This is a genomic window from Kitasatospora sp. NPDC058048, from assembly GCF_042885555.1.
GTDB lineage: Bacteria > Actinomycetota > Actinomycetes > Streptomycetales > Streptomycetaceae > Kitasatospora > Kitasatospora lactacystinica.
In genome coordinates, this window is sequence record NZ_JBHVRT010000049.1 from 1 (window position 1) to 57671 (window position 57671).

A 57671-nucleotide genomic window follows, 5' to 3' on the forward strand; every position below is an offset into this window, starting at 1 on the left:
CCTCAACCAACTGGTGCCCCCCCCCGGCCCCCCCGGCCCGGCCCGCGGGGTGTGGGCCCCGCGTTGGGGCGGGGGCCCCCCCCCCGGGGCCCCCCCGGGGGCCCGGGGCCCGCCGGCCGGGGGCCCGCCGGGGCGATGACGACGACGACCTGCCCGGTGGCGGGGTCGCGGCCACCGGCACGCTCGGCGGCAGCCGGCTCGACGGCGGCTCCTTCGGCCGCGGTGCCGGGGCCTCCTTCGGCGCGGGCGCGCTCGGCGCCGACGCCCCGCTGCCCGGGGTGGATCCGCGTGCCTTCGGGCGCGGCGCGGTGCTGGGGCCGCTCATGGGCCGGCGCGCGGCCCGTCCCGAGCCCACCGCCGCCCCGGCCCGTCCGCAGCCCTCCGCGGCCGCCGTGCGCCCTCCCGCGCGCGGACGCCGCCTGGTGTTCGCGGCCGCGGGCGCCTTCTCCGTCGCCGCGGTGACGCTCGGCGGCGTCGGCGGGCTCAGCACCCAGGGCGAGGAGCGCCACGGCACCACCGTCAGCCCGCCCGGTGCCGGCACCGGCCGGGGCGGCGGACTCGTCCCGATGAACGCGCAGGTCCCGGTGGACTTCCCGGGCCGCCCGGTCGCCGCGACCCGCGAGGCGACCCCGCCGGGCTACCCGGAGCGCTACCCCGGGGGCCCCGCCGCACTGCGCCAGCAGACTCGCTAGAGCGGCCCTCGACGGACACCGGTGCTCCGGTCCGGACGGCCTCGGCCACCGGCAGGTCTTTACCACGGCTTCATCCCAGCGTGGACCAGGGACTCGCCGGTGGCCATTACCCTGTAGGAACCGTCGTCCGACGAGCTAGGGAGCAAAGGTGTTCAGCGACGTGGGTGGGCTGGAGCTCCTGACGCTTGTCGTGATGGCGATCATCATCTTCGGCCCGGACAAACTGCCGAAGTTGATCCAGGACACGATGGGCTTCATCCGGAAGATCCGTTCCTTCGCCGACAACGCGAAGGAGGACATCCGCAGCGAGCTGGGCCCCGACTTCCAGGACTTCGAGTTCGAGGACCTGAACCCCAAGACCTTCGTCCGCAAGCAGCTCATGGGCGGCCAGGAGGACCCGCTGGGCCTCAAGGAGATGAAGGACTCGCTGGACATCCGCTCGGTCCTGGACGACAAGCCGGCGGCGCCGGTCAACGGCCGCAGCGGCAGCGTCAGCTTCGAGAAGTCCGCGCCGGCCGCCGCCTCCACCGGCGCCCCGCTGGCGCCCGGCGAGCGCCCCCCGTTCGACCCCGACGCCACCTGATCACGCCGCGTACGCCGGTCGATCCGCACCGCGTACGGCGCGTCCGGCTCCGCGCCACCGCCCCGCCCGGCCACCGGCTGAGCGGGGCGGTGGCGTGTGCGCCGCTATTGTGCTGATTGTTCCCGCTGAGCCGTCCGTCACAACGCGCCCCGTCGCGTACCAGGAACGGCCCCGGGGAGCGCCGCGGTGCGCCACCATGGGAGCGCGCCACGGCAGGCAAACGTGTGTTTGAGGAGGCCCGGGGATGGACGCGACGAGTCAGGCGGGAGGGGCGACGGTCACGGCCGGCGGCCCGGTGGTCGGCGGACAGGCCGGCCCGGTGGACCCGCTGGTGCCCTACCTGTCCGCAGACTTCCCCTGGTACGGGCTCGACGAGGGCTGGACCGGCCGTCGCTTCCTGGTGCAGGCCGGCGCCGGCCCCCGCACCGCGGGCAGTGTCGACTACGGCTCGCTCGGCCACGGCGAGGAGCCGGCCCAGCGGTACGAGCCGCGCGACGTGCGGAAGTTCGCCGTCGTGGTCACGGTGGCCCGCCGGGACAGCCGCCGCAGTGCCGACAACACCGGCACCCTGGAAGCGACCTCCGCCTCCTCCGCGGCCTGGCTGGCCGGTTCCGGCCTGCTCGCCGGGACCTGGCCCGGGCAGCTGGACCGGGCGCTGCGCCAGGACTGGCTGGACCAGCAGAGCAGCCTCGCCTGGGACCTCGCCGACGACCTGGCGGGCCCCGGCTGGTCCACCCTCAGCCTGCCCGTCAACGGGCTGCCGCAGCCCTTCCGCTACCGCGAGTCCGAGTACGGCTGGGTGCTGGCCGGCGAGGCCCCCGGCGTCCTGCTCGGCGCCTACGGCCGCGGCGTCAGCGCCTACGGCATCGGCTTCGCCACCGTTGCGGAGCTGGCCGCCTACACCCGGCCGTAGCGCCCCGGGGCGCGCGACGGTACGACGGAGGGCCGGGTGGTCCGGCCACCCGGCCCTCCGTCGGTCACGGTCTCAGAACTTGTTCCTGGGCGTCAGGCCCAGCGACATGCCGGACAGCCCGCGCTGGCGGCCGCCGAGCTTGCCGGCCACGGCGCGCAGGGCGGCGCCGGCCGGGGAGTCGGGCGCGGCGAGCACGACCGGGCGGCCGTCGTCGCCGCCCTCGCGCAGCCGCACGTCGATCGGGATCGAGCCGAGCACCGGGACGGTCGCGCCGACGGTGCGGGTGAGCGCGTCCGCGACGGTCTGGCCGCCGCCGGTCCCGAAGACGTCGATCATCTCGTCGCAGTGCGGGCACGGCATGCCGGACATGTTCTCGATCACGCCGACGATCTTCTGGTGGGTCTGCACCGCGATGGTGCCGGCCCGCTCGGCCACCTCGGCGGCGGCCATCTGCGGGGTGGTGACGATCAGGATCTCCGCGTTGGGGACCAGCTGGGCCACCGAGATCGCGATGTCGCCGGTGCCGGGCGGCAGGTCCAGCAGCAGCACGTCCAGGTCGCCCCAGTACACGTCGGCGAGGAACTGCTGGAGCGCGCGGTGCAGCATCGGGCCGCGCCAGACCACCGGGGCGTTGCCCGGGGTGAACATGCCGATCGAGATGACCTTCACGCCGTTCGCCTGCGGCGGCATGATCATGTCCTGGACCTGGGTCGGCCGGCCCTCGACGCCCAGCATGCGCGGCACGCTGTGGCCGTAGATGTCGGCGTCCACCACGGCGACCTTCAGACCGTCGGCGGCCATCGCGGCCGCCAGGTTGACGGTCACCGAGGACTTGCCGACGCCGCCCTTGCCGGAGGCGACGGCGTAGACCCTGGTCAGCGTGCCCGGCTTGGCGAACGGGATCTCCCGCTCGGGGGCGCCGCCGCGCAGCAGCTGGGACAGCTCCTTGCGCTGCTCGTCGCTCATCACGTCGAGCTCGACCTCGACGCCGGTCACGCCGGGGACCTTCCCGACCGCCTCGCGCACCCGGGTGACGATGGTGTCGCGCATCGGGCAGCCGGAGACCGTCAGGTAGACCGCGACGCGCACCGCGCCGCCCTCGGCGATCCCGACCGATTTCACCATGCCGATCTCGGTGATCGGGCGGTTGATCTCCGGGTCGTTGACGGTCGCCAGCGCCTGGCGTACGGACTCCTCCGTGACGCCGGCCGCGACCTCTGTCTCGTTGGCCATGCCTTGATGGTACGGCGCCGACGGATTCCCTTGACTCGCCGGTAGCGTGCCGAGGGTCACAGGGCGTCGGAGGACTCCCGGCGCTCGTCGATCTCCTTGAGCAGGGACTGGAGTTCGGACCGGATGAAGTCCCGGGTGGCCACCTCGCCGAGCCCGTGCCGCAGGGCCGCGACCTCGCGGGTCAGGTACTCGGTGTCGGCGATGTTGCGGTCGCTGCGGGCCCGGTCCTGCTCCATGTTGACCCGGTCCCGGTTGTCCTGGCGGTTCTGCGCCAGCAGGATCAGCGGGGCCGCGTACGAGGCCTGCAGGGACAGTGCCAGGGTCAGGAAGATGAACGGGTACTCGTCGAAGCGCACGTTCGCCGGCAGCAGGGTGTTCCACGCTATCCAGACGACGACCACCACCGTCATCCAGACGATGAACCGACCTGTGCCGAGGAAGCGGGCGATCCGCTCGGACAGGACGCCGAAGGCCTCCGGGTCGTAGGAGGGCAGCGAGAGCAGGCCTGGCCGCGCGGTGCGCGGCTGGTCGAGCCGGGTGCGGCCGGTGCCGGTGATCGGCGCGGTGTCCGAGCGCCGGTCCCGGCCGCCCTCGCGGGTGCGCAGCTCGCGCAGCTGACGCAGCTGGCGCAGTTCTCCCTGGAGGCGTCGGCGCGCGGAGTCGTCCGGCCGTCCGCTGCGGTCACCGTCCACCGGTCACCCCTTCGCTCTCGTCGTCGCGGTCCTCGTCGTGGGCGTGCAGCGCGGCGTCGCGCCAGTCGTCCGGCAGCAGGTGGTCCAGCACGTCGTCGACGGTCACCGCGCCGAGCAGGTGGTCCGCTTCGTCCACGACCGGTGCGGCGACCAGGTTGTAGGTCGCCAGGTAGCTGGTGATCAGCGACAGCGGGGTGTCCGGCGGCAGCGGGTCCAGGTCGTCGTCCACCAGCGAGCCGACCAGGACGTACGGGGGTTCGCGCAGCAGCCGCTGGAAGTGCACGGTGCCCAGGTAGCGGCCGGTCGGGGTCTCGTTCGGCGGGCGGCAGACGAAGACCTGCGCGGCCAGCGCGGGCTTGTGGTCGCTGACCCGGACCCGGGCCAGCGCCTCGGCGACCGTCGCGTCCGGCTCCAGCACGACCGGCTCGGTGGTCATCAGACCGCCGGCGGTGTCCTCCTCGTAGGTCAGCAGGCGGCGCACCGGCGCGGCCTCGTCCGGCTCCATCAGCTGGAGCAGCCGCTCGGCCTCGTCGCCGGGCAGCTCGGAGAGCAGGTCGGCGGCGTCGTCCGGGTCCATCGCCTCCAGGACGTCGGCGGCGCGTTCCTCCTGGAGCTTGCCGATGATCTCGACCTGGTCGTCCTCGGGCAGCTCCTCCAGGACGTCGGCCAGCCGCTCGTCGTCGAGGGCGGCGGCGACCTCGGCCCGGCGCTTGGCGGACAGGTGGTGCAGCACGCTGGCGAGGTCGGCGGGGCGCAGCTGCTCGAAGGTGGCGAGCAGGTTGGCCGCGCCCTGGTCCTGTTCGGTCAGCGAGAAGCCGGTGACGTCCTGCCAGTCCAGAGTGAGCCGTTCGCCCTTGCCCTTGCGCAGCCGGCCGGCCCGGCCGAGCTGGACGAAGACCTTGCTGATCTCCCACTCGCGCAGCCGGCTCTGCACCATGCCGACGTCCAGCACGGTGACCTGCTCACCGGTCTTGGACCAGGTGACGGTGCGGTCGAGCAGTTCGGCGAGCACCAGGGTCTCGGACGGGCGCTGCTCGAAGCGGCGCATGTTGATCACACCGGTGGTGAGCACCTGGCCGGACTCCAGGCTGGTCACCCGGGTCATCGGCAGGAAGATCCGGCGCCGGCCGACCACCTCGACCACCAGGCCGAGCACGCGCGGGGGGCGGCCGCCGAGCCGCAGCGACACGACCACGTCCCGGACCCGCCCGACCTGGTCGCCGTTCGGGTCGAAGACCGCGATGGCGGACAGATGGGAGATGAAGACCCGGGTGCCTGGCCCTGCCATGGACTCCCTCGACTCGCTCGACGCCGTACCGGACGCGCCGGGGGCGCGTCCGCGGCCAAGGCTACCCGCGTGTTCCGGGCCCGGCCGGGAGGCACGGTAGCCGTCGGACGAGTCCCGGGCTCAAAGGTTTAGGGGGGCTTTAACGGCGCTTGAACAGCAGCTTGGGCAGGCCGGCCGGGATCGGGCGGCGGGTGGTGGCCGGGGTGGGCAGCGGCTGCGCGGCGTGCGAGCCGTCCGGCATCGCCCCGGGGTGCTCGGTGAGCGGGCCGGTCGGCTCCAGCCGCAGCACCCGGCACTCGCGGGCCCAGCGGGCGGTGATGGCGTCGGTGTCGGGCGCGTTCAGCCGCTTGCCCTTGAGCTCCTCGACGGCGCCCAGCCAGGCCTCGCTGTCCGGGGCCGGTTCGACCACCCGGGCGGTCCAGCCGGTCAGCCGGCCGCCCTTGTCCTTGCTGCGGACGGTGACCACGGCCCCGGCGCCGGGCTCCAGGCCGTGCAGCGGCTGCTCGCCGCCCCCGCCGACCACCACGACGGCGCCGTCGTGCCAGGCGTGCCACAGCGGCCGGGCGTGCTCCTGCCCGTCCGCGCGCACCCAGAGCAGGCCGGACTTCTTCGCGGCCTCCTCCAGCAGGGCCCGGTCGAGGAAGTCGTCGGCGGTCGCGGTGGCGGGCGTACGGTCCATGGCGGACAGCGTACGGCCACCGGGGGCCCTCCGGCGGAGCGGTCCGGAGCCGGTCGGACGTCTCAGCCTCCGGGCGACAGTTCCATTGCGCCGCCACGGGCCTTACCGTATGACCGCCCCACCCCCGCGACCAGCAAGGAGCGCCGTGTCCGCCGCCCGGCCCGCGACCGCCCCCTCCGCCGCCCCGACCGCCCCCGCGACCGCGACTGCCGGCCCGGGGCCGGCGCACCCGCTCCCCACCCTCGACCTGCTGCTGCTCGCGGTCTCGATCGGCGGCATCTCGCTGTCCGGTCCGCTGATCAGCGCCACCGCCGCGCCCGCGCTGGCGATCGCCTTCTGGCGCAACGTCATGTCGGTCGGCGTCCTCGGCCCGTACGCGCTGCTGCGCCACCGCGCCGAACTGCGCGGGATCGGCCGGCGGGCACTGCTGCTCGCGGTGGCCGCGGGAGTGCTGCTCGGCGTGCACTTCGCGCTCTGGATGCCCAGCCTGCGGATGACCTCGGTGGCCTCGGCCACCGCCCTGGTCACCACCACCCCGCTGTGGACCATCCTGCTGATGCGGCTGATGGGCGTCCGGGCGCCGCGAGCGGTCTGGACCGGCACGATCGTCGCCTTCGCCGGCGTGCTGGTGCTGACCGGCGTGGACCTCTCGCTCTCCCCGCGCGCGCTGCTCGGCGACGCCCTCGCGCTCGGCGCGGGCCTGGCCGCGGCCGGGTACATGCTGCTGGGTGCCGAGGTCCGCAGGACCGTCAGCACCACCGCCTACACCCTGGTCTGCTACGCCACCACGGCGGCCGTGCTGCTGGGGATCTGCCTGGTGGCCGGCACGCCGCTGGCCGGATGGCCGGCCGGGGTGTGGTGGCAGATCGTGCTGCTGATGGTCTCCGCCCAGCTGCTCGGCCACTCGCTGAGCAACCGCGTGGTGCGCAACCTCGGGCCGTCGATCACTTCCACCGCGATCCTGCTGGAGACCCCGGGCGCGGCGCTGATCGCCGCCCTCTGGCTGGGCCAGTGGCCCCCGGCGGCCGCCTACCCGGCGGTGGTGCTGATCCTGCTCGGCCTGGTCCTGGTCGCCCGCGGTGGGCGGCGCTGACCGTCGGACCGGAGCCGGCCGCGGCGGTCAGAGCCAGCCGTTGCGGCGGAAGCCCCGGTACATCCCGACGCAGATCAGCGCGATCGCGCCGAGCACCATCGGGTAGCCGTACTCGTGGTGCAGCTCGGGCATGTAATCGAAGTTCATGCCGTACACGCCGGTGATCATGGTGGGCACCGCGAAGATCGCCGCCCAGGCGGTGATCTTGCGCATGTCCTCGTTCTGCGCCACCGAGACCTGCGCCAGGTTCGCCTGCAGCAGCGAGTTCAGCAGCTCGTCGAAGCCGTGCACCTGCTCGGCGACCCGGGCCAGGTGGTCGGCGACGTCCCGGAAGTACTTCTGGATATCCGGGTCGACCAGCCGCTGGAGCGGTTCGGACAGCTGCTGCATCGGGCGCAGCAGCGGCACCACGGCACGCTTGAACTCCAGTACCTCGCGCTTGAGTTGGTAGACCCGGCCGACATCGGCGCTGCGCCCGCCCTTGGCCGAGAAGACGCCGTACTCGATCTCGTCCACGTCGTTCTGGAGCCGCTCGGCGACCAGCAGGTAGTTGTCCACCACGTGGTCGGCGATCGCGTGCAGCACCGCCGCCGGGCCCTTGGAGAGCAGCCCGCTCTCGTCCGCGTCGGCCTCCAGCCGGTGGCGCAGCTCCTGCAGTGAGCCGTGGCCGCCGTGCCGGACGGTGATGACGAAGTCCCGGCCGGCGAAGACCATCAGCTCGCCGGTCTCCACCACCTCGCTGGTGGGCGTGAGCTGGTCGTGCTCCACGTAGCGGATGGTCTTGAAGACGGCGAACAGCACGCTGTCGTAGCGCTCGACCTTGGGGCGCTGGTGCGCGTGCACCGCGTCCTCGACCGCGAGCGGGTGCAGGCCGAAGCGCTGGGCGATCCCCTCGAACTCGGCCTCGGTCGGCTCGTGCAGCCCGATCCAGCTGAACGAGCCCTCGCCCTCGGGGAGTTGGTGGGCGGCCTTGACCCGGTGGGCGGCCTCGCGGGGGCTGCACGTCTCGCCCCTGCGCTTGCCGTGCTGGTAGACCGCGCAGTCCACGACCGCCGAACCGGCGTCCTCGGGCAGGACGTCGTAGACGCCGGACACACCGCGGCGGCGGTTGGTGCGGACGGCGGCGCGCAGGCTGTTGATCATCGACATGGCAGGCTCCCAGAGGCAGGAACCGTCGCGCGGCGGCGCGGAAGGAAAAACGTTCGGCCGCGGTACGACGGCGGAGAACACCGGTGGAACGGGGGATGAAAGTGCTCTCCCGGCCGGTCCGTCCGCCGTGGGGCCTGCGCCCGGGGCTACCGCGGCTGATTCAGCCGGTTGGGCCTGCGGGGCGCGGGGTACGGGGGAGTCGGGGCCGGGTAGAGCTGCCGGTACTGCATGGTCGGCCGGTATCCACCGCAACCACCTCCTTCGCGCCGCCGCCCCGGGACGAAACGATCCCGGTGGCCAGTCGCTCACCCTAACATCTGACCGGGCGTCGAAGCCGTGGGGTTTCCCGGAGGTTTCCGAAGGCTTTACGGGATCCTTGTGCGGCCCCGCCGCGAGCGCCCGCGCACCCGCCCGCACGCGGCCCGCGAACCCCCGGGGGTTACGCTCACCGGCATGGCGCACGACTTCCCGCTCTTCGGCGACCCCCACGGCGGCACCTCCCCGGAGCTCTCCCGGGAGGCGGTGCTGGCCGCCGTCGAGGCCCGGCTGATCTCCACCTTCGGCGAGCCGGGCGGCCGCGCCGCGGTCACCTTCCTCGGTGCCGACCGGATCGAGGTGCTGCGCTTCGGCCCGGACACCGAGGACCTCGTGCGGTACGCCACGCTCGGCATGTCCGCCGCGCCGATGGCCGACCCGACCGCGCCGGTCGCCGACCAGGTGCGCGGCCCGCGCGCCGAACTGGTGCTGACCGTCCGGGGCGGGCGCGACAGCGTGCTGCGCACCCTGGCCACCTTCGCCGCCACCCCGCAGGTCGAGGGCCTGGTGGTGGCCCCGGGCGGCTCGCTGGACCTCGGCTCCCCGCTCTGGGACGGCGCGCCCTTCACCTCGGTGCTCGCCGCCGAACCGGGCGGCCTGGTCGAGGACCTGGAGCTGGCCGATCCGGCCGACCCGGTCCGCTTCCTGCCGCTGCTGCCGATGACGCCCAACGAGGCGGGCTGGAAGCGGGTGCACGGCGCGGCCGCGCTGCAGGAGCGCTGGCTCGACCAGGGCGCCGACCTGCGCGACCCGAACCGCCGCGGCGTCCGGCTGGACTGACCGCCGCGCGATCGGACGGGGTGCGGCGGCGTCGGACCCCGGGGCAAGGGATCACGGGTCCCCTGCCCCAGCGTCCGTCCCCGTGCCCGCCTCCGCCCCAGCGTTCGCGTCCGCTCAGCGCTCGATCGGCTCGGCGCCGGTGGCCTGGGCCAGCAGTGCCCCGTACACCTCGGGGTGGGTGGTGTGTTCGCCGAGCCGGACGGTCTTGCGGGTGCCGTGGTAGTCGCTGGAGCCGGTGACCAGCAGGCCGAGCTCGCCGGCCAGGCCGCGCAGCCGGACCCTGGTGTCCTCGTCGTGGTCGGTGTGGTCGACCTCCAGTCCGGCCAGCCCGGCCGCCGCGAGGTCGGCGATCACCTGGTCGGAGACCGTCCGGCCGCGCTTGACCGCGCCGGGGTGGGCGAACACCGGCACCCCGCCGGCCGCCCGGACCAGCCGGACCGCCGCGACCGGGTCGGTCTCGTGCTTGCGCACGTCCGCCCGCCCGCCGTTGGCCAGCCAGTCGGCGGTGAAGGCGTCCGAGACGGTGGCCACCACGCCCGCCTCGACCAGCGCGCTGGCGATGTGCGGCCGTCCGACCGAGCCGGCCCCGGCGATCCGCCGCACCTGCTCCCAGCTGATGTCCGCGCCGAGCTCCCGGCAGCGCTCCACGATCGCCCGACCGCGCCGGAACCGGTCGGTGCGCACCAGGTCCCGCTCGCGCGCGAACTCCGGCTCCTCGGGGTCGAACAGGTACGCCAGCAGGTGCATGCTGATGCCGTCCACGGCACAGGACAGCTCGGCGCCCGGGACGACGGTCAGCCGGCTGCCCGCGGGCAGCGCGCGCACCGCCCCGGCGGCCTCGGCGTGGCCGGCCACGGTGTCGTGGTCGGTCAGCGCCACCACGTCGAGGTCCGCGGCGACGGCCGCGGCGACCAGCTCGGCCGGGCTGTCGGTGCCGTCGGAGGCGTTGCTGTGGGCGTGCAGGTCGATGCGCACGGGTCGGGCTCCTGGGGGCTCGTGGGTGCCGCCCAGGATAGGCCAGCGGTCAGCCGAGCAGCCGGGGGGAGAGCGCCCCGCAGGGCAGCAGGTCCAGTTCGGCGCCCGCCTCGCGCAGGTCGGTCAGCACCAGCTCGTCGTACATCACCAGCGCGGACTGCTCGGGCCAGGCGACCGCCCAGATCCAGAGTCCGCGGGCCTCGCCGGCGAACACCGCGCGGTCGGCCGGGGCGTCCGGGACGTGGAACATCGGCGTGGGCCGTCCGGCGGCCATCAGCTTGGCGTCGGCGGGCTTGTAGAGGCCGACGGAGTCGCCCGGGTCCGGCCCGGGCAGGCCCGCGTAGCGGGCACCGAGGCCGACGCCCAGCTCCTCGGCGATCAGCACCAGCTCGCCGAAGCCGCCGAGCGGGGCCGGTCCGGAGCAGGCGACGGCGGTGGCCCGGGCTCCCGAAACGTCGTCACCGACGTGGGCGATGCCGGTGTAGAGCCAGCCGACCGGGAGCGGCCAGGGCAGCCAGACCGGGACCTGGGAGCGGGCGACGGCGACGCCGAGGGCCTCCACACTCGGGGGCAGCACGGGCTGCATCGGGTGCACGGCTCCGTGCCGGTCGCACTGCCAGGTGTCTGAGAACAGACCGGGGGCGCGGACCCGACCGGCGCACCTCGGGCAGCTTGGCTCGCCCCTCATAGCCGTCAACGCTCCTCCCTCCGGACCGCCGCGTCAAGGACGATCACCCGTACGGAGGGCTCGGCGGCACCTGTCGGTGGCGGACGCCCGGACCGGCACCGGGTGGGTGCGGCGCGGGCGGTTCCCGTTGGGGGATGTCCCGTCCCGGGCGGCGGCAAACGTTCCGGCTCCGAACCCCGAACGCACTGACGCCCCGTCATCGGCGAATGCGGTGACGGGGCGTCAGTCGGGTATCGGAACGTCCGGATCGGACGCTCCCGGGTCGTCGGCGGCGGGTGTGGGCTCCGGGTCGGAGGCGCCGCGACGGGTCAGACGGTCGGGCACGGGCGGATGAGCAGGCGCTCGCCGGTGCGGGCGGCGGCGTCGACGACCTCGCGCACGGTGGCGGCGTCGGCGATCAGGCGGTCGGCGGCGGAGCCGTTGGTGTCGTCGAGCCGGACGATCTCGAAGCGCATGGTCTTCGTCATGGGCGTCTCCTTTCCTGACCCCGCGGGGCGGGGCGGTCGCGGCTGAGTCGGTATCAGCCCTTTCGGGGTCCTGCGGATCCGGCGGTGAGACCGGACCGGGCGGGTCGTAGTCGCGGGTGCGGCGGTCTGCTGCGGCAAGGGCCCCCCTTGCTTGCCTGGTACGTCCAGTGCCTCGTGAACCACGGTGACGTGGCGGTGCTACCGGGCCGTTGCCCGTCCGTAAAGTCCAGGTTTCGGGAGATTGGCGCCGAGCGGAGGCCGGCGATGATTCCCGGACAGAATCAAAGATTACCGTAACTAACGAATTTTGTCCTGTGTTGAAGCCGGTCGAAGTTGCAGAAGTGGTACAGACCACTTTCGGTGAACCGGGGGAACCGGACCGGTCCGGCGGGCGTCGGCGCCGGCCGCGTCAGCCCCAGAAAGCGGCCAGCGCCTCGGCCGTGGCGGCCGGCCGCTCGGCGTTGGGGGAGTGCCCGGCGTCCGCGACCACCACCCGGCGGGCACCCAGCCGCTCGGCCATCGCGGTCTGCTCCGGGACCGGCCAGGCGTAGTCCCGCACGCCCGACAGCACCAGCAGCGGCAGCCCGGCGGTGGCGGCGGCAAGCTCCGCCACCCGGTCCGGCGCGGCCACCAGATGGCCGCCGGTGACGGACAGCGCCCGCGGCACGTTGGCCAGCCAGCGCCGGTGCAGGAACTCCGCGACGGCCGGCTCCAGGCTCGGCCGGGGCTGCCCGCTCTCCGCCTCCAACTGCCGCATGACCTGCCAGATCTGCTCCAGGTCCATGCCCTGCAGGGCGTCCAGCAGCAGCTCGGTGCGGGCCGCCTCGGCCGGGTCGATCGCGCCCGGGCCGGTGGACACCAGGGTCAGCGACCGCCAGGGCAGCGGGCCCTCGGCGGCCGCGGCGAGCACCGCCTCGCGCACCACCTGGCCGCCGAAGGAGTGCCCCAGCAGGTGCAAGGGGGTGCCGTCGGCGGTCAGCGCCCCGGTCAGCGCCCGTACGTCCGCGCCGAGCGCCCCGACGCCGTACGCCGCCGGGTCGTCCGGGCCGCCGGTCTCGTACTGCCCGCGCTGGTCCACGGCCGTCACCCGGTACCCGGCCGCCGCCAGCGGTTCCAGCAGCGCGATGAAGTCCTCCTTGCTGCCGGTGAACCCCGGCACCAGCAGTGCCGAACCGCGCACCGGCCCGGCCGGCTCCGCCCGCAGCGCCGCGAACTCCCCGCGCCCGGTCACCACCCGCTCGGCCCGCGCACACCGAGGCAGCGTCAGAAACGGCGGCGTGCTCATGGGCTGCTCTCCCTGCTGTCCTGCCGGCGACCCGCCGGTCCGCCGGGGACTCCCCGGCGCCCCGAGCCTAGGGCGTGTCCGAGGCGGAGGCGGGTCGGGCCCCGGGAGCGATCGGCGGGACGGGACCGCGGCGTGGAACGCCCGAGGGGGCGGGCCCGGCCGGGTGGCCTGGCCCGCCCCCTCGGGGGGAGACACGGGGTGTCAGCTCTCCGGGGTGGCCTCCACCGGCGCGGCGACCTTGCGGGCGCGGGTGCGCTTGCGCGGCGCCGGGACCTCGGAGGCGGTCTCGGCGGCCTCGGCGGCCGGGGCCTCCGGGGCGGTCTCGGCGACGGCCTTCGGCTTGCGGGCCCGGGTGGCCTTCTTGGCCGGGGCCGGGGCCGGGGCCTCGGTGGCGTCGGCCGCGGCGGCCGGAGCCGTCTCGGTGGTCTCCGCCTTCGGCTTGCGGGCCCGGGTCGCCTTCTTGGCCGGAGCGGGGGCCTCGACGACCGCGGTGGCCTCGGCGAGGACGGCCTCGGCGGCCGGAGCCGTCTCGGTGGTCTCCGCCTTCGGCTTGCGGGTCCGGGCGCGGGTGGCCTTCTTCGCCGGGGCCGGGGCCTCGGTGACCGTCTCGGCGGCGGCCTCGACGACCGCGGTGGCCTCGGCGAGGACGGCCTCGGCGGCCGGAGCCGTCTCGGTGGTCTCCGCCTTCGGCTTGCGGGTCCGGGCGCGGGTGGCCTTCTTCGCCGGGGCCGGGGCCTCGGTGACCGTCTCGGCGGCGGCCTCGACGACCGCGGCAGCCTCGACGACCGCGGCGGCCTCGGCCACGACGGCCTCGGCGACCGGGGTCGACTCGACCGCCACCGCGGCCTCGGCCGAGGCCGCACTGCCGCGCGAGCGGCGGCGGCGACGGCGCGGAGCGGCCTCGCCCTCGGTGCCCTCGACGGCCGGGGCCGCCACGGCGGCACCGGTCACGACGGCAGCGGCCTCGCCCTCGGCGCCGACCGCCGTGCCCCGGCGGGTGCGGCGGCGCTCGCGGGTGCGGCGCGGCTGCTGCTCCTCGGTCTCGGCCGTGGCGGTGCCGGCGCCCGGACGGCCGGAGCCGCCCTGGCCGCCGCGTCCACCACGGTCACCGCGCTCACTGCGCTCACCGCGGTCATTGCGCTCGCCGCGACCGCCGCGGCCCGAGCGGGCGCCGCGTCCACCGGTCTCGCCGAGGTCCTCGACCTCCTCCGCGTTGAGCCCGGCGCGGGTCCGCTCCGAGCGCGGCAGGACGCCCTTGGTGCCCGGCGCGATCTTCAGCAGCTCGTACAGGTGCGCGGAGGTGGAGTAGGTCTCCTCCGGGTCGTTGAACGGCAGGTCCAGCGCCTTGTTGATCAGCTGCCAGCGCGGGATGTCGTCCCAGTCGACCAGGGTGACGGCGGTGCCGGAGGCGCCGGCCCGGCCGGTGCGGCCGATCCGGTGCAGGTAGGTCTTCTCGTCCTCGGTGCACTGGTAGTTGATGACGTGGGTGACGCCCTCGACGTCGATGCCGCGGGCCGCGACGTCGGTGCAGACCAGCACGTCGACCTTGCCGTTGCGGAAGGCCCGCAGGGCCTGCTCGCGGGCGCCCTGGCCGAGGTCGCCGTGGACCGCGCCGGCCGCGAAGCCGCGCTGGGTCAGCTGGTCGGAGACGTCGGCGGCGGTGCGCTTGGTGCGGCAGAAGATCATCGCCAGCCCGCGGCCGTCGGCCTGCAGGATGCGCGAGACCATCTCGACCTTGTCCAGCGAGTGCGCACGGAAGATGTGCTGCTCGATGTTGGCGACGGTCGCACCGGTGTCGTCCGGGGCGGCGGCCCGGATGTGGGTCGGCTGGCTCATGTACCGGCGGGCGAGGTTGATGACCTGGCCCGGCATGGTGGCCGAGAACAGCAGGGTCTGCCGCTTGGCCGGCAGCATGGTGATGATCTTCTCGACGTCCGGCAGGAAGCCGAGGTCGAGCATCTCGTCGGCCTCGTCCAGGACCAGCGCGCGGACCTTGGACAGGTTGAGCTTCTTCTGCCCGGCCAGGTCCAGAAGGCGGCCCGGGGTGCCGACCACGATGTCGACGCCCTTGGTGAGCGCCTCCACCTGCGGCTCGTACGCCCGGCCGCCGTAGACGGCGAGGACGCGCACGTTGCGCACCTTGCCGGCGGTCTGCAGGTCGTTGGTGACCTGGGTGCACAGCTCGCGGGTCGGGACGACGATCAGCGCCTGCGGGAAGTCGGAGAGCTGGTCCTCGGTGGCCCGGCCGGCGTCCACGTCGGCGCGCACGATGGCCCGCTCGATCAGCGGGAGGCCGAAGCCCAGGGTCTTGCCGGTGCCGGTCTTGGCCTGGCCGATGACGTCGTGGCCGGTCAGCGCGACCGGCAGGGTCATCTCCTGGATGGGGAAGGGGTGGACGATGCCGACGGACTCGAGCGCCTCGGCGGTCTCCGGGAGGATCCCCAGGTCCCGGAACGTCGTCTTGATGGGTTCAGCGGTGGTGGACAGGGTGCTGCCTCTTCCGTTTTCGAAGGGGCCGAGAGCGAGCGGCGGGCGGGCAGCCGCGCGGCTGCCTACGGGCCTGGGCGGCCCTGATACAGCTGCGCGGACGCACAACCGCGCCGGTCCCTGCGGCCGGCCGGTGCGCGCTGCCCTGGTGCGGGGCGCGTCGCCGGCGGCGTCGGGGAGGATTCCCGTGAGGGACCTGCGCGGGACCTCCGCCTCGGGGCGTGGTCTCGGCGGCCCTCGCTCGGCCACTGATGCGGTGCCAAGGCTTGAAGTCCAAGCCATGGTCGGAGCCGATCGGCTCTCCGACCGGGCATCCGCGTACGTGAGTACCCGTGCCTCCGGTGCGGACACGTCCGGCTGGACGGTGCCACTACGGAGGGTTCGCGCGGGGTACCGAGACGGCGGTGACACCATGCGAACACGACGGGCTCCGTACCACCATACAGTCAGGCGACGACTCGAACACGTGACGCGTCTGACATTGCCCCCGGCAACTGCCACCGGAGCGGCCCCTCCGGCCGGTCACTGGGCGTGCCCGGGCACGGGGCGGCGGGGCGGGACTAAAGTTGCGGGTCATGGAGACCCATGGTGAGACGCAGGACGCGGCGGCCGGCTCGATCGGGGACTGGGCCGCGTGCTCGGCCGACCCCGGCTACCGGGCGGCGGTGCTGGACCTGCTCGGCGCGCTCGCGTACGGCGAGCTCAGCGCCTTCGAGCGGCTCGCCGAGGACGCCAAGCTGGCGCCCGACCTCGCCGACAAGGCGGCGCTCGCCCGGATGGCCTCCGCCGAGTTCCAGCACTACCAGCGGCTGCACGACCGGCTCGCCGAGGTCGGCGCCGACCCGCAGGAAGCGATGCGGCCCTTCGTCGAGCCGCTGGAGCTGTTCCACCGGATGACGGCGCCCTCGGACTGGCTGGAGGGCCTGGTCAAGGCCTACGTCGGCGACGCCATCGCGACCGACTTCTACCGCGAGGTGGCCGTCCGGCTGGACGACGACACCCGTGACCTGGTGCTGAGCGTGATGTCCGACACCGGCCACGCCCAGTTCGCCGTGGACAAGGTCCGCCAGGCCATCGAGGCCGACCCGCGGGCCGGCGGCCGGCTCGCCCTGTGGGGCCGGCGGCTGATGGGCGAGGCGCTCAGCCAGGCCCAGCGGGTCGTCGCCGAGCGCGACGCGCTGTCCAACCTACTGGTCGGCGGCGTGCAGGTGCAGGGCTTCGACCTGGTCGAGGTCGGCAAGATGTTCAACCGGATCACCGAGGCGCACACCAAGCGGATGGCCGCCCTCGGCCTGGCGTCCTAGGAGTCCTCGGGTCGCCGGCCTCGTTCCTCACGCCGCCCGGTGCCGCCGCGACGCGCGGTGGGCGCCGGGCCGGTGCGGGTGGTGCCGGTGCGCCGGGGCGCGCCCGGCGGCGAGGTCCGGCCGGGCCAGCAGCGAGGTGAGCACGCCCGCGGCCACCGCCGCGGCCGCGACGGACACCGCGGGCTGGCGCCCGTCCACGCCGAAGTGCGCGACCACCCCGCCGACCAGCGCCGCCGCCAGCGCGGTGCCCAGTGTCAGGGCCCGGGCGGCGCGGAAGTACGCGGGCAGGGCCAGCAGGGCGGCGCCGCCCGTGACCAGGCCGACGAGGGCGAAGGCGATCGACTCGACCAGCAAGGCTGCCTCCCGGGGGAACGGGCGTGCGGCACCGGCGCCGCACCCTCGCCGTACCCCGCCCCACCCGGTCGTACACGCGACGGTGCCCCGCTCCCTCGCGGGAACGGGGCACCGGACGATCCTGTGCGGCGACGCCTCAGGCGGTGCCGAAGCCGACCTTGCGGGAGGCCGACTCGCCGATCTCCACGTACGCCAGGCGCTCGGCCGGGACGATGATGCGACGGCCGTGCTCGTCGGACAGCGCGAAGATCTTCTCCGAGCCCTCCAGCGCCTTCGCGACCGCGCTCTGGACCTCATCGGCAGTCTGCGAGCTCTCGATCACGATCTCGCGAGGCGCGTTCTGCACGCCGATCTTGACCTCCACGGCTTCCGTCCCTCCGGGTTGCAGCCTCCACGCACGGACACCGGACCGCCTGGGACAAGCGTTCGCGGCGACCGTGCCGTACGGCTTCACCATAGAGCACCGGATCCCCGGCCCGACGAAGGTCGGTGGATCAGCCCTGGTGGGCGGCACCCTCGCCGGACTGCTCGCCCGGGTGCATCGGGAAGCCCTTCAGGCCGCGCCAGGACAGGCTGGCGACCAGCCGCACCGCCTCGTCGCGGGGGATCTCCAGGCCCTGCGAGAGCCAGTACCGGGCGGTGATCTGGGCCAGGCCGCAGACCCCGGCGGCGAGCAGCTTGGACTCCGCCTCGGGCAGGTCGGTGTCCTCCTGGATCACCTTGCTGACCAGCGTCGCGCTCGCCTCGGAGGCCCGCTCGACCCGCTCGCGCACGGCCGGCTCGTTGGTCAGGTCCGACTCGAAGACCAGCCGGAAGGCGCCGGACTCGCTGGAGACGTAGTTGAAGTACGCCTCCATGGTGTTGGCCACCCGCTGCTTGTTGTCGTTGGTCGCCGACAGCGCCTCGCGGGTCGACTCGACCAGGGCGTCGCAGTGCTTGTCCAGCAGCGCCAGGTAGAGGTCCAGCTTCCCGGGGAAGTGCTGGTAGAGCACCGGCTTGCTCACCCCGGCGCGGTCGGCGATGTCGTCCATGGCGGCCGCGTGGTAGCCCTGCGCGACGAACACCTCCTGGGCGGCACCGAGCAGTTGTTCACGGCGGGCGCTTCGCGGCAGGCGGGCACCGCGCGGGCGCTCCTGCGCCTCCTGGATGGCCGTCACGGCGCTCCTCACTTCGGGTCTGTTCGCTGCTGCAGGATGGCTGATTCTACTTTTCGGTAACCGCGCCCGCGTTCGGCGAAGGCGAGAAAAGACGATCGGCCTGGTTGTCAGGAGCCCACAATACGGCGCTGACCTCGGCCTCGGCAGTGGTGGGACGGAGGCGGCCCACGGCCCGACCACCCCGGCGCTTCCGGGGCGGGGCTCACTACCATCGTCCACCATGAGCAGCGCTGAGCAGCAGGTACGTACGGTCGAGGTCCCCGGCGCGGTGCTCGCGGTGCACCGGCCCGCCGCCGACGGCGTCGCCGACGGGCGCGAGCCCGGGCTCTTCGTGCACGGCCTCGGCGGCTCGGCCGCCAACTGGGAGGCCCTGATGGGCCGGCTCTCCGGGCACGTCGACGGCGAGGCCGTGGACCTGCCCGGCTTCGGCCGCTCCCACCCGCCCACCGACGGCAACCTCACCGTCTCCGGCCACGTCCGCGCGGTGATCGGCTACCTGGAGGCCTCCGGCCGCGGCCCGGTCCACCTGTTCGGCAACTCGCTGGGCGGCGCGGTCGCCGTCCGGCTGGCGGCCGTGCGCCCGGATCTGGTGCGCAGCCTCACCCTGGTCTCCCCGGCGCTGCCCGAGCTGCCCCCGCAGCGCTCCGCCTGGCCGACCGGTCTGCTCGCGGTGCCCGGCGTGCCGGCGGTGCTGCGCCGGCTGTCCGCGGGCGGGCGCGACGCGGAGGCGGCCACCGAGGACCTGCTGCGGCTGGTCTACGGCGCTCCGGAGAGCCTGAGCCCGGAGACCCGGGCCCAGGCGGTGGCCGAGTACCGGCGCCGGCTGGAGGTGCCGCACGCGATGCAGGCACTGGTCGGCTCGGCCCGCGGCATCGTCTCGGCGTACACCGAGCGCGGCGACCAGGCGCTGTGGCGGCAGGCCGAGCGGGTCGGGGCGCCGGTGCTGCTGGTGTACGGGCTGCGCGACAAGCTGGTCTCCTACCGCTCGGCCCGCCGCGCCTGCGCGGCCTTCACGGACGCCCGGCTGCTGGTGCTGCCGGAATCCGGGCACGTGGCGATGATGGAGCACCCCGACGAGGTCGCCCGGGCGGTACGGGAGCTGATCGCGCACACCACCGGCTGAGCGCACACCACGGGCCGAGCGCACGTCACCGGCCGAGCGCACGGCGCGGGTGGGGCGCGCGCCGCGGCGGGCCGATCGCGCGCCCGGGCGGGGCCGCGCGGGCGGCCGCGCATACCGCCCGGTAACGGCCCGGACCGGGTCGAGGTCACGGCGGTTCACTCGATCAGGTGGCAGGCAGGCATGTGACCGATGGATCGGCCAGGGCCGGTCCTACCTTTCTGCTGTCGGACCGAACAGGTGTGGGGGAGTCGCGGCCGCCGGAGGAACCGGAGGGCGACCGCGGCCGAGGGGTTCCGGCGGGCCGGGCCCGACCGCCGAAGCGGGCGGGAGCCCGGGGGAACGGAACGCGGCGCGGCCGCGACCGGGCCGCCGGCGGGCCGCACGGAGGCACCGCGGCGCCGACCCGGGCCGACCGGACCTCCCTTCCCCGACCGTTCCCGCCGTCGTGCGGGGGCGCCCCGGGCGACCGCCCGGGCCGCCCGGACATCCGTCGATCCGTCCGTGATCCCGCCCAGCGAATCCGCTCTGCCCTGGAGGTCTCCCGTGCGCGTTGCCCTGCTCACCGAGGGTGTCCGTCCGCATTCCCGGCGTGGTGCCGGGGGCTGGTGCGAGCGGCTGGCCGAGGGCCTGCCGGAGCACGGGTTCGAGCTGTACCTGCTGACCGGTCCGCGGCCGGGGCCGGTCCGGCGGGCCCCGGACACCGCGGAGCGGCTGCCGGCCGTCCTGCGCGGCCCGCACGAGCTGGCGCTGTGGGGGCGCCGGCCGGGCGGCCGCGCGCCCGGCGCGGTGCGCAGACGCCGGTACGCCGGGGCGTACGAACAACTGGTGCGGGCCCTGGTGCTGCCCGCGGAGAGAGCCGGCTTCGGCCCCGGGCTGTACCGGCTGGCGGCGCTCGCCCGGGAGGACGGCGGGCTGCCCGCCTTCCTGGCCTCCGCGCACGCCCGCCGGCTGCTGGAGCGGACCTGGCGGCTGCCCGGCGCGGACACCTCGGCCGGGCAGCCGCTGGTGTGCGACGTGCTGGTCGCGGCGGACCTGCTGGAACAGTGCCTGCGCCCGCTGTCCGCGCCCTGGTACGGCACCGGCCCCGGCGGCCTCGGCGCGGCCGACCTGTGCCACGTGGTCGGCGGCGGTCCGGCCGCGCTGCCCGCCCTGGTGGCCCGGCACCTGCACGGGGTGCCGTTCGTGGTCACCGAGCACGGCCTGCACCTGCGCGAGCAGTACCTCGGCTACCGCGAGGCGCCGTACCGGTGGCCGGTCCGCGCCCTGCTGCTGTCCTTCTTCCGGGCGCTCACCGGGGAGACCTACCGGCAGGCCGCGATACTCACCCCCGGCAGTGCCCACGACCAGCAGTGGCAGCGCCGCTGCGGGGCCGACCCGGCGCGCACCCGGGTCGTGTACGAGGGCACGCCGGCGGTGGACCGCCCGGCCGCCGGGCCGGAGCCCGCGGCGCCGACCCTGGTGTGGGCGGGCGCGCTGGAGCCGGGCCGGGACCTCGAACTCGCGCTGCACGCCCTCGCCCGGGTCCGCGCCGAACTGCCCGGCGCCCGGCTGGTGGTGTACGGCGAGGAGGCGGCGCCCGGCTACCGGGCGCACTGCGCGGCGGTGGCCGAACGGCTGGGAGTGGCCCCGGCGGTGGACTTCGCCGGGCGACCCGGCTCCCTCGCCGGGGCCTGGGAGTCGGGCACGGTGACGGTCTTCTCGGGGCTCTCCCAGCGCAGCCCCCGGCTGCTCGCGGACGCGATGCTCAGCGGCCGGGCGGTGGTCTCCACCGATGTCGGGGTGGCCCGCGAGGTGGTCGGGCCGACCGGGCTGCTGGTGCCCGCCCGCGATCCGCGCGCCCTGGCCGGCGCGTGCCTGGCGCTGCTGCGCGACGAGGAGCGGCGGGGCCGGCTCGGGCTGGCCGGGCGGCTGCGGGCGCAGGAACGCTTCGCCGTGGAGCCGGTGATCGGCGCGTTCCGGGAGATCTACCTGGAGCTGGTCTCGCAGTACCCGGCCTTCCCCGGTGGCGGGGGCGGCGGGGAGGGCGGGCCCGCGCCGCGCCCGTTCGCCCGTCCAGCCGAGTACTGGCTGGCCGACGGCCCGCGCGGGGGCGGCACCCCGGAGGAGGGGAACGCGAACCCGGACGGGGTGCGGGAGCCGGCCGGGCGGCGTGCCGAACTCGCGGAGGCCCGCTGATGCCGGGCGGCACCCTGCTCGGCGGTGGCGCGGACCCGGTGCGCGAGGTGATGGCGGAGCACCGCGGGCTGTGCGAGCGCGCCGTCGACCCGCTGGAGATCGCCGCCGGGCTGGAGGAGGCCGGGCTCGGCCCGGACACCGCCGCCCGCTGCCGGCACGCCGACCTCTTCTCGCTGGCCGAGGAGCTGTACGCCCGGGTGCCCCGCCGCCCGCCGGCGCCCCGGCCGGTGGAGCGGCGGTCGGGCGGAGCCGCCGCCCGGGCCGCGCTGACCGCCGCCGCGCTGGCCGCGCTGCCCTGCGCGGGGGTGGCCGCGCTCGGGCCGCGCTGGCCGGTGCTGCTGTCCGCCGCCGTCCCGCTGGTGCTGCTGCCCGCGCTGACCGCTCCGTCCCCGGCCGATCCCGGCCCGCCGTGCGCCGGACCCGTCCGCCCGCCGGACGCCATGGGGCCGGGGCCGGCCGGGGCACCGGCGCCCCGGCCGCTCCCGGGCTCCCGGCTGCGCCCGGCGGCGCTGGGCCACGGGCTGGGCCTGGCCGCGCTGCTGCTGCTCCCCTCGGCCGTACCGGGCGGGGACCGTCCGCAGGCCGTCGCGCTGGTGCTGGCGGCGGCGGTCTCGGCCGGGGCGGCCGAGCGGACGGCCCGCTGGTACCGGCAGGTCGGCCGCGGCCACCTGGGCACGGCGCGGACCCTGGCCGAGTTCCGGGCCCGGATGCGGCCGGTGCTCCCGGTCGCGCTGGCCCTGCACCTGGCGGTGCTCGGGGTGCTGAGCTTCGCCGCGCTGGCCGTGCTGGCCGTTGTCGCGCCGCGCCCCGGGCCGGGCCACGGCGGCGGGCCGCTGCACCTGGCGGTCGAGCGGGCCGGCCCCGCCCAGTGGGCGGCGCAGGGCGTGCTGGGCCTGCTGCTGGTGCTGCCGGTGCTGCTGGCGCGGTGCGGCCGGCCGGCCGCCGCCGCGGCGGGGGCGTCGGCCGGGGCCGCCGCGGTGCTCGGGCCGCTCGCCCTGGGGCGCTCCGCCCCGGAGTCCTGGCTGCTCGGCGGCGGCACCGTCGCGGCGGTGCTGCTGGCGTACGCCTGGGCGGTGCTCGGCCGGGCCGGTTCGCACCGCTGAGCGCCGTCCGCCGACGCCGTCCACCCGCTCCGTCGATCCACCGCGGGGATCCGCCGCGTGATCCCCGATCTCGTCCCGTTCGTTGAACTCAGTCCGCCAGGTCGTCCCGAACTGGCTTCGTGGAAGGACACCCCCGATGAGGGTGCTGCTGCTGGGCGCCGACGGCTTCATCGGCCGCCGGGTCACCGATCGTCTGCTGATGGACCAGGAGTTGCAGGTGACGGTGCTCGGCCGGCGCGACTCGGCCGACATCCGCTTCGACCTGACCACGGGGAGCCCGGGCGCGCTGGCCCGGTTCCTGGACGCGGTCGCGCCGCAGGTGGTGATCAACTGCGCGGGCGCCACCTACGGCAGCTCGCGCACCCTGATCCGGTCGAACACGCTGGCCGTCGCGACCGTCTGCGAGGCCATCCGGCGCAGCCGGGAGCCGGCCCGGCTGGTGCACGTCGGCTCGGCCGCCGAGTACGGGCCGGTGCCCGGCGGGGTGCCGGTGTCCGAGCAGGCCGAGCCGCGGCCGGTCGGCCCGTACGGGGTGTCCAAGCTGGCCGGGACGGAGCTGGTGCTGGCCTCCGGGCTGGACGCGGCGGTGCTGCGGGTGTTCGACGTGGTGGGCCCGGGGGCGCCGACCGCCTCGCTGTTCGGGCGGCTGGCCGAGGGCCTGCGGCGGGCGCTGGAGCGGGACGAGCACCAGGTGCGGATGCCGGACCTGTCCGGATACCGGGATTTCGTGGATGTGCGGGACGTCGCGCGGGCCGTCCGGGCGGCCGCGGTGTCGGCCGCCACCGGGGTGATCAACATCGGCAGCGGGCACGCCGTGCGGGCCCGGGACGCGGCCCAGCTGCTGGTGCGGGCCTCGGGCTTCGAGGGGCAGATCGTCGAGGAGAACCGGCAGGTCCTGCTGCCCGCGCAGGCCGCCGGGGCGGGCGGCGACCACCTGCCCGGCCACCACCTGCCGGGGCACCGGCCGGAGGGGCACCGCCCGGAGGGCCGGGCGGTGCCGGGCGAGCCGGTGCCGTGGCGGCAGGCGGACGTGCGCACCGCCCGGGACCGTCTCGGATGGCGGACGCAGGTGCCGCTGGAGGAGTCGCTGGGCGACGTGTGGCTGGAGACGGCCTGCCGGGTGTGAGCGTGCCGCGCGGTGCCCCGGGCCCGTCAACCACGGGCTCGGGGCGCTTTTCCGGGGCCCCGTCGCCGGTTCCACGATCCGGTGTCGCCCGTCTCGCCCATCGGACGGGCTGTCTCGGAATAGCGAGGGGGCGTGACACTGTTGGCCTAGACAGCCACCCGAGTGGCGGAGCAGCAACCCGCAGCGCGGTTGGCCCTGGCCACCCGAACAAGACCCATCGGAGTCCCCGTGTCGTTGCCACCCCTGGTCGAGCCGGCCGCCGAGCTCACCGTTGACGAGGTCCGCCGGTACTCCCGCCACCTGATCATCCCGGACGTGGGCATGGCGGGGCAGAAGCGGCTGAAGAACGCCAAGGTGCTGTGCGTCGGCGCCGGCGGCCTCGGCTCGCCGGCCCTGCTGTACCTGGCCGCCGCCGGTGTCGGCACGCTGGGCATCGTCGAGTTCGACGTGGTCGACGAGTCGAACCTGCAGCGCCAGGTGATCCACGGTCAGTCGGACGTCGGCCGGTCCAAGGCGGAGTCGGCCCGCGACTCGGTCAAGGAGATCAACCCGTACGTCGACGTGGTGCTGCACGAGGAGCGCCTCGACAACTCCAACGTCATGGAGATCTTCTCCGGCTACGACCTGATCGTGGACGGCACCGACAACTTCGCCACCCGCTACCTGGTGAACGACGCCGCGGTGCTGCTCGGCAAGCCGTACGTGTGGGGCTCGATCTACCGCTTCGACGGCCAGGCCAGCGTGTTCTGGGCCGAGCACGGCCCCTGCTACCGCTGCCTCTACCCGGAGGCCCCGCCGGCGGGCATGGTCCCCTCCTGCGCCGAGGGCGGCGTGCTCGGCGTGCTGTGCGCGTCCATCGGCTCGATCCAGGTCAACGAGGCGATCAAGCTGCTCGCCGGCATCGGCGACCCGCTGGTCGGCCGGCTGGTGATCTACGACGCCCTGGAGATGAACTACCGCCAGGTGAAGGTCCGCAAGGACCCGAACTGCGCCGTCTGCGGCGAGAACCCGACGGTCACCGAGCTGATCGACTACGAGGCCTTCTGCGGCGTCGTGTCGGAGGAGGCGCAGGCCGCCGCCGCCGGTTCGACCGTCACCTCGCAGCAGCTCAAGCAGTGGCAGGACGACAAGGAGGACATCTACCTCATCGACGTCCGCGAGCCCGGCGAGTACGAGATCGTCAACATCCCCGGCGCGGTGCTGATCCCGAAGAACGAGTTCCTGATGGGCGACGCGCTGGAGAAGCTGCCGCAGGACCGGAAGATCGTGCTGCACTGCAAGTCGGGCGTGCGCTCGGCCGAGGTGCTGGCCGTGGTGAAGGCCGCCGGCTTCGGCAACGCCGTGCACCTGGGCGGCGGCGTGCTCGGCTGGGTGAACCAGATCGAGCCGCACAAGCCGGTCTACTGACCGACGCCCCCACCGTGGAAGGGCCCGCCGTCCGGCGGGCCCTTTTCCGTGCTCCGGTGCGGGGGAGGTCAGCGGTGCCCGGGGCGGCTCAGAGCGCCTTCTTGCGCTGGAGCACGTTGTAGGCGATCCAGCCCGGCAGCACCGGCAGCCAGAAGGTGAGCGCGCGGTAGAGGAAGACCGCCGGGGTGGCGATCGTGGGGGAGACGTCGGCGACGGTCAGGGCGCCGATCAGGGCGACCTCGACCGGGCCGATGCCGCCGGGGGTGGGGATCGCCGAGCCGGCCGCATTGGCGGTCAGGAAGACCACCGCGACGGCCGAGAAGCTGACGTCGCCGCCGAAGGCCTGCACCGAGAAGTCCAGGCAGGCGGTGAAGGAGAGGGTCAGCAGCAGGATGCCGCCGAAGCCGGTGACCAGCTTGCTGGGCGTCTGCATCAGGTCGAGCATCCGCGGCACCACGCCGAAGAACAGCGAGCGCAGCCGGCCCAGCACGAACCGGCGCAGCGGCGCGACGGCGGCCACCACCAGGGCGAGCACGGCGGCGCTCAGCACGCCGATGATCACCGCTCGGGAGGCGGAGAGGTCGCCGTTGGTCTGGCTGCCGGTGATCAGGCCGAAGCTGAACAGCAGCAGCAGATGCCCGGCCAGGCCCGCCAGTTGGGAGGCGCCGACCGAGGCCACCGCCTGGCCGGAGCGGATGCCGGCCCTCTGCAGGTACCGGGTGTTGAGCGCGATGCCGCCGATCGCGGCGGGGGCGACCAGCTTGACGAAGGAGCCGGCCAGCTGGGCGGCGACGGTGCGCCGGAACGGCAGCCGCTCGGGGACGAAGCCGGTCAGGCTCATCGCGGCGGCGACGTAGCTGAAGGCGGCGGCGAGCAGGGCGGCCGCGGCCCAGGCCCAGTTCATCTGGGAGAGCTTCAGCTGGGCCGGCTTGATGGTGGTCAGGGCCAGGTAGGCGGCGAAGGTCAGCGCGATCACCATGATCAGGCTCTTCGGCTTCAGCCGTTCCAGCTTGACCGGGGCCATCGGGGCCTCGGGGGCGATCTGGAGGATCTGGCCGCGGATGCGGCTCAGCAGGTCCTCGCCGGCCACCGCGATGTCCTCCTCGGCCTGCTGCTGGGTGCGCTCGCCGGCCGCGACCTGCTCCAGCGCCCTGGCCCGGGCGGCGGTCTTGCGCTCCTTGGTGAGCTTGGCGAGGTCGACCCGGGTGGAGCGGCTCATCCCGACCGGCTGGAGCAGCGGCAGCGCCTGGGCGACCCGCTCGGCGCCGAGCACCGCGTTGGCGGTGGCGACGGCGCGCTCCGGGCCGATCCGCAGCGCGAAGGTGGTGAGCAGCTGGGCGACGTCGATGCGCAGCGTCAGGTCGGTGGCGGCGATGTCGCCGCCGGAGAGGTTGACCAGGCAGCCGGTGCGCTCGTCCACCACCAGCAGCGACTCGCCGGTGAGCCGGCGGTGGGCGATCCGGCGCTCGTGCAGGGCGGCCACCGACTGCCAGACCGAGGCCATCACCGGGTCGGTGACCTCCTCGTCGGCCAGCTCGTCCAGGGTGCGGCCCTCGACGTTCTCGTACACCAGGATCGCGGCGTCCGGGCCGAGCTCGGAGGTGGCGACCAGCTGCGGCGCGCGGGCGCCCGAGGCGGCCGCCGCGTACGCGATCAGGGCCTCCTGCTCCAGCGCCTGGCGCAGCGACTGGGGGCTGCGGCGCACCGCGACCGAGCGCAGCCGCAGCCGCCGCCAGGCCCGGTAGAAGAAGCCGGAGGCCTGCTGCTCGCGGTCGATGATGTGCACGTCCAGCGGGGGCCCGCCCTGCTGGGTGACGTGGTAGCGGCGGGTGCCGCCGGGGGCGTCGGGGGCGCGCACGGCGCCGGCCGGGGTGAAGCCGACCTTGCGCAGGCCGATCATCAGGTGCTGGCCGGTGGGCCGGATGTTGGGGGAGCCGATCGCGTACAGCGTGCCGTAGGCGACGGACCAGCCGATCAGCACGGTGAGCATCAGCGACAGCGGGGTGGTGTAGCCGCCGAGCAGCTCGGTGACCCCGCTGAAGACCACCACCACCCACAGGGCGACCCGCCAGCGGGGTCTGCTCGACATGCCGACGGCGGTCATGTAGGCGATCACCGGGGCGAGGTAGCCGTGCACCGGGTCGGTGAGGGTGCCGTTGCTGTCCAGCGGCAGCCGGGTCAGCGCGTCCCGGGTGTGTTCGGAGGCGCCCTCGGCCACCCACCAGTCGATGCCGAGCGAGACGCCGTACGCCAGCACCGAGGCGAGCACGCCGTCGGCGACCCGCAGGCCGTCGCGTTTGATCAGCCGTTCGACGGCGAAGGCCAGCGGCACGGCGAGCACCGCGACGCTGGAGAGCAGGCCGGTGATGGTGGAGAACACCGCGGAGAAGTGCGGCGCGTTGGAGGCGATGTCCTGCTCGATGCCGCTGGTGGTCCCGGTGGCGATGCCGGCCAGCACGAAGACGGCGACTATCCCGAGGACGCCGGCCAGGAAGCGGATCAGGTCGGACGGGCGGTGCGCGCGGGCGGCGAGCAGCGGCTCGTCGACGTCCAGGTGCGGGGCCTCGTCCAGCGGGTCGTGGTCCAGGAGGGCGTGGTCCGGCGGCTCGGTGTCCTCGGGCGGGACGGCGGGGACGGCGGGGGCTTTCGGGCCGCCGGCCGCCGGCGCCGGGAGCGCCGGTTCCGGGGCCGAGGTGGTCTCGGCCGCGGGGGGGCCGGGCTGTTCGGGGGCCTTCGCGGGTGCGGGGGTCTTGATCGTTCGGTCCTTGATCAGGGAGACTTCCGGCGTCGGGCCCGGTTCGGGCCGGCCTTCGCTCTCGTTCCCGGGCGTCGACGGCACGGCGGAGGCGGACTCGTCGGAGTCCTTGTCCACGCCCACGTCAGCCGTCCCGGTCATCTGGTCTTGTCCTCGTATCACCACTCACCGCCCCGGAAGATGGTGGCATGCCCCGGCGTCCCGTGCGGGACAGGGGGCGGATCGGGCGCGGCGGATCGTACGCACCGGGCCACGGACGCGCCCCTGTAAGGAAGAATGCCGCAGGTGACGGACGCAACACACGACGGTCTTCCGGACGCCCTGCCGCCGTTCGCCGAACTGGTGCTCGACCTGACCGAGCGGATTCCACCCGGCAGGGTGATGACCTACGGCGACGTCGCCGAATACCTCGGCCAGGGCGGCCCCCGGCAGGTCGGCCGGGTGATGGCACTGTACGGCGGCTCGGTGCCCTGGTGGCGGGTGATCCGCGCGGACGGCCGCCTGCTGCCCGGGCACGAGCAGCGCGCCCTCGCCCACTACGGCGACGAGGGCACCCCGCTGCGCGAACTCGCCGACCCGCCCCGGGTCGACCTCGGGCGGGCCCGCTGGGACGGCTCGCCGGCGTAGACCGCGGCCGGGTCGCATTGTGCCGAAACCGCCGCGCGGACGGGAATGACGGGGCAGGATCGTAGGCTCGGTACGGGCGGGCCCGACGGGTCCGCCTCCGCCGTGCCCCACCGTTCGACCCCCAGGACCAGTTCGTGAGCTCCCCCTACCGGCTCGTGCGCAGCCCGCTCGTCCAGCCCGACCCACCCGTGCTGGACGCCTACCAGCGCGCCGTGGTCGAGCACACCGGCGGGCCGCTGCTGGTGCTGGCCGGACCGGGCACGGGCAAGACCACCACCCTGGTCGAGGCGGTCGCCCGGCGGATCGAGGACGGCACCGACCCCGAGCGGATCCTCGTCCTCACCTTCAGCCGCAAGGCCGCCACCGAACTGCGCGACCGGATGTCCGGCCGGCTCGGCGGCGCGGCCGCCGCCCCGCAGGCCACCACCTTCCACTCCTTCTGCTACGCCCTGCTGCGCGCCCACCAGGACCCGGCGGACTACGCCGAGCCGCTGCGGCTGCTCTCCGGCCCCGAGCAGGACGTCATGGTCCGCGAGCTGCTGGCCGGCGGCGCCGAGGACGCCAAGCACGGCAGCACCCGCATCGAGTGGCCACTGGACCTGCGGGCCTGCCTGACCACCCGCGGCTTCGCCGACGAGGTCCGCGCCGTCCTCGCCCGCAGCCGCGAACTCGGACTCGGCGAAGCCGAACTGGAACGCTTCGCGCAGGGCGTCCAGCGCCCCGACTGGGCCGCCGCCGCGCACTTCCTGGCCGACTACCTCGACGTCCTCGACCTGCGCGGCGTCCTCGACTACGCCGAACTCGTCCACCGCGCCGTGCTGCTCGCCGAGCGCCCCGAGGTCGGCGAGCAGCTGCGGCGGCGCTACGAGGTCGTCTTCGTCGACGAGTACCAGGACACCGACCCCTCCCAGGTCCGGCTGCTGCGCCAGCTGGCCGGCGGTGGGCGCGACCTCGTCGCGGTCGGCGACCCGGACCAGTCGATCTACGCCTTCCGCGGCGCCGACATCAACGGCATCCTCGACTTCCCGCAGGCCTTCCGGCAGGCCGACGGCAGCCCCGCCGAGGTCAAGGTGCTGCGGGTCTCCCGCCGCTCCGGCGCCGTGCTGCTCGCCGCCTCCCGGGAAGTCGCCCGCCGGATGCCGATGGGCCGGCTGCCCGCCGACAAGCTCGCCCAGCACCGCGCCCTGCTGCCCTCCCGCGAGGGCGGCAGGGTCGAGGTCTACACCTACCCGACCCCCGGCGCCGAGCTGGACTCGATCGCCGACCTGCTGCGCCGCGCCCACCTGGAGGACGGCGTGCCCTGGGGCGAGATGGCCGTGCTCGTCCGGGCCGGCGCCCGCTCCATCCCCGGCGTGCGGCGGGCGCTCGGCGCGGCCGGCGTCCCGCTGGAGATCGACGGCGACGACCTGCCGCTGCGCGAGGAGCCGGCCGTCGCCCAGCTGCTGCTCGCCCTGCGGGCCTGCGCCGAGCAGGCCGCCCGGGACAGGCAGGGCGACCCGGACGCCCCCGACCCGCTCACCACCGACGTGGCGCACGCCCTGCTCACCGGCCCGCTCGGCGGCCTCGACGGCTCCGACCTGCGCCGGCTCGGCCGCGCCCTGCGCGAGGAGGAACGCGCCGCGCTGCGCGCCGACGGCCGCGCCGCCGCCGTCCCGCGCCCGGCCGCCGAACTGATCCGCGAGGCCCTCGCCGAACCCGAGCGCCTCGTCGCCCTCGACCCCGCGCACGCCCGCCGCGCCCGCGACCTCGGCACCCTGCTGCGCAAGGTCCGCGAACAGCTGGCCGGCGGCTGCACCGCCGAGGAGGCGCTCTGGGAGCTGTGGGACGGCAGCCGGCGCTGGCGCGAGCGGCTGGAACGGGCCGCCCTGCGCGGCGGCGCGGCCGGCCGCAACGCCGACCGCGACCTGGACGCGCTGTGCGCCCTGTTCGAGACCGCCGCCCGGGCCGAGGAGCAGGTCACCGGCCACCGCAGCGCCCTGGACCTGCTCGCCGAGCTCGAAGCCCAGGACATCGCCGCCGACACCCTCACCGTCCGGGCGGTGCGCCCCGAGGCGGTGCGCCTGATGACGGCCCACCGCTCCAAGGGCCTGGAGTGGCGCCTGGTCGTGGTGGCCGGCGTCCAGGACGGCCTCTGGCCCGACCTGCGCCGCCGCGGCTCCCTGCTGGAGGCCGACCGGATCGGCCGCGACGGCCTCGCCGAACCGCTCTCCCCGGGCGCCCTGCTCGGCGAGGAGCGCCGGCTCTTCTACGTCGCCGCGACCCGCGCCAAGGAGCGGCTGATCGTCACCGCCGTCAAGGCCCCCGCCGACGACGGCGACGAACCGTCCCGCTTCCTGCGCGAGCTCTACCGCGAGGACGTCGACCCCCGGACCGGCAAGGTGGTGCGGCGCACCCCGGCGGTCACCGTCGAGGACGTCACCCACCGCCCGCGCCGCCCGCTGTCCGTCGCGGCACTGGTCGCCGAACTGCGCGCCGTCACCGTCGACCCCGCCCGCTCGCCCGAACTGCGCCGCGCCGCCGCCGAACGGCTCGCCACCCTGGCCGCCGCCACCGACGAGGACGGGCTGCCGCTGGTGCCCGCCGCCCAGCCCGAGCGCTGGTGGGGCCTGGACGACCCCACCACCGCCCCCGAACCGCTGCGCAGCGCCGACGTGCCGGTCCGGCTGTCCGGCAGCGGGCTGGAACAGCTGGAGAGCTGCTCCCTGCAGTGGTTCCTGGACAAGGAGGTCAAGGCCCGCGGCGCGGGCTCGGCCGCCCAGGGCTTCGGCAACGTGGTGCACGCCCTCGCCGACGAGGTCGGCTCCGGCCGCACCCCAGCCGACCTCGCCGTGCTCATGGAGCGGCTGGACACCGTCTGGGACGCGCTGGCCTTCGACGCGCCCTGGAAGTCCCAGCAGGAGAAGACCGAGGCCCGCGCCGCCCTGGAGCGCTTCCTCAACTGGCACGTCCTGGAGCGCGGCCGGGACCTCGTCGCCACCGAGCACGGCTTCGACGTCACCCTCGACGTCGGCGGCGTCGCGGTGCGCATCCGCGGCTCGATGGACCGGGTGGAGAAGGACGCGGCCGGGCGCGCCTACGTGGTCGACTTCAAGACCGGCAAGCAGATACCCACCGACAAGTCGCTGCCCGAGCACAAGCAGCTCGCCGTCTACCAGCTCGCCGTCCGGGCCGGCGCCCTGAACGAGCTGCCCGGCTTCACCGGCCACCCGCCGGACACCGGCGGCGCCGAACTGGTCCACCTGCGCGAGCCCGCCGCCAAGGCCGCCGCGGACGCCCCCAAGGTGCAGCGGCAGGAGCCGCCGGAGGGCGAGCCCTGGATCGAGAACCTGCTCGCCGAGGCGGCCGGTAAGGTCCTCGCCGAGCGCTTCGTCCCGCGGACCGGCGCGGGCTGCGACCGCTGCGCCTTCCGCCGCAGCTGCTCCGCCCAGCGGGACGGCACCCAACTCGTCGAGTAGGGGGCGGGCAGGGAACGGCCGGGCGGGGTTTGTCCGTCGCTCCGGTTACCGTTGCGGGGTGACCGCCGTGCTCAGCCATCCCGACCAGCTCAAGGAGCTGCTGGGGATCCCGTTCAACCGGGAGCAGATGGCGGCCATCGGCGCCCCCCTGGAACCGGCCGTGATCGTGGCCGGCGCCGGCTCCGGCAAGACCACGGTGATGGCCGCCCGGGTGGTCTGGCTGGTCGGCTCCGGTGCCGTACGGCCCGAGGAGGTGCTCGGCCTCACCTTCACCAACAAGGCCGCCGGCGAGCTCTCCGAGCGCGTGCGGGCCTCCCTGCGTCTCGGCGGGCAGGGGGCGCCCCCGGACGAGGACTGGGGGAGGGCGGCCGACCGGGCCGCCGCCGAGCCGCTCGGCGACCCGGAGATCTCCACCTACCACGCCTTCGCCGGGCGCCTGCTCAAGGAGCACGGCCTGCGGATCGGCATCGAGCCGGACGTCCGGCTGCTCGCCGACGCCACCCGCTTCCAGCTCGCCGCCAAGGTGCTGCGCACCGCCCGCGGCCCGTTCCCCGCCCTCACCGGTACCTTCTCCAACCTGGTCGCCGACCTGGCCGCGCTGGACGGCGAACTCGCCGAGCACCTGGTCGAGCCGCAGACCCTGCGCGAGTTCGACGAGCGGCTGCTGGACACCCTCGCCACCGTCAAGCTGACCAACGACGACCTGCGGGCCGTCCCGGTCACCGCCCGGGCCCGGCTGGAGCTGCTGCGCCTCGTCGAGGACTACCGGCGCCGCAAGCGCTCCGCCGGGCTGATGGACTTCGGCGACCAGATCGCCGCCGCCGCCCGCCTGGCCCAGCAGCGCCCGGAGGTCGGGGAGCTGCTGCGCGACCAGTTCAAGGTGGTGCTGCTGGACGAGTACCAGGACACCTCGGTCGCCCAGCGGCTGATGCTCGCGGGCCTGTTCGGCGCCCCCGCCGACGGTGCCCGCACCGGCAGCGGTCACCCGGTGACCGCCGTCGGCGACCCCTGCCAGGCGATCTACGGCTGGCGCGGCGCCTCCGTGGCCAACCTCGACGAGTTCCCCCGGCACTTTCCGAAGGCCGACGGCCGTCCCGCCGCCCGCTACGCGCTCAGTGAGAACCGCCGCAGCGGCGGCCGGCTGCTCGCCTTCGCCAACGAACTCGCCGCCCCGCTGCGGGAGATGCACGAGGGCGTGGAGGCGCTGCGCCCGGCCCCCGGCGCCGAGCGGGACGGCTTCGTGCGGGCGGCGCTGCTGCCCACCCACGCCGAGGAGGTCGACTGGCTGGCCGACTCGATCGCGCACCTGGTGCGCACCGGCACCGCGCCCGGCCGGATCGCCGTGCTGTGCCGCGGCGGCGCGGCCTTCCCGGACATCCACGCCGCGCTGGTCGCCCGGGAGGTGCCGGTCGAGGTGGTGGGCCTGGGCGGGCTCCTGCAGCTGCCCGAGGTGGCCGACCTGGTGGCGGTCTGCGAGGTGCTGCAGGACCCGACCGCCAACGCGGCGCTGGTGCGGCTGCTGATCGGCCCGCGCTGGCGGATCGGCCCGCGCGACCTCGCGCTGCTCGGCCGCCGGGCCGCCGACCTGGTGCGCACCGACCGGCCGGAGGGCGTCGAGGCGCTGGCCGCGGCGGTCGCCGAGGCCGATCCGACCGAGGTGGTCTCGCTGGCCGACGCGGTGGAGACCTTCCTGGACCCCTCGGCCGGTGAGGACGGGAAGCCCGACGAGCTGCCGTTCTCCGCCGAGGCCCGGGTGCGCTTCGCCCGGCTCGCCGTCGAGCTGCGCGAACTGCGGCGCTCGCTCGCCGACCCGCTGATGGACGTGCTGCACCGGGTGCTGTCCGTCACCGGGCTGGAGGTCGAACTCGCCGCCTCCCCGCAGGCCCTGGCCGCCCGGCGGCGGGAGACCCTGTACGCCTTCCTGGACGTCGCCGCCTCCTTCGCCGACCTCGACGGCGACCCGGGCCTCCCCGCCTTCCTCGGCTTCCTGCGCGCCGCCCAGGAGTACGACCGCGGCCTGGACAGCAGCCTGCCCGGCGGCGAGGACACCGTGAAGGTGCTCACCGCGCACAAGTCCAAGGGCCTGGAGTGGGACGTGGTGGCCGTCCCCGGTCTGGTGCGGGGCGCGTTCCCCTCGTCGAGCCCGCGCGAACGCTGGACGAGCACCAAGCGGGTGCTCCCGCACGCCCTGCGCGGCGACGCCGAAACTCTGCCCGACGTCCGCGGCGGCTGGAACGGGAAGTCGATGGCGGCGTTCAAGAAGGAGCTGGCCGACCACTCCGGCGTCGAGGAACTGCGCCTGGGCTACGTGGCGTTCACCCGGCCCAGGTCGCTGCTGCTGGCCTCCGGGCACTGGTGGGGGCCGAGCCAGAAGACCGTCCGCGGCCCGTCCGACTTCCTGGAGCGGCTGCGCGAGCACTGCGAGCGGCCCGGCGCGGGCGAGGTCGAGCACTGGGCCGAGCAGCCGGAGAAGGGCGCCGAGAACCCGGCGCTGGCCGCCCCCGTCGAGCGCCCCTGGCCGCTGCCGCTGGACCCGGCCGCCCAGCACGCCCGCCGCCGGGTCGCCGAGGTGGTGCGCGCCCGGGTGGCGGGGGCGCCCGCCCCCGAAGCCGAGGAGACGGTCCCCGAGGACCAGCGTCAGGTCGCCTCCTGGGACCGCGATCTGACGGCGCTGCTGGGCGAGTTGGAGCGGTCCCGGCGCACCGCGCGGGACGTGCCGCTGCCCGCCGCGCTGTCCGCCACCCAGCTGCTGCGGCTGGCCGCGGACCCGGACGGCTTCGCGCACGAGCTGGCCCGCCCGATGCCGCGCCCCCCGCAGCCGGCGGCCCGGCGCGGCACCCGCTTCCACGCCTGGGTGCAGTCCCGGATCGAGCCGCTGCTGCTGGTCGAGCCCGGTGCGCTGCCCGGCGCCGACGACGACGGCATCGAGGACGAGCAGGACCTGGAGCGGCTCAAGGAGGCGTTCCTGCGCACCCCGTACGCCCGGCGCAAGCCCCACCGGGTGGAGGTGCCGTTCCAGCTGGTGCTGGCGGGTCGGGTGGTGCGGGGACGGATCGACGCGGTCTACCGGGAGGACGACGCGTTGTCGGAATCCGGTGGTGCGTCACGCTACGAAGTGGTGGACTGGAAAACCCATCGGGAGGAGACCGCCGACCCGTTGCAGCTCGCGGTCTACCGGCTGGCCTGGGCCGAGCACGCGGGCGTCGATCCCGAGCAGGTCACGGCGTCGTTCCTGTACGTCCGCAGTGGCCGGATCGTCCGTCCGGCAGGACTTCCCGACCGAAAAGAGTTGGAACGGCTCCTGATCGGGAACAGTGACTATTGAGTCACGCAGAGCATCCAAGTCATCATGCCAGTGCCCGAAACCTGTGCGTCATGCACGTTTCGCGCCTATTGTGGGGTCGGTAACCGGTCAACCCCCGTACTCCGGCCGCCAGCGAGGCCCGCATTCCCTGACCCTCAGTCATCACCGCAGGTGCCCTCGGGCATCGGCGTCTTCTGCTGGAGAGACCGAAGTTGAGTGCGACCGGATGGATCAGAGAGCGGTTCACCGGGCCGACACCGGGGCCCGCTCCGCGCGCGACCGGCACCTGGCCGAGGACGGCGCTGGCGCTGCCGTTCCTCGGCATGGTGCTGATCGTCGCCCTCGACTACCTCAGCGGCACCGAGGTGACGGTCGAACCGGCCCTCACCGCCGTACCCGCGCTGGCCGCCGTGGTCAGCCGCCGAACCTGGTACCCGCTCGCCATCGGTCTGGGCACCGAGGCGGCGGCCTTCCTGATGGCCTTCCGCAGCGACACGCTCGGCGAGTCCGTGCACGCCGCCAGCGTCTTCGCGATCCTGCTCGTCGCCACGATCGGCTGGGTCAGCGCCACCCTGAGGCTGCGCCAGGAACGGGCGCTGGCCGACGCCCAGCTGGTCGCCTCGATCGCCCGCCGGGTGCTGCTGCGGCCAGTCCCCGAACGGGTCGGCACCGTCCGGGCGGCCGTCCACTACGAGGCCGCCGCCGCGCACGCCCGGATCGGCGGCGACCTCTACGAGGTGGTCAACACCCGGCACGGGGTGCGGGCGGTGGTCGGGGACGTGCGCGGCAAGGGCCTCGGCGCGGTGGAGACGGCCGCCGCCGTGCTCGGGGCCTTCCGCGAGGCCGCCCACCAGGAGGCCGCCCTGGACCGGGTGGCCGGCTGGCTGGCCGTCAGCCTCGACCGCGCCCTGCACGAGAACGACCACCCGGGCGTGGAGGAGGAGTTCGTCACCCTGGTGCTGATCGGCGTCGGGCCCGACGGCGCCGCGGAGATCGTCAACTGCGGTCATCCCGCCCCGCTGCTGCTGCGCGGCGGGGAGGTCCGGCCGCTCGAACTCGCCGAGACCGTACCGCCGCTGGGCGTCCTCGACCCGGTCGACGTCCGCCCGCCGGTGCACCGGCTGCTGCTCCAGGGCGACGACCGGGTGCTGCTGTTCACCGACGGGGTGATCGAGGCCCGTGACCGCGCGGGCGTCTTCTACCCGCTCGCCGAACGCTTCCCGCACTGCGCGGCCGGCCGCCCGGCCGACGTCCTGCAGCTGCTGCACGAGGACGTGGTGCGCCACGTCGGGCGCCAGCTCGGCGACGACGCGGCCATGCTGCTGCTCCAGTTCGACCCCCCGCACGCGCTCGGGCCGGGGGAGCCCCGGGCCGCCACCACCGTCCACCTCCCGCAGCAGGCCGGGGTCCTGGCGCGCCAGTAGGCGTCCGGGGCCGCCCTACAGCGACACCTCGACCAGCAGCGGGCGGTGGTCCGACACCGTCGCGCGCGGCGCCGCCGCCGGCCCGACCGCCGTGCGCGGCACGCCGATCCCCAGTACGTGGTCGAACTGCACCGCGGGCCGGTGCGAGGGGTAGGTCGGCGTGCGCGCCAGGTCGTACCAGCCCTGCAGGCGGGGGCGCGGTTCGCGCACCCGGCGCCGGCGCGCCTCGGTCAGGGCCGGCCGGGCCCGCCGCGCCGCCCGCAGCTCGCGCACCCGCACCCGCGGCGCGGTGCGCTCCAGCGCCGTCGCCCCGCCGAGCACCGTGCGGGGCACGGCCCCGACCAGGTTGAAGTCGCCCAGCACCAGGTACGGCTGCGGCAGGTCGGCGATCCAGCGCCGGATGCCGGCCAGCTGCGCCATGTTCCAGCCGGGGACGAAGGACAGGTGCGCCGCCACCACGGTGAACGGCCCGCGGTCGCCCTCCAGGACGGCCGCCAGCGCCGCCCGCGGCTCGTCCGGCACCGGGGTCAGTCCGCGCCGCCCGGCCACGCGCAGCGGCAGTCCGAACGGCGCCGGGGCGAACCGCCGGGCCCGCCAGTGCCGCACCGGGAGCCGCGTCAGCAGCGCCGTCCCGTACGAGGGCGGGGCGCCGTCGCCCACCTCGCCCGGCCCGTACACCCGAAGGCCGCCCGGCCCGGACGGCTCCGTCACCCAGCCCGCGACCGGCGCCGGGCGGCCGTGCAGGGCGGCGGCGAAGCGCCAGTCCTTGGCGCCCATGGCCGCGGCTGCCACCGCGGCCTGGTCGGTGCCGCCGGAGCGCGACTGGTACCGGTCGACCTCCTGGAGCGCCAGCACGTCGGCGTCCAGCGCGGCCACCGCGTCGGCCAACGGCTCGCCGGCGTCGGACGGGTAGGGCCGCGGGGCGCCGTCCGGGGCGAGCGGCTGGCCGTGCAGGAGGTTGAAGGTGGCGATGCGCAAGTGGCTCACACCGCACGACGGTACCCGCTCCCCCGACCGGGTGGGCGCGGCTTGAGACGGTAGGGCATACCGGGTATACATACTCGGTATGTCCATCCGTCACGGTCTGCTCGCCCTGCTCGACCAGGGCCCTCGCTACGGCTACCAGCTGCGCACCGAGTTCGAGGCGCGCACCGGCGCCACCTGGCCGCTCAACGTCGGGCAGGTCTACACCACGCTGTCCCGGCTGGAGCGCGACGGGCTGGTCGAGCCCGCGGGGGAGGACGGCGAGGGCCACCAGTTCTACGCCGCCACCGACGCGGGCCGGGAAGAGCTGCGGACCTGGTTCGACACCCCGGTGCCCCGGACCAACCCCCCGCGCGACGAACTGGCGATCAAGCTCGCCATGGCGGTGACCGTCCCCGGGGTCGACGTCTCCGCCGTCGTCCAGGGCCAGCGCCGGCACAGCATCAAGGCGCTCCAGGACTACACCCGGCTCAAGGGCCGCGCCCTCGCGGGGGAGAAGCGCCCCGGCGCGACGCCCTCCGCCAGCAACGACCTGGCCTGGCTGCTCGTCCTCGACCAGCTCATCTTCCAGACCGAAGCCGAGATCCGCTGGCTCGACCACTGCGAGACCCGGCTCGCCCAGCAGGCCGAACTCCTGCAGACCCGCACCGCCGAGGCCGCCCGCGACGGCGCCGCGCCCGCCAAGCGCGGGCGCCGCCTGCGCGCCTGAGCCCCGCGGCAACCGAACCACCATGCTCGGCCCCGACGCCGAGCGCACACCCAGTACGAGGGGGGAATCCATGTCCCACACCCAAGAGGCCCGGCAGATGCCGGTGCTCCACCTGGAGAACGTCACCCGCGTCCACGGCCACGGCGCCGCCGAGGTCCAGGCCCTGCGCGGCGTCGACCTCAAGGTCCACCCCGGCGAGTTCGTCGCCGTCATGGGCCCCTCCGGCTCAGGCAAGTCGACCCTGCTCACCCTGGCCGGCGGCCTGGACACCCCGAGCGGTGGCCGGGTCCTGGTCGAGGGCGTCGCCCTGGGCGAGCTCGACCGCAAGAAGCTCGCCCGGGTCCGCCGCCGCTCCGTCGGCTACGTCTTCCAGGACTACAACCTGATACCGGCGCTCACCGCCGCCGAGAACATCTCGCTGCCGCGCGAACTCGACGGGCTGTCCACCCGCGCCGCCCGCCGCGAGGCCGTCGCCGCCCTGGAGGAGCTCGGCATCCCCGAACTCGCCGACCGCTTCCCCGACGACATGTCCGGCGGCCAGCAGCAGCGCGTCGCCATCGCCCGCGCCCTGATCGGCGACCGCCGCCTGGTCCTCGCCGACGAACCCACCGGCGCCCTCGACTCCACCACCGGCGAGGCCGTCCTCGCCGTCCTGCGCGCCCGCTGCGACGCCGGCGCCGCCGCCATGATGGTCACCCACGAGGCCCGGCACGCCGCCTGGGCCGACCGGGTCGTCTTCCTGCGCGACGGCCGGATGGTCGACGAGTCCGTCAGCCAGGACGCCGCCAGCCTGCTCGTCAGCGCCGCCACCAACAGCCTGAAGGTGGACGAGTGAAGCTCAGCGCCTGGCGGGTGGCCCTGCGCATCGCCCGCCGCGACGCCCTGCGCGCCAAGGGCCGCAGCGCCCTCGTCATCGCCATGGTCGCCCTGCCCGTCCTCGGCGTCACCGGCGCCGACGTGGTCTTCCGCAGTGCCGAACTCACCCCCGCCGAACACGCGACGCGGGTCATGGGCCAGGCGGTCGCCGAAGTGCACCTCGTCGAACGCGGCACCTCCGTCAAGCAGGCGCCCGACCCCGAGAAGGGGCTCTCCGTCCAGAGCCCCAAGGACGACGCCAAGAACGGCGAAGCGCCCAAGTACACCCCCGCGCAGCAGCGCTCCCTCGACACCGAACCCGTCGAGCTGGCCCGTCAGTTGCTCCCGGCCGGCGCCGTCCTGGTGCCCGAGCTCTCCGGCCCGTACACCGCCGCGAGCAGCGCCGAGGGCGTGCTCAGCACCCGGGTCAGCGAGGCCGACCTGACCGACCCGGTCTGGCGGGGCCGGATCGACCTCCACCAGGGCCGGGCCCCCGCCTCCGACACCGAGGCCGTCGTCACCCGGGACTTCCTCAAGCGCTCCGGGCTCAGGATCGGCGACAGGACCGCCGTCCGCGGCCTGGAGAACAGCCCCTTCACCATCACCGGCGTCTACGAGTACCCCGGCGAACTGCGGGCCACCGAACTCACCGCCCGCCCCGGCGCCGTGCTCGACCGCCTCCCCAAGCCGTCGGGCGGCTCCGACACCTCGACCGAGGACCCCGGCGGGACCACCCGCTGGCTGGTCAAGCTCCCGGCCGGAACCCCGATCGACTGGCCGAAGGTCAAGGAGTTCAACGAGCACGGCTTCCAGGTGGCCTCGCGCGCCGTGCTGGCCGACCCGCCGGCCCGCGACGACGTCCCCTACTTCGTCGATCAGAAGCAGGACGGCGGCGGCACCAGCTACTTCAACCGGACCGACATCGTCATCCTCGCCACCGTCGTCGGCATGGCCCTGCTGGAGATCGTCCTCCTCGCGGGCCCCGCCTTCGCCGTCGGCGCCCGGCGCTCCCGGCGGCAGCTCGGGCTGCTCGCCGCCGCCGGCGGTGAGCGCGCCAACGTCCGCGCGGTCGTGCTCGGCGGCGGCATTGTCCTCGGCATCACCGGCGCCGTGCTCGGCCTGGGCCTCGGCATCGGCCTGGTCGCCCTGCTGCGCACCGCCGCCGAGGAACGCTCCGGCCAGCGCTTCGCCCACTTCGCCCTGCCGCCGCTCGACCTGCTCGGCGTCCTCATGGTCGGGCTCGTCACCGGCCTGCTGGCCGCCGTCGTGCCCGCCGTCCAGGCCTCCCGGCAGGACGTCGTCGCCGCGCTCACCGGCCGTGACACCCTCAAGCCGCCGAGCCGCAGGCTCGCCGTCGCGGGACTGCTGACCCTCGGCGGCGGCGCGGCCCTCGCCCTGGCCGGTGCCACCAGCGGCGTCGGCAACCGCAGCTTCGCCGTCCTCGGCGGCTCGGCCCTCGCCGAGCTCGGCATGGTCGCCCTCGTGCCCTACCTGGTCGGCCTGTTCGGCCGGCTCGGCCGCTGGCTCCCGCTCGGCCCCCGGCTCGCCCTGCGCGACTCGGTGCGCCACCGCGGCCGCACCGCGCCCGCGGTGGCCGCCGTGATGGCCGCCGTCGCCGGCTCCGTGGCCGTCAGCGTCTACATCGCCAGCTTCGAGGAGCAGTACCGGCTGGAGTACACCGCCTCCGGTCCGTCCGGGGCCGTCATCCTCGGCAACGGCTGGCTGTCCGACGCCAAGCTGCTGCCGCAGATGCGCGAGGCCGTCGAACGCAGCATCCCCGACCTCGGCCCGCGCGCCGACGTCCGGCGCGTCCAGCCGAAGGTCGACTGCTCCGAGGGCAGCTACTGCGGCTACGTCAGCGTCGCGCTGCCCAAGGAGGACCGCTGCCCGCTCATGGACTCGGGCGACTCCCTCTCGCTGGCCGAGAGCGAGCACGTCATGAGCACCGACAAGCGCTGCCAGACGGACCACCGCCGCAACAACCCGTTCAGCGAGATCACGGCCGGGGACGCCACCCTGCTGCACAACCTCTTCGGAGTCACCGACCCGGCCCCGGGCCAGGCCCTCGCCGCCGGCAAGGCCGTGGTCTTCGACGCCCGCTACATCAAGGCCGGCAAGGTGATCCTCCGGTACAGCAGTCCGGTGATCGGCAGTGGGAACGGCTCCGCGAACAAGCCCGTCATCACCGAGATCGCGGTGGACGCCGTCCTCGCCGAGCCCGCGCTGCCCGCCCCGGCCCAGGCCGTGGTCAGCCAGGACACCGCGACCCGGCTCGGTTTCTCCACCGCCCCGACCGGCTCCGTCTGGCTGCCCGGCGCCATGCCCTCGGACAGCGCCCAGCAGAAGGCCGACGGCGCGCTGACCAAGCTCGTCGACCACGACGTGCTCAAGATCGAGCGGGGCTACGAGTCCCCGGCCGGGCTGATCCAGTTCGGTCTGAACGCCTTCGCCGGCATCGTCGCCCTCGGCGCGGCCGGCATCGCCACCGGACTGGCCGCCGCCGACTCCCAGCGCGATCTGACCACCCTCGCGGCGGTCGGCGCCGAGCCGCGCATCCGGCGCACGCTGTCCGGCTTCCAGTGCGGGGTGATCGCCGCGATGGGCGCCCTGCTCGGCGTGGTCTGCGGCGTGGTGCCGGGAGTGGCGCTGCGCAAGGTCGAGGCCGCGGCGAGCAGCTACCCCGGGATGAGCCCCGAGGAGATCGCCAGCAAGGCGGCCCTGGTCTTCCCGTGGCCCACCATCGCCGCCACCGTGCTGCTGCTGCCGGTGCTCGCGGCCGGGCTCGCGGCGCTGATGACCCGCTCGCGGATCACCCTGCTGCGCCGCTCGGGCTGAGGCCCGCGCCGCCCCGGGGCCCGGGCCGCCCCGGGGCCCGCGTCGGCCCCGGGGCCCCGCGCCCGCTCGCCCCGCCCCCGTCCGTGTCACCCCCGTCCGCGTCCTCGTCGCGGCGGGGGTGACGGAGGTTACAGCCCCGACGGCGCCCGGCAGCCGGACGGCCGGGGCGGGCACCCGCACGGGCGAACTACAGTCGTCGGTATGACGAGAACCCCGGACAGCGCCGTCCGCTCCTACATCGACCGGCACCAGGCCGCCTTCCTCGCCGACCTCGCCGAGTGGCTGGCCATCCCCTCGGTCTCGGCCGATCCGGACCGGGCCGGCGACGTGCGGCGCTCGGCCGAGTGGCTGGCCGCCAAGCTCGGCGAGACCGGCTTCCCGGTGACCGAGGTGTGGGAGACCGAAGGCCTGCCCGCGGTGTTCGCCGAGTGGCCCTCCGGGGACCCGTCCGCGCCGACCGTCCTGGTCTACGGGCACCACGACGTGCAGCCCGCGGCGCGGGAGGACGGCTGGGAGACCGAGCCGTTCACCCCGACCGTGGTCGACGGCCGGCTGTACGCGCGCGGCGCCGCCGACGACAAGGGCCAGGTGTTCTTCCACACCCTGGGCGTGCGCGCCCACCTGGCCGCCACCGGCCGCACCGCGCCGGCCGTCAACCTCAAGCTGCTGATCGAGGGCGAGGAGGAGTCCGGCTCGCCGAACTTCGCCGAGCTGGTCCGGCGCGAGGCCGGGCGGCTGGCCGCCGACGTGGTGGTCATCTCGGACACCGGCATGTGGTCCGCGACCACGCCGACCGTCTGCACCGGCATGCGCGGCCTGGCCGACGCCCAGATCGACCTGTACGGGCCGGACACCGACATCCACTCCGGCTCCTTCGGCGGCGCCGTCCCCAACCCGGCCCAGGTCGCGGCGGAGCTGGCCGCCGGCCTGCACGACGCCGACCGCAAGGTCGCGATCCCGGGCTTCTACGACGGCGTCGTCGAACTGACCGGGACCGAGCGCGAGCTGTTCGCCGAGCTGCCCTTCGACGAGGAGCAGTGGCTGCGGGTCGCCAAGTCGTACGGCACCCGCGGAGAGGCCGGCTACTCCACCCTGGAGCGGATCTGGGCCCGCCCGACCGCCGAGGTCAACGGCATCTGGGGCGGCTACACCGGCCCCGGCGGCAAGACCATCGTCCCCGCCTCGGCGCACCTCAAGCTGTCCTTCCGGCTGGTCGCCGGACAGGAGGTGGAGAAGGTCCGCGAGGCGGTGCGGGCCTGGGTGGCCGAGCGGGTGCCCGCGGGCGTCCGGTACGACTTGGTCTTCCCCGGCGCGACCCGGCCCTGCCTGACCCCGCTGGACCACCCGGCGCTCCAGTCCACCGTCCGGGCGATGGGGCGGGCCTTCGGCCAGAAGATTCTCTTCACCCGCGAGGGCGGCTCCGGCCCCGCCGCCGACCTCCAGGACGTGCTGGGCGCGCCGGTGCTGTTCCTCGGCATCTCGGTGCCCTCGGACGGCTGGCACTCGGTCAACGAGAAGGTCGAGCTGGACCTGCTGGCCAAGGGCGTGGAGACCGCCGCGTACCTCTGGGGCGACCTGGCCGAGAACTTCCGGCCGGGGGCATGACCCCGGGTTCGAGCACCATGGCAGCCAGATCACTCATCCGGATGATTCACCACGTGGGGATGGAACAGACGTGAGCACCGTGCCTGAGACCGAGCGCCCGCTGCACCTGGCACTGGCCCGGTCCGGGGTGGACCGGGCGGCCGAGCACCGCCTCGACGAGCCCTGGCTGGCGGCGGCCTGGAGCCACCCGAGCACCCGGGTCCTGCCGATCGCCGGCGGCGAGGCGTTCGTGGTCGACACCGCGCAGGGCACCGAGCTCGTGCTGATGCCCTCCTTCGAGGCGCCGCAGACCGGCGACCGGTACTTCCTGGGCACCGACGAGGACGGCGTCTCGTACTTCGCGCTGGCGGGCGAGAGCCTGCCCGGGCGCCTGGACGGCGACGCCCGCCCGGCCGGGCTGCGCGAGGTCGGCGGGCTGCTGTCCGACCGGGACGCCGGGCTGCTGGTGCACGCGGTGGCGCTGGAGCACTGGCACCGGCTGCACAGCTTCTGCTCGCGCTGCGGGCATCCGACCGAGAAGGCCGGCGCCGGGCACGTGCGGCGCTGCACCTCCTGCGCGGCCGAGCACTACCCGCGCACCGACCCGGCGGTGATCATGGTGATCACCGACGAGCAGGACCGCTGCCTGCTCGGCCGCCAGGCGCTGTGGCCGGAGGGCCGCTGGTCCACGCTGGCCGGCTTCGTCGAGCCGGGGGAGTCGATCGAGCAGGCGGTGGCCCGCGAGGTGCAGGAGGAGGCGGGCGTGCGGGTCGGCGAGGTGCGCTACGTCGCCAGCCAGCCCTGGCCGTTCCCGTCCAGCCTGATGCTCGGCTTCCTGGGCCGGGCGCTGCCCGGCGGCACCGAGATCACCGTGGACGGCGAGGAGCTGGCCGAGGCGCGCTGGTTCTCCCGCGAGGAGCTGCGGGCCGGCATGGAGGCGGGCGAGATCCTGCCGCCGTCCGGCATCTCGATCGCCCGGCACCTGGTCGAGCTCTGGTACGGGGAGCCGCTGCCCTCGGCGGCGCGCTGGTAGCCCTGGGGTAAAGCGGTCCACCCGAGGCGATCCGTCCGAAGCGGTCCGTGCGAAGCGGTCCGTACGAAGTGGTCGGCCCGAAAGCGGCCCGCCCGAATGGTGCCCGGACCAAGGGGGCGCGTGGAGAATTTCGCGCGCCCCCCTTTTACTCCGCAATCCCTTCCCGAATTCGCCACGACCAGCTGTTCGTATCCGGACGGGCCAGTTCTGCTACCGGGAGGGGCTCGCAGGGCTCCGAAGTCAACCCGCGCGGACGATATTGCCGGAAACGGCTGAAACCGGCTCGCCGTGCTCGCTACATTCACGAGGGTGACAATCCCCCGGGGCACCGCCCAATCCCCCAAATACCAGCGCCTCGCCGCCGACCTGCGCCGCCGGATCGCCGAGGGCGAGTTCACCGCCGACGCGGCCCTGCCGGTCGAGAGCGAACTGGAGCGCCAGTACGGCGTCGCCCGCAACACCGTCCGGCTCGCCGTCGACGTCCTGGTCAACGAGGGCCGCCTGGTCCGCCTCCAGGGCAAGGGCACCTACCTGCGCGAACACCCCGTCCTGGACCACCGCGCCTACGGGCCCGGCCTGACCCCCGCGCCGCGCGACTGCCTCGCCGCGCCCTCCGCCGTCTACCTCGGCGAGGCCGCCGAGGCCGGACGGGAACTCGGCACCGACTTCGAGATGATGATCGTCCGGGCCCGGGTGGACATCGCCGAACGGCTCGGACTGCGCCCCGGCGAGGCCATCGTGGTCCGCCGCCAGCTGCGGCTGCTCGACCGCGAGCCGTACTCCATCGAGGAGAGCCACTACCGGGCCGGCCTCGCCGCCGGCACCCCGCTGATGGAGCCCGACCCCGTCGAGGGCGGCGACGAGGCGGTGCTCGCCACCCTCGGACGCACCGAGATCGGCGCCGTGGACCACCTGGTCGCGCGGATGCCCGGCCCCGAGGAGGCCCAGTGGTTCCAGGGCGGCCCCGGGGTGCCGCTGATGGTGCAGACCCGCGTCACCTACGACCGGCGCGGGCCCGTCCGGGTCATCGAGACCCGCTACTCGGCCGACCGCAGCCGGCTCGTCTACGGCGTCGGCGACCTCGGCGCCCGCACCACCCTGCCCGCCCCCGCCGCGCCCGTCGACCCGGCCCGGGCCGACGCGCCGTGACGCGCGCCGGCCCCCGGCGGCCCGGGCCGGACCCGGCGGCCTCAGGCCGCCAGGGCCTTCTTGACCTGCAGCAGGCTCGGGTTCGTCATGACGACCCGCTCGCCGCCGCCGGCCGGCGTCACCAGCACCGTCGGAACGGTCTGGTTGCCGTTGTTCACCGACTCGACGAAGGACGCCGACGCCGGGTCCTCCTCGATGTTGATCTCGGTGTAGCCGATGCCTTCGCGCTCCAGCTGGCTCTTGAGTCGGTTGCAGTACCCACACCAGGTCGTGCTGTACATCGTCACGGTGCCGGACATCGAGGGGGCTCCTTCGAAAGAGAGGTGCGTACGGTCTCCGGAGGCAACGTCCACCGGGCGGCGGGCATTCCGGTACGCCGTCGACCGTCGTACGGAGCGATCATCCTGCGATCGCACCGGGCCTGTGGACAACCCCCTCCGCGATGTCCCACCGGGCTGAGAGGATGGAAAGCATGCAGGAAGACCTCTTGAGCGGCAGCCCGTACGACGGCCCCCACGGCTCCCCCTGGGGCGACCCCGGCGCCGCGACGGGCCCGGACGCCGTGCTCGCCGGGCTCGACCCCGAGCAGCGCGCCGTCGCCACCGCCCTGCAGGGCCCGGTCTGCGTCCTGGCCGGCGCCGGCACCGGCAAGACCCGCGCCATCACCCACCGGATCGCCTACGGCGTGAGCAGCGGCGTCTACCACCCCCAGCAGATCCTCGCCGTGACCTTCACCGCCCGCGCGGCCGGCGAGATGCGCGGCCGGCTGCGCCAGCTCGGCGCCGAGGGCGTCCAGGCCCGCACCTTCCACGCCGCCGCGCTGCGCCAGCTCCAGTACTTCTGGCCGCGCGCCGTCGGCGGCCCCGTTCCCCAGCTCCTGGAACGCAAGGTCCAGCTGGTGGCCGAGGCGGCCGGCCGCTGCGGCCTGCGCGTCCAGCGCACCGAACTGCGCGACCTCACCGCCGAGATCGAATGGGCCAAGGTCACCCAGATCGCCCCCGAGGACTACCCGGTGGCCGTCGCCAAGTCCGGCCGCGAGGCCCCCCGCGACCCGGCCGAGACCGCCCAGGTCTACCGCGTCTACGAGGAGGCCAAGAGCCGGCGCGGCAGCATGGACTTCGAGGACGTGCTGCTGCTCACCGCCGCGATCCTGGAGGACCGCCCGGACATCGCCGACCAGGTCCGCTCCCAGTACCGGCACTTCACCGTCGACGAGTACCAGGACGTCTCCCCGCTCCAGCAGCGCCTGCTCGACCAGTGGACCGGCCCGGACGGCGGCGCCAGCCTCTGCGTCGTCGGCGACGCCAGCCAGACCATCTACTCCTTCACCGGCGCCACGCCCGACTACCTGCTCAACTTCCGCAACCGGCACCCCGGGGCGACGGTGGTCAAGCTGGTCCGCGACTACCGCTCCACCCCCCAGGTCGTCCACCTCGCCAACGGGCTGCTCTCCCAGGCCCGCGGCGAGGCCGCCCGGCACCGCCTGGAACTCGTCTCCCAGCGCGAGGCCGGCCCCGAACCGGTCTACACCGAGTACGAGGACGAGCCCACCGAGGCCGAGACCACCGCCCGCCGGATCAAGGAGCTGCTCGCCGCCGGCGTGCGCGCCAGCGAGATCGCGGTGCTGTTCCGCACCAACGGCCAGTCCGAGGTCTACGAGCAGGCCCTCGCCGACCTCAACGTCCCCTACCAGCTCAAGGGCGCGGAACGGTTCTTCGAACGCCCCGAGGTCCGGGACGCCGGCGTGCTGCTGCGCGGCGCCGCCCGGGCCGCCTCCGACCCGCTCACCGACGACGCCCCCGACCTGGCCGGCCAGGTCCGCGCGGTGCTGGCCACCCGCGGCTTCACCGCCGAGCCCCCGGCCGGCTCCGGCGCCGTCCGGGACCGCTGGGAGTCGCTGGCCGCCCTCGTCCGGCTGGCCGAGGAGTTCGAGCGCACCCGCACCGAGGCCGGCCAGGGCACCGACCTCTCGGCCTACGTCGCCGAGCTGGACGCCCGCGCCGCGGCCCAGCACGCCCCGGCCGTCGAGGGCGTCACGCTCGCCTCGCTGCACGCCGCCAAGGGCCTCGAATGGGACGCCGTCTTCCTGGTCGGCCTCACCGAGGGCACCATGCCGATCATCTACGCCAAGACCGACGAGCAGGTCGAGGAGGAGCGCCGGCTCCTCTACGTCGGCGTCACCCGCGCCCGCAAGCACCTCAGCCTCTCCTGGGCGCTCTCCCGCTCCCCGGGCGGCCGGGCGAGCCGCAAGCCCAGCCGCTTCCTGGACGGGTTGCGCCCCGGCTCCACCGCTCCTGGCGCGCGCACCGGCGCGCGCGGCGGGCGAGGGGGCGTCGAGCCCGGCGAGCGCTCCGCCGCGCGGCGGGTCCGCGGACCGGTCAAGTGCCGGGTCTGCGACAAGGTGCTCACCGAGGCCGTCGAGCGCAAGCTGCGCCGCTGCGAGAGCTGCCCGTCCACGATGGACGAGGGGCTGTACGAGCGGCTGCGCGAGTGGCGGGCCCGGCAGGCGAAGAAGCAGGGCGCGCCGGCCTACGTGGTGTTCACCGACGCCACGCTGATGGCGATCGCCGAGGACGTGCCCGCCGGCCGCGGGGAGCTGGCCGCCATCTCCGGGGTCGGTGCCCTGAAGCTGGACAAGTACGGGGCGGCCGTGCTCTCGTTGTGTGCGGGGGAGGAGCCCGAGGAGGACCCGGACGACGTCGAGGACGGCGGTTCGGACGATCCGGCCTGAGCCGGTCCGGGCGTGGTCCAGGAGGCCGCTTCGAGGGTTTCGGAACCCGTTGTGTGACGTGCCGAAGAACTCGCGTGAAAAATAGTTTGCGCCGCGTACCGGGAGCGCAATAGCCTGCCGGAGCGGTCAAGGGGACGCGGTCGCACGGGGTGAAACCTGTGCTGATGCCCCTCGCCCGAGAGCTTCACCACAGCTTTACCGAGACAGACATCCGAACATTCGGAGCCAGGGAAACCAGGCTCCGCGAGACGCCGAGAGGAGGCGAAGACAGTGGGAAACATCATGATCACCAAAATGACTGGCCAGACCGTTGTCGCTGCCTCCCTGCGTGCCGCCCGTCTGCGGGCGCTCGCCGAGCTCGGTGGAACCGGTCTGGGTCTCGACACCACCGGTGTCTCCGTCGCCCCCGTTGTCAGTGGTCCTGGACACACTGATCTGTGCCTCACGGGCAGCAGGAGCGTCGACGGCACCACTGTCGAGACCGGTCTGTCCCGGGGCTGGGCCTCGTTCGGCACGCCGTGCTCCCTGCGCGACGAGCGACCGACCCAGGCACCGAAGGCGGCCGTAGCCGCCGCCATGCATGGCGGCTATGCGCAGGTCATCGGTGCCGAAAATGCCCAGAAGCAGAACGAGCAGCAGATTAACCAGGCCATGGCCGCCTTTACCGGCGCCGAGGCCGTCCGGATGTGGGCCTTCCGCGGCCCTGAACCCTGGAGAGAACGAACCTGAGCCAGCCTCAGGTCGGCACCTCCAGGGCCGCGGAACCCGTCACACCGGGATCCGCGGCCCTTCTGTTTTGTCCGGTACGCAAGACCACCCAGGCCCTCCGGGGCCTCCGGCCCAGCACCACCAGTCACCTGGGCCGGAACCACTGAGAAAAGACGAGGAAGACGCCCACAGTGTCCACGGTCATCACACCGCCCACCCCGTCCGTACCGCCGACAAGCCAGATCACCCAGGCCGACCAGGCCGACCCCCCGGAGGTTCTTTCCATGCAGCTCAGCTCGATCGAGCAGGCCGAGTCCCTCGGTCTCCCCATCCCCTGCCGCGCCTTCGACCCCGAGGTCTTCTTCGCCGAGACGCCGGCCGACGTCGAGTACGCGAAGTCCCTCTGCGGTACCTGCCCGGTGAAGGAGGCCTGCCTGACCGGCGCCCTGGAGCGGCGTGAGCCGTGGGGCGTCTGGGGCGGCGAGCTGTTCGTCCAGGGCGTCGTCGTGGCCCGCAAGCGTCCCCGTGGCCGTCCGCGCAAGACCGAGGTCATGGCGTGAACCCCGCCCACGGCGCCAGGGTCGTCCGCCGGGGAGAGCAGCCCCCGCTGGACAGCGCCCTCCGCCGATCCGTGCGGATCGCCGCCGCCAAGGCCGACGCCGCAGCCCGCATCCCGTTCCCGAGCAAGCACCACGAGCAGGACCACCACATGAACCCCGCCGCCGTCGATCCCACCGCCCGCGCCGAGCAGGCCACCGAACGTCAGACCCAGAACAGGATCCTCGAAATGCAACTCCTCCACGAATCCCTGGCCCGTGCCCATATGCAAGACAGGCTGCACGAGGCCGAGAACCAACGGCTCGTCAACCGGGTCGACCGGGCCCGCAGGCTCAGGCAGCGGGCCGAGCGGGCCTCGATGCGGGCCCGCAAGGCGCTCGCCGTCGCACTGATGTAGGGCCTTCGGCCCGGGGCCGTCCTCGACAGGCCCCTCCCGGACTCCGGTCCACCCCCGTCGTGCCGCAGGCCGCTCCCCGTCGTCGGGGAGCGGCCTGCGGCCGTTGTCGCGGTGCCCGGGTCAGTCCTCGCGGACCCGGGCGGGCTCGGCGGGCTGCCCCGGCCCCGCCGACGGGCGCCCGGCGAACTCGGGCAGCCACGCCAGCATCTCGGCGCGGAACGGCGCCTTGGCGCCCAGCTGGCAGAGCACCCCGATGGTGCTCAGCGTCACCCGGTGGATCAGCAGGTACGCGGGCGGCAGGTTCAGCTGCTTGCCCAGGTTGTAGGCGGGCGAGCGCGGATCGGCGATCCGGGCCGCCTGGGAGCGCATCCAGGTCCGGGTGAAGTGGAAGTTCTCCACCGCGGCCGGCTCGATGATCGGCAGCAGGTAGTCCAGCACCGCGTCCGGATCCAGCCGGATCGAGGGCTTCACGAAGCCCTCCTCGCGCAGCATCCGGAGCACCCCGGCCGCGTCCCCGGCCAACGCCATCCGCAGCGAGGCCCCGATCGGCGCGGGCAGCCCGCCGGGCAGCCGGTCCACGGTGCCGAAGTCCAGCACGCCCAGCCGCCAGCCCGACACCGGGCCGTCGTCCTTCAGCAGCCGGAAGTTGCCCGGGTGCGGGTCCGCGTGCAGCAGCCCCGTCCGGGACGGGCCCGCGAACAGGAACCGGGCCAGCAGCTGCCCGGCGCGGTCGCGCTCCTCCTGGGTGCCGCCCGCGATCACCTCGGCCAGCGGGGTGCCGCCCATCCACTCGGTGACCAGCACCTGGTCGGCCTGGGCCACCACGCCCGGCACCACGATGTCCGGGTCGTCCGTGAACTCCTCGGCGTGCCGGCGCTGGGCCTGCGCCTCCAGCTCGTAGTCCAGCTCCTCCGAGACGCGCTCGCGCAGCTCGGTGATCAGCGGCTTGATGTCCAGCCCGGGGATCAGCGGCCCCAGCAGCCAGGCCACCCGGCTCAGCTGCGAGAGGTCCGCGAGCAGGGCGTCGCCCGCGCCCGGGTACTGCACCTTGACGGCGACCGTGCGGCCGTCGTGCCAGACCGCCTTGTGCACCTGGCCGATCGAGGCGGCGGCCGAGGGCCGGTCGTCGAACTCCCGGAACAGCTCGCGCCAGGAGTCGCCGAGCCGCTGGGCGAGCGCGGTGTGCACCTTGGCGGCGGGCATCGGGGGAGCGGCGTCCTGGAGCTTGGTGAGCGCCGCCCGGTACGGCCCGGCCACCTCCTCCGGCAGCGCGGCCTCGAAGACGGACAGTACCTGCCCGAACTTCATCGCCCCGCCCTTGAGTTCGCCGAGGACCTTGAACAGCTGGTCCGCGGTGGCCTGTTGGAGCTCGGCGGTGACGACCTCGGCGGAGCGGCCGCCGATCCGCTTGCCCAGGCCGAGCGTGGCGCGGCCGGCTATCCCCAGCGGCAGGGCGGCGAGCCGTGCCGTGCGGGTCATTGCCTTGCGCGGAAGATCGCTCACCCCGGGCCTCCATTCCCCGGCCCCCCGGTTCCGGGCGGCCGACCATCTCTACGCCATTGTGCCCGCTCCCTGCTGCGTGCCCCTCGGAATTCCGTGGGGCGGGGCCGGGAGTGCCCTCGCTTTGCGGGGAGTTGGGTGGCTTGGTCCGGTGGGGGCCGGTGGTTCCGCGCCGGAAGTCGGCTCGGCCGACGTGCCGCGCGGGGCCGGACGGCTTCCTCCGGGGCTCCTCACCCGGGCGGCAGCGGCTGCCACAGGCAGCCGCAGTCGGGGTGCCCGCGCAGCCGCAGGCGCCTCGGCATGCCGTCCCCGGCCGAGACCTCGCACCAGCCGTCCACGCTCGGCGGCCGGCCGCCGTCCAGGAACACCTGGACGTGCAGCGCCGCCAGCCCGGCGACCGCCGTCGCCAGCGCCGTGTCGCAGGCCGGGGTCCGGGCCCGTCCGGGGCCTCCGTCGGCGAGCTGGGCCAGGACCCGGGGCCAGGCGGCGTCTTCGTCCTCCCGGCGCAGCACCAGGCAGTGCCCGCAGGCGGACACCCCGGGGATCACCAGCGGTCCGACGACGCCGAACTCCTCGACCACGCCCACGTAGAGGTGCGGCACCCCGGCCCGCAGCAGCAGTCGGGCCTCGTACGTCCCGCCGGCGAAGGCGGCGCTGCCGTCCCGCGGCGCGAGGACCACGAAGTCCGGTGGCGGCTCCCCGGTGCGGCGCCGGGGCAGGGGTGCCGGCGGCCGGCCGGTGGCCCGCTGCACCGCTTCCCGGGCCGCCGTCGAGCGCAGCCGTCCGACGTCCCCTGGCGGCAGGCCGGCGGGGGAGCAGTCCTCCGGTTTCACCCGGCCGCGGTCCGCGACCGTGACCGTGCCGGTGCCGCCCGCCGCGAGCACCGCCGCCACGGCGGTGCCGACCCGGCCCGCGCCGCGCACCTCGATCCGCGCGTCGGCCCGGCGGCCGAGGACCGCCGGTGCGGCGCCCGGCCCGGAGTGGACCAGGGAGAGCGAGGCGAGGTCGGGACCGAGCAGGTCCCGCTGCTGCGGGGGGAAGCGGGCCAGGGCGCGGCGGTCGGCCTCCGCGTCGTCCAGCAGGCCGGTCTCCTCCAGGCCGGTGAGCAGGGTGTCGGCCGGTTCGCGGCCGAGCCCGATGCGTTCGCCCTCGGTCAGGAGCTCCGGTCGCTCCCGTGTCCCGTCGAGCAGCGCGAGGAAGTCGCAGAGGGTCTTGTCGGCGTTGCCGAGCACCCCGGCGAAGCGGGTGACGGTGCCGAACTGCAGGGTCTGCGGGTCCCGCCAGCTGCGGGACAGCGCGGGTTTGAGGGCGAGGCGCACGACGATCTCCCTTCCGATCGTTTCCGGACGGCCGACCGCAGCTTGCCCCATCGCGCCGACGTCGTGCGGAAGGTTGTCCACAGGGCCGTGCGCATGATCGCACCATCCGTTCGCGCGCCCTGTGGATAACCGGCCATCCCCTCCGGCGTCGGTTTCCGGACACCCGCCGTCGACTTTTCGTTCCCGATCACTCCATGAAAGATTCCGGCCACGGCAGCGGACTTCTGTCCGTGGTACCGGGTAACGTCGTGTGCCATGGCAGCCGAGCGGGACTCCCATCCACCGGCGTCGCGTCGGCGTGCCCGCGCAGCGTCCGGGTCGCAGGTCGCGGCGCCGAACACACGCGGGCGCCCCGACCAGCGGCAGCAGCCGAGGCCGGCTCCACCGCAGCCGCCGCCCTCCGGCGCGGCGGCCCCCGAGGCGCACGACCGCGGCCGGGTCGAGGTGCGCCGCAGCGCCCGCCGCAGCCGTACGGTCTCCGCCTACCGCGAGGGCGACCGCACCGTGGTGCTGATCCCGGCCCGGATGTCGCACGCCGAGGAGCAGCGCTGGGTCGCGCAGATGCTGGAGAAGCTCGCCGCCCAGGAGTCCCGGCGGATCCCCGGTGACGAGGCCCTGATGACCCGGGCCCGCGAGCTGTCGGGCGCCTACCTGGACGGTCGCGCCCGGCCCAGCCAGGTCCGCTGGGTCACCAATCAGAATTCCCGCTGGGGCTCCTGCACCCCCAGCGAGGGGACGATCCGCCTCTCCCACCGGCTCCAGGGCATGCCGGAGTACGTGCTGGACTACGTGCTGCTGCACGAGCTGGCGCACCTGCTGGTGCCGGACCACGGTCCGGCGTTCTGGGCCCTGCTGGACTCCTACCCGCGGACCGAGCGGGCCCGCGGCTACCTGGAGGGCGTGGTCTCCGCCGCCCGGCTGCCGCACATCCCCGGCGCGCGGCACGCGGCCCCGGATCCGTCCGGGCCGGACCCGGACTCCTCCTGCGGCTGAGGCCGCGGCGGTGCGGGCGGGGAGGGCGCGCGCCCGGCCGGAGCCCGGTCGGTCCGACCGGAGGAACGACGGAAGGGGGCGCGGGCCAATAGGCTCCGCGCCCCCTTCCGATGTCGCACCTCAGCCGGTCAGCTGCCGTGCCCGGGCCACCAGGTCGCGCACCGAGTGGTCGGTGAGCTCCGGCAGCCGGTCGTAGTCGAACCAGCGCAGGTCCAGCGACTCCTCGCTGATCAGCGCCTGCGCGCCGGCCGGGGCCAGCGCGATGTACTGGACGTCCAGGTGGGTGTTCTCCGGCCGGTCCTTGCCGGTGCAGCGGACCAGGTGCCGGTCCAGCTTGGCCGGCACCGGGGCGCCGTCGCGCTCCAGCAGCACCAGGTCGGGGATGCCGGACTCCTCGACGGCCTCGCGCAGCGCGGCCGAGGCGAGGTCGCGGTCGCCGGGCTCGCAGTGCCCGCCCATCTGGAGCCACATGCCGACCTTGGGGTGCAGGGTGAGCAGCACCCGCCCGGCCGCCGGGTCGACGACCGCCGCGCTCGCGGTGATGTGCGCGGGCAGGCAGGAGCGGTACAGGCCCTCGGGCTGTTCGGCCAGGTGCTCCAGGTAGTCCAGCCGCAGCTGCTCCTGGTCCTCGTCGGTGGGCCGCCACCCGGTCAGCGCGCGGACGGCGTCCGCGTGCAGTCCGGTGGCGGGCGTCCCGGTGGCGGGCGTCTCGGTCGCCGTCATGCGGTGGGCTCGCCCTTTCCGTCGGTGCCGTCCTCGTCGGTCCCCGGCCGCTCGTCCTTCTTGGTGAGGTCGGGCTTGCCGGCCGCGGCGTCGCCGAGCAGCTTGTCGAAGGCGTCGAAGTCGATGCCGCCCTCCAGGTCGTCGGCGGAGCCCCGGTGCACGAAGGCGTCCGGGTCGTCCAGGTCGGCGGCGGTGGGCAGCATGTCCGGGTGCTCCCAGAGCGCGTCGCGGCCCTCGATGCCGCGGGCGTCGGCGAGCAGCGCCCAGAGCCGGGAGGCGTCGCGCAGCCGGCGCGGACGCAGCTCCAGGCCGACCAGGGTGGCGAAGGTCTGCTCGGCGGGCCCGCCGGCCGCGCGGCGGCGGCGGACGGTCTCGCGCAGCGCGCCGGCCTGCGGCAGGTGCGGCTCGGCGGCGGCGTGCACGACGGCGTCGACCCAGCCCTCGACCAGCGCGAGCGCGGTCTCCAGGCGGGCGAGCGCGGCCTTCTGCTCCGGGGTGTCCTCGGGCTGGAGCAGGCCGCCGGCCAGCGCCTCCTGCAGCGCCTCCGGGTTGCTCGGGTCGAGCTGGCCGACCAGCTCCTCCATCCGGGAGGTGTCGACCTTGATGCCGCGCGCGTAGGCCTCGACGGCGCCCAGCAGGTGGGCCCGCAGCCACGGCACGTGGGCGAAGAGCCGCTGATGGGCGGCCTCGCGCAGGGCGAGGTAGAGCCGGACCTCGTCGGCGGGCACGCTCAGGCCCTCGCCGAACTCGGCGACGTTCTGCGGCAGCAGCGCGGCCTTGCCGGCCGGGGCGAGCGGCAGGCCGACGTCGGAGGAGCCGACCACCTCGCCGGCGAGCGCGCCGAGCGCCTGGCCGATCTGGGTGCCGAACATGGCGCCGCCCATCGAGCGCATCACGCCCATCAGCGGGCCGGCCATGGCCTGCATCTCCTCGGGCAGCACGCCGCCCATGGCGTTGCCGACCCGCTCGGCGACCGGGTCCACCAGGTCCTTCCAGACCGGGAGGGTGGCCTCGATCCACTCGGCGCGGCTCCAGGCGACGGCGGTGCCGGCCCCGGAGGGGAACTCGGTGGAGCCGTCGAGCCACAGGTCGGCCAGGCGGACGGCCTCGGCGACGGCGGAGCGCTCGGCCGCGCTGACCGAGCGGTCCTTGCTCTTGCCCTCGGCGGGCTCGGCGACCACGGTCTGGCGGGCGATGTTCGTGGCGAGGTCCCAGTTCACCGGGCCGCCCTCGAACGAGAGCATCTGGCCGAGCTGCTGGAAGGCGGCGCCGAGGTCACCCGGGTTCATGCCGCCGAACATCGCGGCGAAGGGGTTGTCGGCTCCGGCACCGCCCGGGGCGCCGGGCATGCCGAACATCGCGCCGAAGGGGTTGCCGCCGCCGAAGCCGAACGGCTGCGGACCGCCGCCGGACTGCTCCGGGTCCTTCTTCTCGTTCTTCTGCGCGTCGTCGGGCTTGGCCTTGCCGTCCTCGGGCTCCTCGGGCGGAACGCCGAATCCGAAGGGAAGGTCGCTCACGGGGTCCTCGATCCGGTCGGCCGTCATGCGGGTGTGGCGGAAAAGTCTGCGCCCGGGGCGGCGGCGGAGTGGGGGACTCGGGGGCGGCTCCCACGCGGCAGGCCCGCGCCGGGTGCACCGCCGGGCCTTCGCCTCGGGCAGGATGGACGTACGTGACACACGTCCGTACGCACATAAAGCTAACCGTGGAGGATGGCCGGTGAGTTCCCCGCCCTCGGACGTTCGCTCTGGGCTGACCGGAGGAGAGGACGCGTCGGACACCACGGCGTCGCCGTCTCCAGCCTACGGCGGACGGCCGCTGACCGTGGCGGTCACCGGCGCCGCGGGGGTGCTGGGCGAGCGGGTCGCCGCCCGGCTGGTGGCCTCCCCGCACGTCCGGAAGGTCCTCGCCGTGGACGACCGGCGAGGGGAGGTGCCGGGCGTGCAGTGGCGGGTGCTCGACGTCCGCGACCCGGCGGTGGCCGAGCGGCTGGCCGGGGTCGACGTGGTGGTGCACCTGGCGATGGACTTCGGCATGGAGTCCGACGCCCGGGCCCGCAGCGCCTACAACGTGCGCGGCGCCCAGACGGTGCTGACCGCGGCCGCGGCCGCCGGAGTCCACCGGGTGGTGCTGTGCACCTCGGCGATGGTCTACGGCGCGCTGGCCGACAACGAGGTGCCGCTGGCGGAGGACTCCGAGCTGCGGGCCACCGAGGAGGCCTCGCTGGTCGGGGACCTGCTGGAGATCGAGCGGCTGGCCCGCCGGGCGCCGCGCGCCCACCCGGGCCTCCAGGTGACGGTGCTGCGCCCGGCCGTGGTGGTGGGCCCCGGCGTGGACACCGTGCTGACCCGGCACTTCGAGGCGCCCCGGCTGCTGGTGGTGGCGGGCTCCCGCCCGTGCTGGCAGTTCTGCCACGTGGACGACCTGGCGGCGGCGCTGGAGTACGCGGTGCTGGGCCTGGTCGAGGGCGAGGTGACGGTCGGCTGCGACGGCTGGCTGGAGCAGGAGGACGTGGAGCGGCTGTCCGGGATCCGGCGGATGGAGCTGCCGGCCTCGCTGGCGCTCGGTACGGCGGCGCGGCTGCACCGGCTCGGTCTGACCCCGGCCCCGGCCGGGGACCTGGCGTACACGATGTACCCGTGGGTGGTGTCCGGGAGCCGGCTGCACGAGGCTGGCTGGCGTCCGGCGCACACCAACGAGCAGGTGCTGGCCGAGCTGCTGGAGCAGGTGTCCGGCAAGCACGCGGTGGCCGGTCGCCGGCTGGGCGGCAAGGAGGCGGCGACCAGTCTGGGGGCGGCCGGGGCGACGGTGGCGCTGGTGGGTACGGCGGCGCTGGTGCGCCGGGCCCGCAAGCGGCGGCGGTTCTGACCGGTCGGCCCTGACCGGTCGGCCGGTTTCGTCCTGCCGTAAACGGGGGGGCGGGCGCTTGGCGGCGCACACTTCTCACGATGCGAAATTCCGGC

At 74.9% G+C, this 57671-nt stretch carries 47 protein-coding genes; 27 read left to right on the forward strand and 20 right to left on the reverse strand.

Features of this window, described 5'->3' with window-relative positions; all coding sequences use genetic code 11:
- Positions 1-278 precede the first annotated feature (278 nt).
- From ACFVVA_RS35885 to ACFVVA_RS35895, 3 genes are all read left to right on the forward strand, one after another.
- Positions 279-692 carry a hypothetical protein gene (locus tag ACFVVA_RS35885; protein ID WP_387694898.1) on the forward strand — a complete coding sequence of 138 codons (414 nt, stop codon included), beginning with the start codon at positions 279-281 and terminating at the stop codon, positions 690-692.
- A 148-nt stretch (positions 693-840) separates the two neighbouring features.
- A complete protein-coding gene (locus ACFVVA_RS35890) occupies positions 841-1275 on the forward strand; it encodes a sec-independent translocase (protein ID WP_387694900.1) in 435 nt (144 codons plus the stop codon).
- A 244-nt stretch (positions 1276-1519) separates the two neighbouring features.
- Positions 1520-2188 (forward strand): hypothetical protein, encoded by a 669-nt coding sequence (locus ACFVVA_RS35895; RefSeq protein WP_387694901.1) that lies wholly within the window; start codon positions 1520-1522, stop codon positions 2186-2188.
- A gap of 72 nt (positions 2189-2260) precedes the next feature.
- Here ACFVVA_RS35895 and ACFVVA_RS35900 read toward each other — a convergent pair whose 3' ends face one another.
- The 4 genes from ACFVVA_RS35900 to ACFVVA_RS35915 all read right to left on the reverse strand — a co-directional run bounded on the left by ACFVVA_RS35900 (position 2261) and on the right by ACFVVA_RS35915 (position 6080).
- Positions 2261-3421 carry an Mrp/NBP35 family ATP-binding protein gene (locus tag ACFVVA_RS35900; RefSeq protein WP_387694902.1) on the reverse strand — a complete coding sequence of 387 codons (1161 nt, stop codon included), beginning with the start codon at positions 3419-3421 and terminating at the stop codon, positions 2261-2263.
- A 56-nt stretch (positions 3422-3477) separates the two neighbouring features.
- Entirely contained in the window at positions 3478-4026 is a 549-nt protein-coding gene (locus ACFVVA_RS35905; RefSeq protein WP_387694950.1) for a DUF1003 domain-containing protein, read from the reverse strand.
- Positions 4027-4102: 76 nt separating this feature from the next.
- On the reverse strand, positions 4103-5401 hold the full coding sequence (locus tag ACFVVA_RS35910; RefSeq protein ID WP_387694903.1) for a magnesium transporter MgtE N-terminal domain-containing protein: 1299 nt from the start codon (positions 5399-5401) through the stop codon (positions 4103-4105).
- Positions 5402-5540: 139 nt separating this feature from the next.
- Positions 5541-6080, reverse strand: coding sequence for a hypothetical protein (locus tag ACFVVA_RS35915; RefSeq protein WP_387694905.1), 540 nt, complete (start codon positions 6078-6080; stop codon positions 5541-5543).
- A gap of 145 nt (positions 6081-6225) precedes the next feature.
- On the opposite strand from ACFVVA_RS35915, the gene ACFVVA_RS35920 reads away from it, so the two are divergent.
- On the forward strand, positions 6226-7173 hold the full coding sequence (locus ACFVVA_RS35920) for a DMT family transporter (protein ID WP_387694906.1): 948 nt from the start codon (positions 6226-6228) through the stop codon (positions 7171-7173).
- A gap of 27 nt (positions 7174-7200) precedes the next feature.
- Here ACFVVA_RS35920 and corA read toward each other — a convergent pair whose 3' ends face one another.
- Positions 7201-8322: a magnesium/cobalt transporter CorA gene (corA, locus tag ACFVVA_RS35925; protein WP_387694907.1), complete on the reverse strand. Its 1122-nt coding sequence runs from the start codon at positions 8320-8322 to the stop codon at positions 7201-7203.
- Positions 8323-8775: 453 nt separating this feature from the next.
- Here corA and ACFVVA_RS35930 point away from each other — a divergent pair, with 453 nt between their 5' ends.
- Entirely contained in the window at positions 8776-9417 is a 642-nt protein-coding gene (locus ACFVVA_RS35930; protein ID WP_387694908.1) for a suppressor of fused domain protein, read from the forward strand.
- Positions 9418-9531: 114 nt separating this feature from the next.
- On the opposite strand, the gene ACFVVA_RS35935 is transcribed toward ACFVVA_RS35930, so the two are convergent.
- The 5 genes from ACFVVA_RS35935 to ACFVVA_RS35955 form a co-directional block, all read right to left on the reverse strand.
- Positions 9532-10392 carry a PHP domain-containing protein gene (locus ACFVVA_RS35935; protein ID WP_387694909.1) on the reverse strand — a complete coding sequence of 287 codons (861 nt, stop codon included), beginning with the start codon at positions 10390-10392 and terminating at the stop codon, positions 9532-9534.
- A 49-nt stretch (positions 10393-10441) separates the two neighbouring features.
- A complete protein-coding gene (locus ACFVVA_RS35940; RefSeq protein WP_387694910.1) occupies positions 10442-11080 on the reverse strand; it encodes a DUF6758 family protein in 639 nt (212 codons plus the stop codon).
- A 308-nt stretch (positions 11081-11388) separates the two neighbouring features.
- Complete coding sequence (locus ACFVVA_RS35945) at positions 11389-11547, reverse strand: hypothetical protein (RefSeq protein WP_359903649.1); 159 nt, start codon at positions 11545-11547, stop codon at positions 11389-11391.
- A gap of 409 nt (positions 11548-11956) precedes the next feature.
- On the reverse strand, positions 11957-12832 hold the full coding sequence (locus tag ACFVVA_RS35950; protein WP_387694911.1) for an alpha/beta fold hydrolase: 876 nt from the start codon (positions 12830-12832) through the stop codon (positions 11957-11959).
- 201 nt (positions 12833-13033) lie between these two features.
- The gene (locus ACFVVA_RS35955) at positions 13034-15205 is read right to left on the reverse strand and encodes a DEAD/DEAH box helicase (RefSeq protein ID WP_387694912.1); all 2172 of its coding nucleotides are present in this window, start codon (positions 15203-15205) and stop codon (positions 13034-13036) included.
- A 689-nt stretch (positions 15206-15894) separates the two neighbouring features.
- On the opposite strand from ACFVVA_RS35955, the gene ACFVVA_RS35960 reads away from it, so the two are divergent.
- Positions 15895-16623: a ferritin-like fold-containing protein gene (locus ACFVVA_RS35960; protein WP_049660234.1), complete on the forward strand. Its 729-nt coding sequence runs from the start codon at positions 15895-15897 to the stop codon at positions 16621-16623.
- Between the two features lie 27 nt (positions 16624-16650).
- Here ACFVVA_RS35960 and ACFVVA_RS35965 read toward each other — a convergent pair whose 3' ends face one another.
- From ACFVVA_RS35965 to ACFVVA_RS35975, 3 genes are all read right to left on the reverse strand, one after another.
- Positions 16651-16977, reverse strand: coding sequence for a hypothetical protein (locus tag ACFVVA_RS35965; protein ID WP_359903512.1), 327 nt, complete (start codon positions 16975-16977; stop codon positions 16651-16653).
- A gap of 136 nt (positions 16978-17113) precedes the next feature.
- On the reverse strand, positions 17114-17341 hold the full coding sequence (locus ACFVVA_RS35970) for a DUF3107 domain-containing protein (protein ID WP_359903510.1): 228 nt from the start codon (positions 17339-17341) through the stop codon (positions 17114-17116).
- Between the two features lie 130 nt (positions 17342-17471).
- On the reverse strand, positions 17472-18134 hold the full coding sequence (locus tag ACFVVA_RS35975; RefSeq protein WP_387694913.1) for a TetR/AcrR family transcriptional regulator: 663 nt from the start codon (positions 18132-18134) through the stop codon (positions 17472-17474).
- A 220-nt stretch (positions 18135-18354) separates the two neighbouring features.
- On the opposite strand from ACFVVA_RS35975, the gene ACFVVA_RS35980 reads away from it, so the two are divergent.
- From ACFVVA_RS35980 to moeZ, 5 genes are all read left to right on the forward strand, one after another.
- The gene (locus ACFVVA_RS35980; RefSeq protein ID WP_380539945.1) at positions 18355-19257 is read left to right on the forward strand and encodes an alpha/beta fold hydrolase; all 903 of its coding nucleotides are present in this window, start codon (positions 18355-18357) and stop codon (positions 19255-19257) included.
- Positions 19258-19800: 543 nt separating this feature from the next.
- Entirely contained in the window at positions 19801-21432 is a 1632-nt protein-coding gene (locus ACFVVA_RS35985) for a DUF3492 domain-containing protein (protein WP_387694914.1), read from the forward strand.
- Positions 21432-22535 carry a hypothetical protein gene (locus tag ACFVVA_RS35990; RefSeq protein ID WP_387694915.1) on the forward strand — a complete coding sequence of 368 codons (1104 nt, stop codon included), beginning with the start codon at positions 21432-21434 and terminating at the stop codon, positions 22533-22535. The genes ACFVVA_RS35985 and ACFVVA_RS35990 overlap by 1 nt, the downstream gene beginning before the upstream one ends.
- A gap of 136 nt (positions 22536-22671) precedes the next feature.
- Positions 22672-23661: an NAD-dependent epimerase/dehydratase family protein gene (locus ACFVVA_RS35995; protein WP_380539953.1), complete on the forward strand. Its 990-nt coding sequence runs from the start codon at positions 22672-22674 to the stop codon at positions 23659-23661.
- A gap of 228 nt (positions 23662-23889) precedes the next feature.
- Positions 23890-25068, forward strand: a complete 1179-nt coding sequence (gene moeZ, locus ACFVVA_RS36000) for an adenylyltransferase/sulfurtransferase MoeZ (RefSeq protein ID WP_387694916.1) — start codon at positions 23890-23892, stop codon at positions 25066-25068.
- An 88-nt stretch (positions 25069-25156) separates the two neighbouring features.
- On the opposite strand, the gene ACFVVA_RS36005 is transcribed toward moeZ, so the two are convergent.
- The gene (locus ACFVVA_RS36005) at positions 25157-27964 is read right to left on the reverse strand and encodes a flippase-like domain-containing protein (protein WP_387694917.1); all 2808 of its coding nucleotides are present in this window, start codon (positions 27962-27964) and stop codon (positions 25157-25159) included.
- A 135-nt stretch (positions 27965-28099) separates the two neighbouring features.
- Between ACFVVA_RS36005 and ACFVVA_RS36010 the strand changes: the two genes are divergently transcribed.
- The 4 genes from ACFVVA_RS36010 to ACFVVA_RS36025 all read left to right on the forward strand — a co-directional run bounded on the left by ACFVVA_RS36010 (position 28100) and on the right by ACFVVA_RS36025 (position 36633).
- The gene (locus ACFVVA_RS36010; protein ID WP_387694918.1) at positions 28100-28450 is read left to right on the forward strand and encodes an MGMT family protein; all 351 of its coding nucleotides are present in this window, start codon (positions 28100-28102) and stop codon (positions 28448-28450) included.
- A gap of 134 nt (positions 28451-28584) precedes the next feature.
- A complete protein-coding gene (locus tag ACFVVA_RS36015; RefSeq protein ID WP_387694919.1) occupies positions 28585-31905 on the forward strand; it encodes an ATP-dependent helicase in 3321 nt (1106 codons plus the stop codon).
- A gap of 58 nt (positions 31906-31963) precedes the next feature.
- Positions 31964-35230 (forward strand): UvrD-helicase domain-containing protein, encoded by a 3267-nt coding sequence (locus tag ACFVVA_RS36020; RefSeq protein WP_387694920.1) that lies wholly within the window; start codon positions 31964-31966, stop codon positions 35228-35230.
- Between the two features lie 191 nt (positions 35231-35421).
- Positions 35422-36633, forward strand: coding sequence for a PP2C family protein-serine/threonine phosphatase (locus ACFVVA_RS36025; RefSeq protein ID WP_387694921.1), 1212 nt, complete (start codon positions 35422-35424; stop codon positions 36631-36633).
- 15 nt (positions 36634-36648) lie between these two features.
- On the opposite strand, the gene ACFVVA_RS36030 is transcribed toward ACFVVA_RS36025, so the two are convergent.
- The gene (locus tag ACFVVA_RS36030; protein ID WP_387694922.1) at positions 36649-37620 is read right to left on the reverse strand and encodes an endonuclease/exonuclease/phosphatase family protein; all 972 of its coding nucleotides are present in this window, start codon (positions 37618-37620) and stop codon (positions 36649-36651) included.
- Positions 37621-37699: 79 nt separating this feature from the next.
- On the opposite strand from ACFVVA_RS36030, the gene ACFVVA_RS36035 reads away from it, so the two are divergent.
- The 6 genes from ACFVVA_RS36035 to ACFVVA_RS36060 all read left to right on the forward strand — a co-directional run bounded on the left by ACFVVA_RS36035 (position 37700) and on the right by ACFVVA_RS36060 (position 45782).
- Positions 37700-38326, forward strand: coding sequence for a PadR family transcriptional regulator (locus tag ACFVVA_RS36035; protein ID WP_387694923.1), 627 nt, complete (start codon positions 37700-37702; stop codon positions 38324-38326).
- A gap of 70 nt (positions 38327-38396) precedes the next feature.
- Complete coding sequence (locus ACFVVA_RS36040; RefSeq protein ID WP_387694924.1) at positions 38397-39161, forward strand: ABC transporter ATP-binding protein; 765 nt, start codon at positions 38397-38399, stop codon at positions 39159-39161.
- Positions 39158-42016, forward strand: coding sequence for an FtsX-like permease family protein (locus ACFVVA_RS36045; RefSeq protein WP_387694925.1), 2859 nt, complete (start codon positions 39158-39160; stop codon positions 42014-42016). Before ACFVVA_RS36040 ends, ACFVVA_RS36045 begins: the two co-directional genes overlap by 4 nt.
- Before the next feature lie 201 nt (positions 42017-42217).
- On the forward strand, positions 42218-43621 hold the full coding sequence (locus ACFVVA_RS36050; protein ID WP_387694926.1) for a dipeptidase: 1404 nt from the start codon (positions 42218-42220) through the stop codon (positions 43619-43621).
- 70 nt (positions 43622-43691) lie between these two features.
- A complete protein-coding gene (nudC, locus tag ACFVVA_RS36055; RefSeq protein WP_359915374.1) occupies positions 43692-44633 on the forward strand; it encodes an NAD(+) diphosphatase in 942 nt (313 codons plus the stop codon).
- A 309-nt stretch (positions 44634-44942) separates the two neighbouring features.
- Positions 44943-45782, forward strand: coding sequence for a GntR family transcriptional regulator (locus tag ACFVVA_RS36060; RefSeq protein ID WP_359915373.1), 840 nt, complete (start codon positions 44943-44945; stop codon positions 45780-45782).
- A 41-nt stretch (positions 45783-45823) separates the two neighbouring features.
- On the opposite strand, the gene ACFVVA_RS36065 is transcribed toward ACFVVA_RS36060, so the two are convergent.
- A complete protein-coding gene (locus ACFVVA_RS36065) occupies positions 45824-46081 on the reverse strand; it encodes a mycoredoxin (RefSeq protein WP_030058313.1) in 258 nt (85 codons plus the stop codon).
- A gap of 164 nt (positions 46082-46245) precedes the next feature.
- Between ACFVVA_RS36065 and ACFVVA_RS36070 the strand changes: the two genes are divergently transcribed.
- The 4 genes from ACFVVA_RS36070 (at position 46246) to ACFVVA_RS36085 (ending at position 50176) form a co-directional block, all read left to right on the forward strand.
- Positions 46246-48513, forward strand: a complete 2268-nt coding sequence (locus tag ACFVVA_RS36070; protein ID WP_387694927.1) for an ATP-dependent DNA helicase UvrD2 — start codon at positions 46246-46248, stop codon at positions 48511-48513.
- A 282-nt stretch (positions 48514-48795) separates the two neighbouring features.
- Positions 48796-49242 carry a hypothetical protein gene (locus ACFVVA_RS36075; protein ID WP_387694928.1) on the forward strand — a complete coding sequence of 149 codons (447 nt, stop codon included), beginning with the start codon at positions 48796-48798 and terminating at the stop codon, positions 49240-49242.
- A gap of 170 nt (positions 49243-49412) precedes the next feature.
- Positions 49413-49781, forward strand: a complete 369-nt coding sequence (locus tag ACFVVA_RS36080; RefSeq protein ID WP_387694929.1) for a WhiB family transcriptional regulator — start codon at positions 49413-49415, stop codon at positions 49779-49781.
- A complete protein-coding gene (locus ACFVVA_RS36085; RefSeq protein ID WP_387694930.1) occupies positions 49778-50176 on the forward strand; it encodes a hypothetical protein in 399 nt (132 codons plus the stop codon). The genes ACFVVA_RS36080 and ACFVVA_RS36085 overlap by 4 nt, the downstream gene beginning before the upstream one ends.
- 120 nt (positions 50177-50296) lie before the next feature.
- Here the strand turns inward: ACFVVA_RS36085 and ACFVVA_RS36090 are convergent, their stop codons facing one another.
- On the reverse strand, positions 50297-51679 hold the full coding sequence (locus tag ACFVVA_RS36090; protein WP_387694931.1) for an ABC1 kinase family protein: 1383 nt from the start codon (positions 51677-51679) through the stop codon (positions 50297-50299).
- Between the two features lie 227 nt (positions 51680-51906).
- Positions 51907-52995 carry a ThiF family adenylyltransferase gene (locus ACFVVA_RS36095; RefSeq protein ID WP_387694932.1) on the reverse strand — a complete coding sequence of 363 codons (1089 nt, stop codon included), beginning with the start codon at positions 52993-52995 and terminating at the stop codon, positions 51907-51909.
- 255 nt (positions 52996-53250) lie between these two features.
- Between ACFVVA_RS36095 and ACFVVA_RS36100 the strand changes: the two genes are divergently transcribed.
- Positions 53251-53988: a M48 family metallopeptidase gene (locus ACFVVA_RS36100; RefSeq protein WP_387694933.1), complete on the forward strand. Its 738-nt coding sequence runs from the start codon at positions 53251-53253 to the stop codon at positions 53986-53988.
- 120 nt (positions 53989-54108) lie between these two features.
- Here the strand turns inward: ACFVVA_RS36100 and ACFVVA_RS36105 are convergent, their stop codons facing one another.
- Together ACFVVA_RS36105 and ACFVVA_RS36110 are read right to left on the reverse strand one after the other, a co-directional pair.
- Complete coding sequence (locus tag ACFVVA_RS36105) at positions 54109-54711, reverse strand: NUDIX hydrolase (protein WP_387694934.1); 603 nt, start codon at positions 54709-54711, stop codon at positions 54109-54111.
- A complete protein-coding gene (locus ACFVVA_RS36110; protein ID WP_387694935.1) occupies positions 54708-56228 on the reverse strand; it encodes a zinc-dependent metalloprotease in 1521 nt (506 codons plus the stop codon). Before ACFVVA_RS36110 ends, ACFVVA_RS36105 begins: the two co-directional genes overlap by 4 nt.
- A 199-nt stretch (positions 56229-56427) precedes the next feature.
- Here ACFVVA_RS36110 and ACFVVA_RS36115 point away from each other — a divergent pair, with 199 nt between their 5' ends.
- Positions 56428-57576 (forward strand): NAD-dependent epimerase/dehydratase family protein, encoded by a 1149-nt coding sequence (locus ACFVVA_RS36115; RefSeq protein WP_387694936.1) that lies wholly within the window; start codon positions 56428-56430, stop codon positions 57574-57576.
- Positions 57577-57671 lie beyond the last annotated feature (95 nt).

What these genes read in the sequence shown, in the direction of transcription:
- ACFVVA_RS35895 (WP_387694901.1), top strand. Translation starts at nt 1,520, where the DNA reads ATGGACGCGACGAGTCAGGCGGGAGGGGCGACGGTCACGGCCGGCGGC.
- ACFVVA_RS35900 (WP_387694902.1), bottom strand. Translation starts at nt 3,421, where the DNA reads ATGGCCAACGAGACAGAGGTCGCGGCCGGCGTCACGGAGGAGTCCGTA.
- ACFVVA_RS35910 (WP_387694903.1), bottom strand. Translation starts at nt 5,401, where the DNA reads ATGGCAGGGCCAGGCACCCGGGTCTTCATCTCCCATCTGTCCGCCATC.
- ACFVVA_RS35915 (WP_387694905.1), bottom strand. Translation starts at nt 6,080, where the DNA reads ATGGACCGTACGCCCGCCACCGCGACCGCCGACGACTTCCTCGACCGG.
- corA (WP_387694907.1), bottom strand. Translation starts at nt 8,322, where the DNA reads ATGTCGATGATCAACAGCCTGCGCGCCGCCGTCCGCACCAACCGCCGC.
- ACFVVA_RS35930 (WP_387694908.1), top strand. Translation starts at nt 8,776, where the DNA reads ATGGCGCACGACTTCCCGCTCTTCGGCGACCCCCACGGCGGCACCTCC.
- ACFVVA_RS35940 (WP_387694910.1), bottom strand. Translation starts at nt 11,080, where the DNA reads ATGAGGGGCGAGCCAAGCTGCCCGAGGTGCGCCGGTCGGGTCCGCGCC.
- ACFVVA_RS35945 (WP_359903649.1), bottom strand. Translation starts at nt 11,547, where the DNA reads ATGACGAAGACCATGCGCTTCGAGATCGTCCGGCTCGACGACACCAAC.
- ACFVVA_RS35950 (WP_387694911.1), bottom strand. Translation starts at nt 12,832, where the DNA reads ATGAGCACGCCGCCGTTTCTGACGCTGCCTCGGTGTGCGCGGGCCGAG.
- ACFVVA_RS35955 (WP_387694912.1), bottom strand. Translation starts at nt 15,205, where the DNA reads ATGACCCTGCCGGTCGCGCTGACCGGCCACGACGTCATCGGCCAGGCC.
- ACFVVA_RS35960 (WP_049660234.1), top strand. Translation starts at nt 15,895, where the DNA reads ATGGAGACCCATGGTGAGACGCAGGACGCGGCGGCCGGCTCGATCGGG.
- ACFVVA_RS35980 (WP_380539945.1), top strand. Translation starts at nt 18,355, where the DNA reads ATGAGCAGCGCTGAGCAGCAGGTACGTACGGTCGAGGTCCCCGGCGCG.
- ACFVVA_RS35990 (WP_387694915.1), top strand. Translation starts at nt 21,432, where the DNA reads ATGCCGGGCGGCACCCTGCTCGGCGGTGGCGCGGACCCGGTGCGCGAG.
- ACFVVA_RS35995 (WP_380539953.1), top strand. Translation starts at nt 22,672, where the DNA reads ATGAGGGTGCTGCTGCTGGGCGCCGACGGCTTCATCGGCCGCCGGGTC.
- ACFVVA_RS36005 (WP_387694917.1), bottom strand. Translation starts at nt 27,964, where the DNA reads ATGACCGGGACGGCTGACGTGGGCGTGGACAAGGACTCCGACGAGTCC.
- ACFVVA_RS36010 (WP_387694918.1), top strand. Translation starts at nt 28,100, where the DNA reads ATGCCGCAGGTGACGGACGCAACACACGACGGTCTTCCGGACGCCCTG.
- ACFVVA_RS36035 (WP_387694923.1), top strand. Translation starts at nt 37,700, where the DNA reads ATGTCCATCCGTCACGGTCTGCTCGCCCTGCTCGACCAGGGCCCTCGC.
- ACFVVA_RS36040 (WP_387694924.1), top strand. Translation starts at nt 38,397, where the DNA reads ATGTCCCACACCCAAGAGGCCCGGCAGATGCCGGTGCTCCACCTGGAG.
- ACFVVA_RS36050 (WP_387694926.1), top strand. Translation starts at nt 42,218, where the DNA reads ATGACGAGAACCCCGGACAGCGCCGTCCGCTCCTACATCGACCGGCAC.
- ACFVVA_RS36065 (WP_030058313.1), bottom strand. Translation starts at nt 46,081, where the DNA reads ATGTCCGGCACCGTGACGATGTACAGCACGACCTGGTGTGGGTACTGC.
- ACFVVA_RS36070 (WP_387694927.1), top strand. Translation starts at nt 46,246, where the DNA reads ATGGAAAGCATGCAGGAAGACCTCTTGAGCGGCAGCCCGTACGACGGC.
- ACFVVA_RS36075 (WP_387694928.1), top strand. Translation starts at nt 48,796, where the DNA reads ATGATCACCAAAATGACTGGCCAGACCGTTGTCGCTGCCTCCCTGCGT.
- ACFVVA_RS36100 (WP_387694933.1), top strand. Translation starts at nt 53,251, where the DNA reads ATGGCAGCCGAGCGGGACTCCCATCCACCGGCGTCGCGTCGGCGTGCC.
- ACFVVA_RS36105 (WP_387694934.1), bottom strand. Translation starts at nt 54,711, where the DNA reads ATGACGGCGACCGAGACGCCCGCCACCGGGACGCCCGCCACCGGACTG.